The organism is Glutamicibacter sp. AOP38-B1-38 (assembly GCF_052377485.1).
GTDB lineage: Bacteria > Actinomycetota > Actinomycetes > Actinomycetales > Micrococcaceae > Glutamicibacter.
This window is the reverse complement of sequence record NZ_JBQSWU010000022.1, coordinates 1-57463: the sequence shown is the minus strand read 5'-3', so window position 1 is coordinate 57463 and position 57463 is coordinate 1. Positions and strand designations below refer to the sequence as shown.

Genomic DNA, 57463 nt, shown 5'->3' with positions numbered 1-57463 from the left:
GGCCACCACCGACCTGGCGGGTTACACCGTTCACGAGGTTCGGCCGCGCGGCAAGCACCTGCTGATGCGCTTGAGCCCACCCGAAGGCAGCGGCCAGGCACCGTTGACCTTGCATTCCCATTTGCTGATGGATGGCCGGTGGGACCTCTACGCGCCGGCGGAACGCTGGAAGCGTCCGGCGCATACCGCCCGTGTAACCCTGCATACCGTTCCCTGGACGGCCGTCGGGTTTGATATCGCCCAGCTCCAGCTGGTGCCCACCGCCGAGGAGCAGGGGCTGGTCGGCCACCTCGGACCGGACCTGCTTGGGGACAACTGGGATCCCGAGCTTGCCGCCCGGAACCTGCTCGCCGATCCCGAGCGGGTCATCGGAGAGGCGCTGCTGGACCAGCGCCTGTTGGCCGGAATCGGCAACATCTACCGCTGCGAGGTGCTGTTCCTCACCAGGGTTCATCCGCTGGCCCCCGTGGGCGAGGTCGAGAACCTGCCCGCAGTCATCTCGATGTCCCATCGTCTCCTGCAGCTAAATAAGGACCGCGGCCGCCGTGTCACCACCGGGGATCCACGCACCAGAGAGCCGTTATGGGTCTACGGCCGCGCCGCGAAGCCCTGCCTGCGCTGCGGGAGGAGCGTGGCGGTATTCAAGCTTGCCGGGCAGAAAACCGGGATGGAACGAGACTGCTATTACTGCCCGAATTGCCAGGCAATGAAAGAATAGGTCCCATGGCAATGCTCTCCCCACTCCCGGTTCGCAATGGCGTCAACGCAACACGCTTGCGTGTGCCGAAAAACGGACCGTGGGAAACCGTGGCCGAGTACCTGCTCGAACGCTTCGGGCACGTGGATCCGCAAGGGCTCATGCGCCGCTTCGAAGAGCAGGAAATCGTGGGCCTGGGCGGGGTGCCGCTCAGCGCCAGCACCACCCTGGGCGAGCATGAATTCATTTGGTACTACCGCTCCTTGCCCGTTGAGACACCCATCCCCTTCGAAGCAAAAATACTGCATCAGGATGAGCACCTGATCGCCGTGGACAAACCGCATTTCTTGCCCTCCACCCCGGGCGGCCGTTTCATTCAAGAATCCGCGCTGGTGCGACTTCGCAACCAGACCGGCAACCCCGAGCTGGTTCCCATGCACCGCTTGGACCGCGCCACCGCAGGTGTCATCCTCTTCGCGGCGAACCCGCAGACCCGTGGCGCCTATCAGATGCTTTTCGAGAATCGAAAGATCTCCAAGAAATACCAGGCGGTCGTGGCCCTGCAACCGGGCGACGGATTGGAAACCGGGCGCGTGCTCGAAGCCAATGGGGAACACCCCAACGTACGGACCACCGAAGAACTGCATGGTTTGCTGCAGAGCATGCCGTTGGTCTTCGAAAACCGGATGGCCAAGGTCAAAGGCCAGTTGCGCTCCACCGTCGAAGACGGGATTCCCAATGCGCAAACGCGGATCTCGCTCGGTGCCCTCGGCATCAGCAAGGGGCATCATGCCGGCCTGCAGGTCGCGCTGATGGAGCTGGATCCGCTGTCGGGTAAAACCCACCAGCTTCGGGTTCACCTTGCCTCGTTGGGGTTGGGCATCATCAACGACGCCTTCTACCCGCGCTTGTGGGATCTGGCACCGGATGATTATTCGCGCCCCCTGCAGCTGCTGGCGCACACGATTTCCTTCATCGACCCGCTAACCGGGCAGCCGCGCAGTTTCAGCTCGCGGCAACGCTTAATCGAGGCGCCTTAGCCTGCGGCTCTTCTAAAATCCGTTGGATTATCCTAGGCTGTTGCACACACCTGGCGGTTACTCATACCGCAGAAGAAGAAGTGCCTACCCAAGGACGGTACCCCGATGGCAGAGCCGCAGCCCACCGAGAATTTACGTTCGCTAGTGGACTCGGCCCAAGAGGCGATCGCCGCGGCATCGCAGAAGCAGAGCCTGCAATTGCCCTACGCAGCCCCGGATCGCCGTCCCAACCCTGTGGTGGAGACCTTCGACAAGGTCCGTGCAGCGCTCTTTGCCCTGGCCGCGGCCCTGCTGCTGGTCACTTCGCTGAACTCCGCCTTGGGGACCAGTTCCAGCACCCAGGGCGGCTTGCTCGATACCTCACCGGTGCTTGCCTTTGTGTGGCCGGCCATCGCGATCATCATGATCGCCAGTGCAGGATACTCGGTACTGCCGCACCAGCTATCTTCACGCAGGCAGCGGGCCATCACCGTCTATGGGTTATCCGCCGTGGCGCTCATGGCCTGCGCGCTGACCTTCACCGCCGGGTTCCTCCACTGGCCAGGAGCCCTGCTGGCCACACTGGCGACCGGTTTCGGGATGTACGGCATGCTCCAAATGAACCGGAACACCGCCCGCAATCACCTCGAACGTATCGCAACCGATTTGCCGGTCAGTTTTTTCACCGGCTTTTCGCTGGTCTTCACCCTGCAGCTGTGGTTTGCCGCGGCCGGCTGGAACCGTCCGGAGCACCTGCTGGCGATCAGCATCGCCACCGTTTTAACAACTCTCCTGGCCGCCGGATTTGCACAGACCGAACGCGGCCGCCACGCCCTGGCAACCGGTTATGGCTTTGGCATGTTCGCCGCCGCCTTTCAGGCCTGGCGGCAGGAGAGCGCACCGCTGTGGTTCGCAGCATTGCTGGTTTTCATGGCAATAATCGTGTTCATCTGCGCCGAAAGCCGGCGGTTCCAGATCAGCCACGCCGAGCATCGCAACCAGCGGGGGTTGCGCGCCGAGGATTAACGCGGTGCCATGCGGATGGCACCGTCCAGTCGGATGGTTTCTCCGTTGAGCATTGGGTTGGAAACAATGTGCGCCACAAGATCAGCATATTCTTCCGGACGTCCCAGCCGTGAAGGGTGCGGTACCTGCGCGCCCAAGGAATCCTGGGCCGCTTGCGGCAGCGAGTCCATCATGGGGGTGTGGAAAATTCCCGGAGCGATGGTCATCACTCGAATCTGGTGCGCCGCCAGCTCGCGGGCCAACGGCAAGGTCATGGCGGCCACGGCGCCTTTGGATGCCGCGTAGGCGGGCTGGCCGATCTGACCGTCAAAGGCTGCCACCGATGCGGTATTGATGATCACTCCCCGCTCGCTGGTGCCCTTCGCATCGAGCACGGCCTCGCTGTGCGCCATCGCTTCGGCGGCGAGACGCACCACGTTGAAGGTGCCGGTGACATTGATTTCGAGGACCTTGGCGAACTTCTCCAGCGGGAGCACTCCCTCGCGGCCGAGCACCTTGCCCGGAGTCGCCACGCCGGCACAGTTCACCACGACGCGCAGATGCCCCAACTCGGAAGCGCGTTGCACCGCAATGGCCACGTCTTCGGCCCGGGTGACATCCGCGGGGACGTAACGGACGTTTGCAGAAATCTGGCCCGCAATTTCGTCTCCGTCTTCACGGGGAAGATCAAGCACCACCACGTGGGTGGCGCTCTGGGCGAGTCTTTGTGCCGTAGCTCGACCCAGACCGGATAGCCCTCCGGTGACTAGCGCGACAGTATCCTGCAGTTCCATCGAATCCCCTTTTTTGGCGTTGTTGACTTGGGATTTAGCCTAACGGCCACGAGAAGATTTGAGAAGAGTTCGCATTTGGGAACGGCAAAACCCCCACAGATTTTCACCTGCGGGGGTTTTGTCCGGTGTCGAATTAGTGCACGGCAGAAGTGCTCTCGGCCTCTTCCGTCACGAGCTGTTTTTTGCCACCCATCAGGAAACCGATGATGAGGATGCCGACGGAGCAGGCGGCTCCCACGAGGAAGCCCGGGGCGAAGCCCTCGACGGCTGCGACTAATTCGTCGGTTCCCTCGGCAAGCTTCGAAGCGGTGGTAGCGGCAACGACGCCAACCACCAATGCGGTGCCCAGGGCGCCGCCGAGCTGCTGCAAGGTGGAGAGCAGGGCGGAACCGTGCGAGTGCAAATGATGCGGCAAGGGGTTCAGCGCGGTGGTGAACGCAGGGGTGAAGATCAACGCCAGGCCCAGGCTCATCGCCAGATGCAACAGGACCAAAAGCCAGATCGGGGTCGTTGAATCCAGAATCATTGCATAGGCAAGCATCACCGCGGTGAGCACCAAGGCACCGGGAACAACCAATGGTCGAGGTCCGACCTTGTCATACAGCCGACCGACGAATGGGGCCAGGATTCCCATTAGCAGGCCGCCGGGCAGCATAATCAGACCCGTAGTCAGCGTCTCCATGCCGAGCACATTGGTGAAGAACATCGGCAGCAAGATGATCACACCGAAGAGCGCCACCATCGCGAACATCATCAGTACCAGTGAAAGGCTGAAATCGCGATAGGTCAGCGGTCGCAGGTCCAGCAGTGCCTTATCTTCACGTTGCAGCCGGCTTTGCAAGACGGCGAACGCCACCAAGCAGAGCAATGCGACGAAGAGAATCCCAAGGTTAAGCGGCGACGCACCGGCTGCCGAGAGGCGGCTGAGGCCGTAGACCAGACCACCGAAACCGGGCACTGCCAGCAGGATCGAAGCGAAGGACAGCGGGGCCTTCGCCTGCCCCGGTTCGTTGCCCAGACGTGGAGTGCCGATGACCAAGGCAAGGATCGCAATCGGAATGATCACGATGAACATGAAGCGCCACGAGAGGTACTGCAGAATCAATCCCGAGAGTGTCGGGCCGATGGCAGGAGCCACCGAGATCACGATCGATACGTTCCCCATAAGCACGCCGCGACGCGATGGTGGGACCAGATCGAGAATCGTGGTCATCAGCAATGGCATCATCACCGCGGTGCCGCAGGCCTGAATGACGCGGGCTACTAGCAGCACTCCGAAGCCGGGGGCCACGGCCGCCAGCGTGGTGCCCAGGGCAAACATGCCCATGGCCAGCAAAAAGACCTTGCGGGTGCTCATCTTCTGCAAGAGGAAGCCGGTCATTGGAATGACGACGGCCATGGTGAGCATAAAGATCGTAGCCAGCCATTGAATAGCGTCGGCGGTGACATTGAATTCGATCATGAGTACGGGCAACGCCACGTTCATGATGGTCTCGTTGAGGATTACCACGAAGCTGGATACGATCAGCACCGCAATCGTGGTGAAGTTCTTTTTGCTCAAGCGCTCTGGGGCGTTCGTCAAGGCTGGACACTGCTTCCGAGAGAAGTTCGAGGAGAAAAATACCGCCAAAATAAGGTGAAACGGTGCAACTAATCCTACAGTTCGGCCTTTTAATGCACCAGAGTGAATAGTTCTGATCGACAGTGAATTACGCAACACAGCGGGAAGTTCACCACGGTCGAGCAAATATGTATGAAGATGGTTCTATGAACGTGCGTACGCCCGACCCTTATCCAGGCTGGCTCAACGAGGAGGACCTCTACGAAGCCCGCCAACGCCTCCCCATGCTCTACGTCGAGGCCATTCCGGTGCGCCTCGATCCGCTCGGCTACGTCAATGAGGTGGGTTTGCTGCTCACCGGCGACGAGACGGGGCATATGCTGCGCACCTTTGTCTCGGGCAGAGTCATGTACCGCGAGACCATCCGTGCCGCCCTGATCCGCCACATTGAGAAGGATCTGGGCACCATGGTCCTCCCCCAGCTCCCGGCGTCTCCGGTCCCCTTCACCGTCGCCGAATACTTCCCATCTCCCAGCGAGACCGGGCTGACCGACGATCGCCAGCATGCCGTGGCGATGTGCTATATCGTTCCGGTGCGTGGTGAATCCACCCCGCGTCAAGACGCGCTCGAACTGACCTGGCTTTCGCCGGCGGAAGCGCTGAGCGAAGACATTCAGGGCGCGTTTGCCGGGGGCCGCGGAAATATTCTCCGTCAGGCATTAGCGCATGTCGGAATAAACATTTAGCCAGGTTGCTATCCGTTTGCCTCGGTGATTCCAAGTCGCCGCCGCATTTGGTTTCCAAACCAGCTGCCGAGCAAGACGCCCAGGATGCCCACCGCGGAACCAATGATCGTTTCGACCACACGGTCGTACATCACCGCGGTGGACAGCCCGGTGATCAGGGTGGTACCCACCAGGGCCAACGGAGTGATGAAGACTTGCGCAAGGAAATAATTGCGCATCACCAGCATCTCGGCCAAGAATTGGAACAGCCCGATGAAGGCAACGAGTATCCACATGGCAGGGTTGATCAGGATCAACACAGCGATGAGCAGCATGCCCGCCAAGGTGCCAAGCACACGGTGCACGCCGCGGCGCACGCGCAACGCGGTGGTGTGCCCGGCGAGCGGAACCACGGCGGCCACCATGGCCCAATAGTTGTGCCCCGCTTCGACCTGGCTGCCAACGATATTCGCCAGGGCACCGGCCACACCGGCGGTCAGCACATAGAACAGGCCCTCCCACCAGATAGCCTTGCGCACGTTATCGGACAACGGCGGCACCGGGGTGCGTTTCCACAAGCTTGACCACTGGCCGAGGGCGCCGCTGGCCCCGATGAACAGCGCCAGCAGGATCGTCGCCGCGGCGGCGAACATTGCTTCGCCAAAGGGCGCAGGCTTGGCGATCGAGGCAATCGCCGCGAAGGCGAAGATGTGGAACAGCGAACCACCCGGACGCAACCGCAAGAACCCGGTGACTACCGAGCAGACTCCGGCGACAAGGGTTGTCGCCCCCACCACCTGCCAGGCCTTGAGTTCCGGATTGCCATGGTCGATCCAGAAGGTCGAAGCCAACAGCGCCAACCCGATCACCACGAAGAACAACAGCCCGGAGCGAGTCTGCATGCGCAAGCGGTTCCAGTAGCCATCCACGCGCCCGTAGACGCCGGTAAAGGCGCCGAAGACCACGAACACCATCAGGTCCAACCGGTCGATCAGGAGCAAGAAGATCAGCGGCGCGAATACGCCAACGGCAGTACGTAGTCCGATCCAGTGGTCTTTTCGAGCAGGTCCGAGGGTTATCAAGGAACGCGCGGACTCCTTAAGATTTTGGAGATTCACTGGATCCTTTCGTCGCATTCGCCACAGTGCAGTTACTTGCATTATTCGCCTTTAACCAAGTCGACCGCTAGGTTTTGGCTCACTTTTGGGTTGTCGTTTTCCTCACCCGGCTACACATACGGCACACTTGGTACGTGTCCGAGAAGAACTTTAACCCCAGCAACCCGCATTCCCGCCAAGCCGAATTCGGCTTCGAGGTAGGCACGCGCCTCACCTCCCCCGAAGGCTCGCCAATGTTGGGCCGCACCGGCGTCATCAATACCCCGCACGGGCAAATCAAAACTCCTGCCTTCATCGCGGTGGGCACCAAAGCCACCGTCAAGGCACTCACCCCGGTTCAGGTAGCGGAGCTTGGCGCCCAAGCGGTGCTAGCCAACGCCTACCACCTCTACCTGCAGCCAGGCGCCGACATCCTCGATGAGGCTGGCGGCCTGGGCAAGTTCATGAGCTGGGAAGGCCCAACCTTCACCGACTCCGGTGGCTTCCAGGTCATGAGCCTCGGCTCGGGCTTCAAGAAGGTCATCGACATGAAGTCGGTGGATCAGTCGGGTCCGGACGACGCGGTAGCCCCGGGCAAGGAACGCCTGGCCAATGTCGACGACGACGGGGTCTGGTTCAAATCCTATCTCGATGGCAGCAAGCACCGCTTCTCGCCGGAAATTTCGATGAATGTACAGCACCAGATCGGTGCAGACATCATGTTCGCCTTCGACGAGCTGACCACCTTGCAGAATTCCCGCGGGTACCAGGTTGAGTCCTTGGAACGCACCCGCTTGTGGGCCCAGCGCTGCATCGCCGAGCACTTCGCACTGACCGATTCACGTGCGGGCAAGGATTACCAGGCCTTGTTCGGCGTCATTCAGGGCGCCCAGTATGAAGACCTTCGGCGCAAGGCCTGCCAGGATCTTGGCGCGATGGCCTTTGACGGTTTCGGCATCGGCGGCGCCTTGGAAAAAGAGAACCTTGGCACCATCGTCGGCTGGTGCTCCGAGGAACTGCCCGAAAACAAGCCACGGCACCTGCTGGGGATTTCCGAGCCGGACGATATCTTCACCGCCATCGAGAACGGCGCCGATACCTTCGACTGCGTCTCCCCCACCCGGGTGGCACGCAATTCCGCGTTCTACACCCCGCACGGACGCTTCAATCTCTCGGGGGCCCGCTACAAACGCGATTTCACCCCGCTGGTCGATGGCTGCTCGTGCTATACCTGCCAGAACTTCACCCGTGCCTACATCCACCACCTGCACAAGTCGAAGGAGCTGCTCAGCCACACGCTCATTTCGATCCACAACGAGCACTTCACCGTTTCCTTGGTGGACTCGGTCCGTGAAGCCATCGAAGACGGCAGCTTCTTTGAGCTGAAGGAGAAGGTCTTGGGCGAGTACTACAACGGCGAACCCGACCCGCAGGGTCTGCGCGCCTAGCGGCGCGGAGCACCAAGAACGGCGGCGGGTTGCCTGCGGTTCAGGCCGAGCACAGGTAGCCCGCCATCGCTCTGCCTCGGCGGCTAACTGATCCTTGCGGGTTGCTGCTCGCCGGCGCGGCGCAGGGCGAGATAGCCGGGGTAGGCGCAGAGCGCGCTCAGCACCCACACTCCCCACGGCACCGGCGACCCCGGCAGCAGAAGCAAGAAGAATATCGGCAGCCCCGAGGCCAGCGCCTGCAGGAAATGCCCAAACTCCTTGAACGCCAACGCACCGGTGTTCAGTTCGTTGGTTGATCCGAGGATCAAGGATTCCCAGTCGCGTTCCCCGCGCGTGGCCCGGCCCCACATCGCTGCCGTGATGCCACAGGCAGCCACCAACAGCCCGGCGCACCAGGGCCAAAGATTCGCACTCGGGATCATTCCCAGCGCGGCCGGCAACGCCGAACAGATGAGCAACCCACCGAGCGCCAAACCCAAGGCGAACCCCAGGGCGGGGCGTACCAGCCGGCTCCGCGGCAACCCCAGCAGCTGGGCTAGACCCGGTTGGCTGGCCAGTGGCCGGTTCATTTGGGAGAGGTTCTCCGTCAGCAGGCATAGTGCAAGCACCAGGAATCCGGTCAGCGCCAGCGGGTTGGCGATGCCGCGGACTCCCAGCGTCAGGGCCAGGGCCGTGAGCACCAGACTCAGCGGTCCGTTCCAATACCGGCCGCGCAGGTAGCGCAGCACCAAGATCTGAAGCACCACCGGCACCCTATGCAGCGAACCGTGGGCCAACCAAGTCCGTGCGTTGCCCGCCGCATTCGGCACCGGCAGGACTCCTCCCAGGTCCATCTGGATCATCGATCCGACCAGTTGGTTCTGTACCCGCCCGGCCTGCCGCATGGAATTCGCGTCCAAGCGCTCGATCCAGCTGAACGCCAACCATGTGGCGGCCGCTGCGAGCACCAGCAACCCGGAGCAGGCAGCGGCCCAGAGGCTAGGTTCAAAGACCAGCTCTCCGAGCCGCCGGTAGGCTCCCTGAAGCCAGCGGTTCCCGAACAGCAGCAGGCTCCAGGAAATGCTCAGGCCCAGCAAGAGCAGTGGCCAGAGCGTCCGGCACACCCGGAGCGCGGCTCTTTGCCGGGCACCGATTTGCGCGAGCGCGGCCAAGGCACCCAGGAGCGCCCCGGATGCTGCGGCGGCAACAATTCCCAGCAGCAGCACTTCTGCGGTGAATCCTCCGGACAGCGCAAAGAGGCACACAAACCACAGGACTCCGACGAAGATATTCGCCAGTGCACCAAGCGCGATGGCGCTGCCGAGAGCACGCTGCCTGATGGCGCTGAGCTTGATGGGCAGCGGCAGCCACCAGCTGGCCTTGTCCGGAGAAAGCCCGCATGGGCCGAGGTAGAGCAGCCCACGAAATACACAGAGCAATAGTGCCGGAATCAGTACGATCGCCAGATCCTGCAGGTTCCAGACCGCGCTTGGCAGATCCAGCGCCGCTATGCCACCGCCCTGCAGGGCAAAGATCACCCCGGAGAGCACGCTGAAGAGATAGGCGAGGGCAATGACCGCCAACAGCACCCAGATATAAGCATCGGAGAATGCGTCGAATCGCGCGGAACGATCCCGCCGCTTCCGCATTCGGGTGATCATTTCCCGTGGGTCGTAGCCGCCCAGTTCGTCGGCTTGTTTGCTAGCGCTCAAGCCACAGCGCCCCGGACTGCGCGTCCACCGTGCGCACCTGGCCGCCGTGCAGCATCAGCGCACTTTCGAGGCAGTCGCGGATCATCAGTGGATCGTGGGTGACCGCAAGGATGCTCACGTAATCCTCCCGCAGCTGGGCCAGCCTGCGGTACAGCCGGACCCTGATCCGCTGGTCGAGGCGTTGTTCAGGTTCGTCGAGGATCAACAGTTTTGCCGGGCGGACCAGCGCCGCGGCTAGGAGCAATTTGCGCCGCTGCCCGGACGATAACTGCCGGGGCTGCTGCTTGGCAACCTGTTGCAGCTCGAAAAACTCGAGTTCTCGGGTGACCGCGCCATTCCAGTCTTGCAACCCATGGCCTCGCGCCACCATTTCAAGGTGTTCTGCCACCGTGAGTTCTTCAAAGAATACGCCGTCGCTCACCTGGACCGCGACGTCCTTGCGGAAGCGTGCCGAGCCTTCGTCGAGGGCTGCACCATGAAAGCTGACCGCACCGGAGATCGCCGGCTGCAAGCCCAGCACCGTGCGGATCAAGCTGGATTTCCCGCTGCCGTTGGCCCCAATGATTCCCAGACCGGCACCGGGCGTCAAAGACAGATTGATCGGTTCGCAAAGGGCCTGACCGGCGTAGCCGATTTCCAAGTGCTCGACTGCCAGCTGCACGTTCCCTATGCTCATCTCTCAACAGTATCTAGTGGCCTGCCGGCGGGGCATCGTCCAAACTGCTGATGGAGTTCGTTTTCTACCGTGCGGCAAGCAGCGCCGCATAGCTAGGTTCGCGCTTCTTGAACCAGCGGATCACCAGCGAGGTGATTGGCACGAAGAGGATCTCCACCGCCGTCTTGTAAACGAACCCGACCACGACATAGTTGATGAAATTCGGCATATCGGTGATTCCGATAACCGGAGCCGCAATGGCGCAGAAGATCAGCGTGTCCAGGAATTCGCCGACACCGCTGGAGCCGATCAGCCGTCCGACGAGCCCGCGTTCCCCGAATCGTTGCTTCATCCGCACCAGCACCCACGAGTTGGCCAGTTGCCCCACCAGAAACCCCAAGCCCGAGGCAACCACGATCTGCCAGATCGGCCCCAAGGTGCGTTCGAGGGCTTCTTGGCCGTCGTAGAATTCTGCCGACGGCAGCTGGATCATAATCCAGAAGGCGAGCACCGCGAAGAAGGCCAGGGCGAAGGTGATGAGAATCGATCGGCGAGCGGCCTTCAGGCCATAGACCTCTGAAATCACATCGCCCATGATGTAGGCCAATGGGAAAAGGAAGAACCCGCCATCGGTGATGAATGGGCCGATGGCCACGCCCTTTGACGCTCCAATATTGGAGAGTATGACGACCGCTCCCATCAGCGCGAGCACTGCGGAGAAGTATGGTGATCCGGCGGCGGCAAAAATTGCTTTTGAAGGCCGCGCGGCTACTGATTTGGCGTTCGTTTCGCCCATGAAAATGTTCCTCGTTAAAAGTGGTTCGCCAAGACTCCGCGTGGACCGACACCCAGGTACCAGCAACTCTTCGCTGATCTGTGGTTATGTGCCGGAGCGCTGTCCCGCTGTATTAGCACTTGCCTTGCCAGTATCCCACGGAGCCATCGCAAACTCACCGTGACCTGCTTCACGGCAACCGGAGTTTGATATCCCTGAAATTTTCAATCAGCTATCTCACCTTGTGTTCTTCAAAATATGAATTTGAGGAACCAAAAATGGCAGTGACTCGGTCCGCACGCTTCGGCGTAATCAGACTTGATTTTTGAACGCGTTCAATACTTGGATACACTTGACCCGTATGGAAATTACTCGCGAGCCGACGCAGCTCAAAGAACCGCGTACCGGCAAGGGACAGCAGACCAAGGCCAAACTGCTTCGCACCGCTCTGGCTGCTTTCGCCGAAGACGGCTACCAGGCGTCAAGCATGCGCGCCATTGCTGCCCGGACCGGAGTTTCCCTGTCGCACGCCTACTATTACTTCAATTCCAAAGAAGACATCGTCCTCGAATTGCTCCTGTCCTTGCGGGCGGAGCAATTTGCACTATGCAATGGCCAACTCGACGACGGCAACACCTTGGAAGCGAATATCCATACGGTCTTCAACGCAAATCTGCAGGTGATGGAGAAGTACCACGATTTCGGGCCGGCATTCTTGAAAGTCTTGCTCTCGCGCGATCCCGAAAACAGCGAACTGGCTCAGCTCGAGATGTCGCTTTGGGAACGCGCGGTCGCTGGCGCGAGGCCGCTTCCTCCGCTAGGTATTCGGCGTGAGCTGCCAAGGTTCCTCTGGCTGCTATCCAGGCAGGTATTCTCCGCTTGGGCCTACGACAGTTCGCCCAATCAGCGACGTTCGCGAGCGCTGATGCGTAGCGTCGCTCCCGTCGTCGGCAAATTTGCAATCCTCTGTCGCCTGCCGGTGGTGCGCTCCCTTTTCGAAGATGTACTCGCCCTGATGGATTCCAGCGGAGACCAAGACGCGGAACGCGGCAGTACCGCCACCGGAACAAGCCGCCAAGCGAACATCACCAAGGCAAAGGCCTCGTAGCAGCTGATCTTGGTGCAAGTTGGAGGATTGCAGTCCCCTCCTCTGTGGAAAAGCTAGACCCGATGGGTCCGTGGCATCGCGGGGCGCAGGTTCCGCTTCATGGTTCCGTGCTCGCCGCCTTTAAGGCGTAAAGTCGAATTTACCGACTTAATTACTTCCGAGATGCTTAGGAGCAAATCTCACGATGAGCGGAACTGTGACTCCCCTGCCGGAGTGGACTGAAGGCTACGCACTCCTACGCGATCGCATCGCCTCATTCCCCGGCCCAGATCAGTTACGCTCGGTCGATCTGAACGGCGACGATCCTGAACTGTTGCGTTATTGGCCCAGAAACGACTGGGTTCCAGCCACCGAATATCGCCGCGTCATACTGCTCGGGGCGCCAAATCCGGCAGTTGCCTCCTCGCTAAGTTCGGCCGGTTGGCATGAAACCGCAACACTGAACCTCCTGGCAGCCAAACCGGAGGACGTAGAGCAGGTCGTCAAGCTGGCCGAGACGTCGACCGTCTTCGAAGCTCCCATGGACAACTACGACGTGGTTGAGGTGGCCGAATTCGATCGCCCGGTAGCGCGCGGACGAATGCATTATGGTTCAACCTTTGGGCTCTTGTCCGACCCGGATCTGTACGCACCAACCAACCCGGATTTGGCGCGGCGGGCAGTACTGGCAAATTTTGCCGGAGCCGCTTACAGCCATGATTTGCCATGGATTCTTCTTGTTGCCGCCGCGGAACATTCCGAAGCGATGACAGAAGGTTGGTCCAAAGCCACTAAAATCAGCATTTGGCAGCAAAGCTAAACACCTATTCAATCCGCACTACCTTCAATTGGGACTATGACTACTACAATCAACACCCCAGGCCCAGCCCTGACCTTGACCATTGCCGGTTCGGAAGCCACCGGAGGCGCCGGAGCGCAGGCAGATTTGAAGACCTTCCAAGAGCTGGGCACCTACGGAATTGTCGCCCTGACCTGTATTGTGTCCTTCGACCCGAAGGCTTCTTGGAATCACCGTTTCGTGCCGGTAGAGCAGCAGGTCATCGCCGACCAGCTCGAAGCCATCCAGACCTGCTACGCGGGCCAGCTAGGCACCGTCAAGCTTGGCATGATGGGATCACCAGCGACGATCAACACCGTTGCCACCGCGCTGAAATCCCAGCAGTGGAACAACGTGCTGCTGGATCCGGTGCTGATCTGCAAAGGCCAGGAGCCAGGGCACGCGCTGGACACCGACGAAGCACTGAAATCGAACCTGCTTCCGCTGGCAAGCTTTGTCACCCCAAATCACTTCGAAGCCGAACAGCTCTCCGGACTGAGCATCAACAGCGAGGATGACCTTGTTGCGGCCGCCAAACAGATCCATGCCATTTCCGGTGCCGCAGTCCTGGCCAAGGGCGGAGTGCGCATTGCCGGCGAAGACGCAATCGACGTCTTCTACGACGGAACCACCCTCGAAGTGCTGCGCGAAAAGAAGATCGGCGAGGTTGCCGTCTCCGGCGCAGGATGCTCGCTCGCTGCAGCGGTGACCGCCGAGCTGGCCAAGGGTGCGACACCGCTGGAAGCGGCGCGCACCGCCAAGGCTTTTGTTACCGAAGGCATCCGCAACCGCGTCGCCGGAAACACCCCCTTCGATGCGCTCTGGCAGGGCGGCCGACGCTAACAGCACTTGCGTCGTAGCCGGCAAAGGCCACATCTGCGGGTGTGGCCTTTGCTATGATTGGAAAATCGCGGCTCCAGCTTGAGTCTGGAGACCATACTGTCAAGTCGTTGCGTGCTCAGGGCACGCGGTAGGGAGGTCGGCTATGCAAGCCACTTTGACGCCTTCCCCGTTCGTCCCCTCGACGGACGGGTAGCTTCCAAACACCGCTCCAACGCCATAGGCGTTGGAGGCGTTTAATTGTGCTGCTCTGCCTGTTTTCCGTTGCTGATGGGACATGCCCTTTCCTTGCAACCCTCTGCGCGCGCCGTGCGCCCGCAGATCTCTTTAAGGACCTGCAATGCAGCCATTGACAGAAAAAACCATTCGCTCCTCCTTCCTCAACGCCAGTCGCAGCGAGACGAAGAAACTGACCTTGCCGGAAAACTACTCGGCGCTGGACTGGGAAAATCTCGAGTACCTTGGGTGGCGCGATCCCAAGATGCCACAGCGCGGTTATCTCATCCACAGCAATCCAGCCGGCCAGATTCGGGCGCTGTTACTTCGCTCGGCCGATGGACTGCGAAAACGCAGCAGCGTCGCCATGTGCGATATCTGCCGGGACGTAAATATCCCTTGCTACGTGAGTATGTTCAGTACCCGCCGGGCAGGGCAACCAGGCCGCGACGGCGATACCTTGGGCACCATGATCTGCGCAAACTTCGAATGCTCGACTAACGTGCGGATTCCCCCGCCAAAGAACCCGATTTATCCGGACCCGATGGTGGTCGTGGCCGAACGGATCAAGTTGCTCGAGGAACGGGTCAACAGCTTCATCGACCGCGTTTAAGGTCTATTCCCATAACTGCTTTCGCAGCTTCGCGGGCGGATGCAACGGGCTCTGCATGAGCACATTGCGTCCGCTCGTTTTGGGCTGAGGCTCCACCAAAGACTCCGACGGCTACTAATCTCACCCGGGTGATGAAATCCCCTACCCGGGAGTAACACTTGGTTAATAATTTCTAAAAAATAGAGAACCACTAGGCGCTTAGTACGTCGAGTTTCGGTTGGTGATCCGGGGTTTTGGGTGTGAAGCATATGCAAAATGTTTTTAGCTGAAAAATATCACTATTCAATAACCCCTTGATATATGACGTGGGTCACTTAGGATTCCTCAGTAGGAGACTCGACGTTTCAGCGGACGTCGGCCCCGGTCATCACTCAACGCGCACCGACCTGCCGCGAGTGAAACCGTCGCATCTTCACACGGAAGCATCCCGCTTCCTGTTCAGCTAGGAGAATCATGGTCACTCGGCGCAATCCACGATTGCCGCGCCTCATCCTGGGATCAGCCACCGCTTTAGCATTGGCTGTCACGATGACAGGTCCGGCATCAGCTGCCAACATCCCGCAACCATCTGACGGAGAGAACGCAGCTTCCCTGCCAATCGTTAAAAGCCAAACTCTTGCAGACCTGAAGGTCAGCGGCCAGCTGGCGAAGGCCTCCGGCGAGGTGTCGGTATTCGTCCAGCTCGAAGGAGACGGCGCTTACCAGGAGGTCAAAAAGTCCGGAAAGAAAAAAGACAAGGCAAAGGTTAAATCCGTCCGATCCCAGGTTAAAGCCAAGGGCAAGGAGCTAGCCAAGGAAGCCAAGTCCGAGGTCATCTACACAACGTCCAACGCATTGCGGGGTGTCGCGCTAACCGGTGACGCCAAAGAGCTACGTGCGCTGGCCGAACGCGGCGATGTCGCAAAAATCAGCGCCATCGTGCCAAAATCTCCATCTAACCGCGGCGCGGTCATCGATACCGAGGCCATCGACGCGTGGACCGCGTTGGACACCACCGGCGACGGCGTGAAAATCGCCGTGCTGGATACCGGCGTGGATTACACGCACGCCGGATTTGGCGGCCCCGGAACTATCGAGGCTTATAAGCAGGCACAGGCTTCAGATGAACTCCCGACGGCGGATTCCGGCCTCATCGATTCGAAGAAGTTCATTGGCGGTTGGGACCTGGTCGGCGATGACTACAACGCCAACCCGGACGCCCCGGACTACCAGCCGATTCCAAATCCCGACCCTAACCCGCTGGACTGCGAAGCCGCAGGACACGGATCCCACGTGGCCGGTTCGGCGGCCGGCTACGGCGTTAACGCGGAAGGTTCCACCTTCACCGGCGATTACGCTTCGCTGACCGCCGATGAGGTAGCCACGATGAACGTCGGCCCGGGCACCGCCCCGGAGGCGCAACTGATCGGCATTCGCGTCTTCGGTTGCGGCGGTTCCTCCGCCGTAGTCGGCCAGGCTCTTGACTACGTGCTTGATCCAAACGGCGACGGCGACTTCGCAGACCGCGCCGACGTGGTCAACATGTCTCTCGGCTCGGATCACTCCCCCGTCCAGGATCCGGAAAATGACATCGTCGATGCGCTCTCCGAGGCTGGAATTCTCTCCGTCATCGCCTCGGGCAATGCCGGGGACGTCACCGATGTCGGCGGCTCGCCGGGCAACTCGCGTTCCTCGTTGACCGTCGCCAACTCCGTTGGCTCGCAGGTCACCTTGGATAAGATCCAGATCGATGCGCCCGAGGGCGTTGCCGGAACCGCCGCCGGCCAGTACTCGGCAAACTTTAATTACACCGCGGCCGATCCGGCCGACTTGAGCGGCGAAGTGGCCATGGCTCCGGCCGATAACGCTTTCGGCTGCTCGGCCTTTGAACCAGGATCGCTGGAAGGCAAGTGGGTTTGGCTGCAGTGGAGCGAGAACGGCGCGTTCCCTTGTGGATCCGGCGCTCGCTTCGACAATGCCGAAGCCGCCGGTGCCACCGGCGTCCTGTTGGATGCTGAAACCAACCTCTTCGATGCCGGAATCGCCGGCAACGCCACCATCCCCGGCGCCCAGTTCACCCTGGACTACTCCAATAAGCTGCGTCCAGCGGCCGACGCTGGCGAGCTGCAGGTCACCTTGGATGCTTCGTTTGTGGGTGCCGCTTCGGGTGACTCCGGAGTCAAGGACACCCTGAACTCCTCCTCGTCGCGTGGCGTACACGGCTCGAACGGCGTGGTGAAGCCCGATGTTGCGGCTCCCGGCACGCAGATCGGTTCGGTAGGCGTTGGTACCGGCAACGGACCGGCCGTCATGTCCGGCACCTCCATGGCAACCCCGATGGTTGCCGGTGTGGCGGCCCTGGTGATGCAGGATAAGGAGCTCACCGCCGCGCAGGCCAAGAGCACCATCATGAACACCGCGGCAGCCGATGTCCTCGCGGCAAATGGCAAGGCCTATGGTCCAAACCGTGTAGGCTCGGGCCGCGTCATGGCCGAAGCTGCCCTGTCCACCCCGGCCATCGCCTACGATTCCGAGGCCGCGGATCTGACAAGCGTCGTCTTCGGAGTGCTTGAAATCGACGGTAAGAAAACGTTTACCGATTCACGTTCAATCACCGTGGAGAACACCAGCGACACGACGCAGACCTACCAGGTCGACTACGTGCCGGCTACCGAGATCCCGGGCACCAGCTTCACGCTGGACCGCCAGAGTCTCACCTTGGCTCCGGGAACCTCGCAGAACGTCGAGGTTACCCTGAGCGTGGATCCGGCGACATGGACCAAGACCCTGGATCCGACCATGGACAGCGCCCAGTCGGGTCTGGCCCGCGCATGGGTTTCCGATGCCAGCGGTCGCGTCGAGCTCACCAGCTCGGAGGCTCCGACCTTGCGCGTCCCGGTTCAGGCAGCTCCAAAGCTCTCTGCCGATATGTCCGCTTCGGTCAAGAAGTTGAAGAAGGGTGAGAACACCACCGAGCTGAAGCTCAAGGGCAAGGATGTCCGCGCGGGCGAAGACGCCACCGAGGTAGTCTCGCTGCTCGGCGCATTTGAACTGGGCACTTCCAGCGAACGCGGGCCGAAGACCATGGACAGTGTTCCAGGGGCCCGCTCGATGGACCTGCAGCACGTTGGCGCTTCGAGCACCGCACCGGGAACCGGCGTGGCCGATGGCCTGCTCAACGTGGGCATCTCGACCTGGGGGAATTGGGCGCATCTAGCCGGCGGCACCGAATTGGATGTCAACATCGACACCAATGGCGACGGCGAAGCCGACTTCGTGACCTTCACGACCGCGCTCGACGGAATCGACCTTGACCTCGCTGCCACCTTCAATCTGAAAACCGGCGAACAGGTGGATCTGCAACCGGTCAACGGGGTGCTCGGAGACGTCGATACCAACAGCTTCGACACCAATGTGGCAATCTTGCCGGTATCGCTTGCGGCGCTCGGCCTGGATGAGGATTCCACCGAAATCTCCTACAGCGTCTCCAGTTTCTCCTGGTACCACACCAATGACCAGGGCGCGATGATCCCGGTGGATCAGACCGACTGGGTCACGTTCGATATTGCCGAACCTCAGGTTGATTTCGGGGCTCAGGGTTCGGTATTCACCGATCTGAACGGCACCAAGATGCCGGTCACCGTGGCAGATCCTTCCGTTGCTTCCAAGGCGTTGTTGCTGCACCTGCACAACAGCACCGGCACGCTCGGCGAGAAGAAGAACCAGACCGGAGACCGTGCACAGGTCCTGGAAATCACCAAGGGCGGCAAGAAAGGAAACGGCAAGGGCTAAACCTCATCTGAGCTAAGCGTCTGAGCTTGATCGCGCAGACCTTCAATCTAGACCCGGGCGTTCCCTAGCGAGTAGGGTTTCGCCCGGGTCTTCCCTTGCCTCAAAAGGCTTGGTGGCTCGGAAAATGGGCCGAGCATTACCTCTGCAGGCGAAGCTTTTCGGCAAGAATCAAGATTGCCGCCTCGCGTACCTGCCCCGCCAGCTCTTCGTCTTCGCGGGCCTGCGTGGCCAGCGTTTCAGCCATGGTCAGCGCCTTGCTTTCATCCACGCACAGTGGCATGGTGCCACCGGCCCGAACAAATTTCACCGCACGCTGCCCCACCGGAACCGCGGAAACCTGTTTGGCGTCGCAGAGGTCGTCGGAAATGACGAGCCGCTCGTAGCCCAAGTCCTCACGCAGCAGGCCGGTGACGATCTTCTTCGAGAATGGCGCGTCGTTATCCTTGTCGAGTTGGGTGTATCTGGCGTTGGAGATCATCACCCAAGCCAAGTCCTGGTCTATCGCCGCCGCAAAAGGTTCAAGGTCGGTGCTGTCGTCACCGACCTTGGTGTCGGCCACCTGCGCATGGGTGTCTGTATTCAAGGAAACTCTGCCCAGCCCCGGGAAGTGCTTGACGACCGGTTGCACTCCGGCCTCGGCCAGCTCCTCATTGACAATCAGGATGGAGGCCGCGACATCCTCCTCATTGCTGGCATATTGCCGCCCGAACTTGCCAATGGGTGCGTTGCCCGTACCCAGGCTTGCCGGTACCACATCTGCAACCGGTGCGAGGTTTACGTTGATTCCGGCGTCGGCTAGCTCTCCGCCCAGCTCGGAGATTTCCGCACCAAGCTTCTTCTCATCCCACGCACCCTGTTCTAATGCGGTGGGCAGCTCGGAGAAGCCCTGCCCCTGAAGGACCCGGACGAACCCGCCTTCCTGGTCGGTGGCTACCCAGACGGGCAGGTCTTCTGGAACATTTTCGGCCAATGAGTCATGCAGTTCCGCGACGTGGCTGGAAATCTGCGCATGCGAAAGCTGCGAACGGCCACGCAGGAACACATTGGAGACCCCTTGCTGCTTGAGCGCCTCGATCTGCGCGGCGGAAGCACCGTCGGCCGATACGCCGGCCATCACCAGGCTGCCGGCTTGCTCGGCAAGGCTCATCTCGTCGGCGAGCGCTTCGGCCTTCTCGCGCAGTTCTTCCTGTGGATCTGCTGCTGTCGGACTCGGCGTGGGTGCTGCAGAGCCCGGCGTTTGGGTATTCGGATTGCTTGATTTGCCGGGCTCGGGCCGGTCGGCGGTGCCAGTGGGGGCCGTGCACCCGCTGAGCAGCAGGGTGCCGAGCAGGCCCAGTCCCAAAGTTCGACGAAGCGCAGTATTCATATTCGACATTCTGCCACCGAAGACTTCACGCTTGCACGATGAGCAGCTCGTCCCAGTCGGTGGTGTAGCGCTGTGACATATGTTCGCGCTTCATCGACCATTCGGGATCCTTGGCAATACCGGCCCGTCCTAAACCGATGGCCTTGGCCCCGAAGCGCTGGGACACCTGTTGCACCACGTCGCTCACGTTGATTTTCTCGGTCTCCTGCACACTGTGCGAATCGAGCAGCCCTAAATCGAGTTCTTCCGCCCCGGGCTGATCGCTGAGCCCCGAGAGGATGACTCCCCCACGCACATAGTCGATCCCGGGTGCCATCAGCTCACTCATCGCACCGACCGCGATTCGCGTCAAAGTAATCGGGTCTCTGGTGGGCCGGGCCAGCCGTACCTGAGCGGTGGGAAACGAGGCGGCCGAGTTCGCAAATCTACTGGTTCCGGCGGTGACCGTCAGTAGGCTGGCATAGCGTCCTTCGCGTGCCAAGCGGCTTGCCGCCTTCTGCGCGTAGATCGACATGACATCCGCCATCGCTTCCCGCGTGCGGACCGGTGTGGAGAAGGAACGAGTGAACATCACCTGTCCCTTATCCGAACGCTCTTCGATCGGCCCGATGCAGCGCTGGCCGTTCAGTTCCAGCACGGTGCGTTGGAGCACCACCGAAAACTTCTTGCGAATCACTTGCGGATCAGCGGCGCGCAGCTGGGCGATGCTTTGGATTCCCATGCCGGTCAGCTTCTCGCCGGATTTCTTCCCCACACCCCAGACATCCGTTGCGGGAACCTGCGCCATGATCTTGTCCACTTGGTCCGGTTCCATCAGCCCTTCGATGCACAGCCCGCGCATATGCGGATTGTGCTTGGCAATATGGTTTGCGAATTTAGCGAGTGTCTTCGTTGCAGCGACGCCGACGCACACCGGCACACCGATCGATTGGTCGATTGACGCACGGATCTGCGCGGCGGTGCTCCGAACCTGTTCGAGGGTTCCGTTCAACCCGACAAATGACTCGTCGATGGAATACACCTCATGCCAGGTGCCGAAACGGCCAAGCAGTTCCATGACGCGAGCAGACATATCGCCGTAAAGTTCATAGTTGCTCGAGCGAACCGCGAGGTTATGGCTTTGCATATAGCGGCGCACTTTGAAGAACGGTTCACCGGTGGTTATCCCCAGCTCTTTGGCTTCCTGCGACCGGGCCACCACGCACCCGTCATTGTTTGATAGGACAACCACTGGTCGGTTCCGCAGCGAGTGGTCGAAGGCGCGCTCGCACGAGACATAGAAGTTGTTCACGTCCACCAGCGCCACGTGATCGCTCTGCGCGGAAGCGCCTGGCTCAGCGGACATGGTGCAGGCACCTGGTGATCACGCCAAAGACTTCAACTTCATCGCCCTCGGTGAGCACCACCGGCAGCGGCGACTCGTCGCTGAGCAAACTGACATGCGCTCCATCAACTTGCCAGCGACGCACCAGCATCTGCCCATTCAGGCTCACCACAACCACCGATCCGTGTTTCACACTCAGCGAGCGGTCCACGATAATTTCGTCGCCGTCGTAGATTCCGGCCGAATGCATCGCGTGGCCAGTTACCCGCATGATGAAGGTGGCGACCCGGTCATGGACGAGCAACCGGTTCAGGTCGAGCCCACCGTCAAAATAATCTCGCGCGGGCGAGGGGAAGCCCATGGCGGAGACCGCCTGCACCGGACCTTGGGTTGCCCCCGGGGGCATCACCGAGTCAGCGTCACTCACCTAGACACCACACTTAGCTAGAACAAACTTTCGAATACTAAGAATTGTACAGCGCTTGCCTGCCCCTAGTTACCCGGCTCAGGAAAACTGACTGGCGGGTTCCGCTTTGCTTGCTTGCCGCGTGCTTGCCAAGGAAATAGCTAGACACAAGAGTTGCACCAGCACGGGCACCGCGGGAAGCACGTAGCACCAAACTGGTAATTCCCCATCCGGGAAATATCCAGCGAACGCCACGATCTTTTTGGCCCCAAACGACAACACTACGTAGCACAGCGCCAAGGAAACCAGCATCGTGCGGCGCAGCACCGGGGCTAAACGCAGGGCCAAGACGGTCCAGGCGAACGTCGTCACCGGCAACCACACCCAGTGGTGGGACCAGCTCACCGGAGAGACGAGCAACGGACAAGCCGACGCAACACCGAGCAGGACCACCCGGTCCACCTTCTCATGCAACTTCCAGAGCAAAATGACGAAGGAAAGGCCCACACCCAGGGCCAGCACGAGCCATACCAAGGACGGAGCATTGAGTCGCTCAAGCATTCCCTGAAGCGAGACATTGTCGATGTAGCCCACATTGCCCACACGCGATGGATCCTGCACCACGTCTAGCCAGTAGTCCAAGGTGTTCTGCGTTTGAAAAAGCAAGCCAACAACCTGGGTACCAATAAATGTTGCTACCCCGACCAGCACCGCACGCCACTTGCGCATTGCGAAAGGCAGAATCAGTAGTGCAATAGGGGTGAGCTTAATGCCGGCGCAGATACCCACCGCAATCACGAACGGCATCAATGACTTGTAGCGCACGAAGGTCAGATAACAGGCGCCAAGTATCAAGATGTTGATCTGGCCAAACCACACCGTGTCCCGGAAGGGAGCGGACATCAGCATCAGGCACGTCAATGTTAATGGCGTGATAACAGGAGCCAAGGTCGGCCATTTCTGCACAACCCGGGCAGAGAGATCTTTTGCGACAAGGTAGGTCAGAATGATCGAGGCGGCCATGGTGAGCGAGACCGAAACCCAGTAAGGGAAAAACGCCATGGGCAGAAACAAAATAGCCGCAAATGTGGGGTAGGTAAATGGCAAACCCGGCGCATTCGCTGGACCGACGAATGGACCGTAGAGAGCTTCGGGCTCACGCAACAGCGTCAGTGCGCCTTCACGATACACCGACAGATCCCAACCGGTTGGTTCGATAGCCACGAGAACACTAATCAAAGCCGCGACCAGCAGAATCTCAAGGATTGCAGTGCCTGGATGTACCTTACGAAAAATTGAAGACCGAATCTTCTTGCACCCTTCTATGGTGATCAATATGGGTCAATCCAACGCGAATGCCCCTGCGACCCGCACTCCGCCGTCAACAAGACCGCGACCCAAGGCACACAACCAGTCTATTTTATCGATTTATCCGCAACCGCGGACCACGCGCCTCTTCATCAAGCACATAACTCGCCTTGCAAGCCCTAGGGTTAGTAGCAGGGCTCCACTAATGGTGCCATCCGACCAACAGAAGAGGCGCCGAATGAAGATACTGTTGATCAGCTGCGGAGATGTCGCCACCGAAGCAGGCTTACGCTTCCTGGCCGCGGGCCACCAGGTCACCGCATGGCGCCGAAACGGCGGCAAACTTCCGCCCTCTTTCACCGGACACAGCGTAGACCTTCTCGAACCAGAAGCCTGGCCGAAGATAGATCCGGAAACCGACATCGTACTTTTGACTCCGGTTCCCGCCACCCGAGATGTCGACGGATACGACCGGGGCTATCTGCAAGTAGCGCGTCGCCTCGTCGAGACACTGGTCACCTCATGCCCCGGCCTGCAACGACTTATCTATGTCTCTTCTTCCGCGGTCACCGGCGGTACGGAAGGCCAATGGGCCAACGAATCATCACCGCTAGCCCCGACTCGCCCCACATCGCAGATCCTGGCCGAAACCGAGCTATTGCTGGCCGATAGTGGTCTGCCGCTAACGATTCTCCGAGCTTCAGGAATCTATGGACCGGGACGCACGCGACTGATCGACCTGGTGCGCAACGGGACCGCACGACTTCCCCGAACCTCTCATTGGACCAACAGAATCCACCGCGATGATCTTGCCGCGGCGATCGTCCATGTCGCCGCACTCGGAAATAGAGCCGAGGACCTTTATTTAGCCACCGACAGCGAACCGGCTCAGCTTGCTGACGTATACCGCTTCCTCGCCGAAGAGCTCGAAGAAAAATCTCCCGAGATCGAAGCAGAAAGCCACGCTTCTCGTCGGGCCGCGGACCGCAGGCTGAACAACGCCCGTTTGCTCGCTTCTGGATTCATCCCCCGATTCCCTAGCTACCGCGAAGGCTACAAATCAATTCTTGCCGGCGACTCCACTCGCCACGAGTAGGTAACGCTAGAAGTTTAATTCTCAAGCCACCTATCCTTTTGTGGATTTCGGCTGAAAGAATGAAGGAATGACATCCAGATGGACTACTCGAATCGGTTGGGAACAGCTGCCTGGTCATGTACGCGGCGCAGTCAACGAAATACTCGACTCCCCAGTAGTCGAAGCAACCGGCCAACAAGGTGGCTTCTCCCCAGGAACAGCTGATCGAACACTCACCGCCAACGGGCGCAGAGCATTCGTCAAGGCAGTCGGAGAGCCTCTGAATAAAGAATCTCCACGCATCCACCGGGCTGAGGCAAAGATCGCCGCATCGTTGCCCGATACCTTACCGGTGCCAAAGCTCATTGGTTCCTACGATGCCAACAGCTGGGTAGCGCTGGTGTTTGAAGACATCGCTGGCAGCCATCCGCAAACTCCATGGGTTGCTACCGAGCTCACCGTCGTGTTGAATTCGCTGCAGAAACTCAGCGACCTTGAAGTTCCAGACTCCTTGTCTCAGCTACCAAAACTCCACACAGAGCTTGCATCTGATTTCTCCGGCTGGGAACGGATTCATGATGACCCACCCCGCACTTTGGATCCGTGGGCCAGCGAAAACCTTCAGCGACTTCGGGATCTCGCTCGCATCTGATTTCTCCGGCTGGGAACGGATTCATGATGACCCACCCCGCACTTTGGATCCGTGGGCCAGCGAAAACCTTCAGCGACTTCGGGATCTCGCTCGCATCGGGCTTACGCACCTCGAAGGGCAAACGTTGGTTCACTCGGATATTCGTTCAGACAATATCTTGCTAACCGACGAACACGTCGCAATCCTCGTGGATTGGCCTTGGGCTTGTCTTGGCGCCCCTTGGTTCGACGCTTTATCAGTGCTGCTCAATGCGCGCGTGCACAATAGCGAATTCGACGTGGACACGATAATCCAGAACCACCAGGTATTCGCAACCATGACCCCCGAATGCGTTGATGGATTTTTAGCTGGCATGGCCGCATATTTCATCGATAGTGCGCGACTCCCCGCGCCGGCACGCCTTCCTACCCTGCGCGCATTTCAACAAGACCAGGGCGATGCCGCCATTTCTTGGCTTCGCGACCGGCTGTCCGCCACCAGCTAGTCAGCAGTCAGTTAGTTGAGCACTTTCGATGTCCATGCTGTGCGACTACCAGCGTCAAAAATATTCAGCACCCGCTCAGTTGCGAGCGAGTGGCAGATCACCGCCTCAAGCACTGGACGCATCGCCGAGACTTCGAACGTGTCAATCAGCTCGGTTGCGAATCGGCGAGATCCACAAACTTTCAGCTCGCGTAAACGCCGGCCGGACAAGCTCACCAGAGCCGAGCCACGTTGCAGGTCATCCAGCCGAGTTATAGTTCCCTCTCAGCGCACGGTGTGCCATACACCCTGGGGATCCGATATAGCTCCGGAGGCCTCGACCCCAAGCTCAATGCCCACATTTACTGCCGCCTGCCTGGCACAACGCCCTTGGCCGTGTCGGCCGACGCACCGGCTGCTACTGATACGGCTCGAAGCTGCAGGTCCGCAATTCAGACATGCGCTGCCCATCGGAGCCAAGTAGTCACGGCACCCAGCATGCGAATTGCGCCGGCGCAGAAATATGTTTGCCGATCCGGATCGATCCGGACAGGCTACACAGCCATCGATGCGTTCTCAATTGCAGGGCTCACATGAATTGACTACCGGGCCGGTGCTTTTGCACCTATGCGCCCTGGTTTAGAACCCCTTGCGCAACGGGTTGAAGTGACGTGCCAAGCTAGGCACCGTCTGGCCGGTAATCTGCGCGGCAAGAATTTTGCCGGTCAACGGGCCAAGGGCGACGCCCCACATGCCATGACCGCCTCCGACCGAGATACGCGAAGATTCGGTTTGGCCGACCAGAGGTAGCCCGTCCGCGGTGCATGGGCGTCCGCCCACCCACTCTTCCTTGCGATTCTCCCAATTGATTCCCTGGTACACCGGTGCGGCAGCGGCGACGATGGCCTCGATGCGCTTCGGCTCGAGTTTGTGGTTCACGTCCCGGAATTCCATGGTCCCGGCAATGCGGAAGCGATCTCCCAGGGGGGTGCAGGCCACGCGCTGGGCCGGGAAATAAATTGGGTGAGTTGGCATGTCTTCAGGCTCTACGGTGAAGGAATAACCGCGTCCCGCCTGAACCACCACGTTGACGCCAAACTTCTTGGCCAGATCTGTCATCCACGCGCCAGTGGCCATTACTACGTGATCCGCGGTGATCGCACGCCCCTCCGAACCAACCACGGTGACCGATGCACCGTTATCGCGCACGTCGGTGACGTTGAAGGAACCGATGATGTCGCCACCACGGGCGATCACGGATTCCGCCAGCGAATCCATGAACTTAGGCGGGTTAATATAACGCTGGTTCTTGATGGCAATACCAGCCGCGACGCTGTTGGACAGTGTCGGTTCGATGGTGCGCAGTTCGTCACCGCTCAACAGGTCGAATTCGACCTTGCCGCCGGTCTTGTGGATCATCTCAAATTCGTGCAGCAACCCTTCCCGGTCTTTAGCGGACGTGAATCCGGCGAGGAATGGATCCGCGGGCTTGGTCTTTTCGGCTACGCCCGCTCCGGCCGTGGTGGCCTCTGCGATCTCGTCAAAGGAGTCCAGCCCGTTGGTGCCGATCTCGGAGAAGACGCGCATGGACTGCTCCCACTTCTTGGGAGTGGAATGCCAAGTGAAACCGAGCAGGAAGCGCAAGAGCTTTGCGTCGGCCTTCAGCGGGATGTACAGCGGAGAAGCCGGGTCGAACATCATTTTCAGACCACTGGAGAAGATCGACGGTTCGGCGATCGGCAAGGTCAGTGCTGGGGTCAGCCATCCAGCGTTGCCCCACGAAGACCCGGACGCTACACCGCCACGATCAACCACGGTTACTTTGACGCCTGCCTCTTGCAGGTACCAAGCCGTCGACAGTCCAACGAATCCGGCGCCAACAATAACAACATGATCCGGTGCTGGTGTTACCGCCATGGGCTACTCTCCTAGAACGACTTTTGAGGCCCGCATGCGGAGCCATATACCTTCACTCTCGCGCGAACAGAAAGGAAAATCAACGGGCACTGAGGATTCAACGGTGACCGCAACCACACAACTAAGTGGTCTGCATTTTCTGCGGCAAGTCCACCTTCTTCCCGTATAAAATACGTAGCTTTTAGGCTATCCCTGCGGTATCCCCCAGAGCTGGTTCTCCCAAGGATCGTCCGGCCTCGCCGGGCGGAGCGCCCTGCGTAGACTGGAAGTAACGACCTTTTCCCGCATAGCGAAGGAACAGCAGTAGATCATGGCATCACGTAAGCCCGCCAAGAAGAAGGCCTCCACAGGTCACCCAGCTCGACGTCCGGGAGGGAGCAGTGCCCCCTTCGAATCCGAGGTTCGCCAGGCTCTGCAGCCCTTCAAGTCGCAGCTGTTCCGCCACTTCCAAGAAGAAGACCAGCCGGCCAGCGAAACTCGCGCCGGCCTGGAGGGTTTGACTACCCTGCTGATCGCGCACGCGCAGTTGCGCAATAAAGTCGACGTGACCACCCTGGACCCCACCGTTCTCGGTGAACAACTAGGCCACCTTTCCTCACTGGGCAAAGAGGTCTCCGAAGCGAGCGCGGCGATCTTCAAGCATTACCTGACCTTCTTGGGCACCACTGCGAACTTCGGCGGTAGCGTCGAGGAATTCAAGGAGACCTTTGAATTCCTCTCCCGCATGGCCGGTGATTCGCCGATCGTGGCCCCCTTCATGGATGACGAGGAAGCTAACGCAGTCCTGGAGGCGATGCCATTCGTTTTCGCGGCACGTGAGCTGATCGAGTGGGTTGGAGACGGCAAGCCAAGCGACCCCTCCGGAATGATCAGCGGACAGACGCTCCAGGAAGCCGCCGGCGCGCTGGGACTCTTGGTCTCCGTCGATGAACCCGCCGCCCAAGGCACCAATGCCTGGGAACCCGAAGACGGCACAGTTGTTTCGGATCTTGCCTCCATCCCCCGACTCGCGGCCTACTGGGATGCTTTGATCGGCACCGCGATGCTTCGCTACAGCGCACCGAATGCGGTCCCTACCGAATCACTGCGAGAGGCCCTGCTAGCCTCCAGCGGACCGGGTGCTCGTCTGGTCAAGGAACTCATCGCAGAGATCATCTATTCGCATGTGCTGATCACCACCTTGCAAATTCCCGGACAGGCACAGGTTGCCGAGATGGTTGCTGGGCTATTGACCCATGCGGCCTCCTCGAAGCCACCACGCACAGAATTCGCTCTGCAGATCCCTTCCGAAGACGATCTGCCTGTTGAACAGCATCACCTCATCACGAGCCTCGAAGAGTCCGTCCCACGGGTTGAAGCGATCTTGCGGACCTTTGAACGCGAAGGAATGCTGAAACTTGAGGAAGAAATCACCGTCCCGGTGATCCTGCGCGCGGCATTGGAACGTGCGCTATCCAAGGTGTCGGATCACCTGCTGGAGAACGACCCTGTCGGCATGACTGAGTAACTGGGCCAAAACACCGGAGGGGTGGGAAACGCATCGCGTTTCCCACCCCTCCGGTGTCTAAGCACTGCGAAGCCTAGATGCTGCCCGTAGCGAATTCGGCCGCGTGGCGTGGAATGCGTCCGAACCACGCATCCGCGCCAGGCTTTCCCACGTTCACTACAAAGAATGACTGGTTTCGACCATCGGTGTTTACGATTGCGTCAACGGCAGAGTTGTCGAACCCGGCCATTGGGCCTGCTGCAAAGCCGACGGCCTGAACTGCCATGGTGAAATACCCGGCCTGCAATCATGCACTATGGCTGCCCACAGCTGCGCGCATGCCCTGATCACCAAGCATCGCCTTGCATTCCGGGGCGTGAGGGAAGAAAGACGCGAACCCTTCGTGCCACTCGGTTTCGACAGGAAGGATCGCAAAGACCGGCGCATTCAGTGCCTTTTGCTTATTGGTTCCCGCCATAGTCTCAGAGATCTCTTGGCGAGCGTCCGCACTCTTCACCTAGGCGATGCCGCGTCGGCTGGGTATCCATGAGCGTTGGCCCCATTTTCATGGTCTCGTAAGTAGCTTCAAGCACTTCATCCGAAACCGGTTCATCGCTGAAGGTGTTTGCGTTGCAGGCTTCGAAAAACAGTTGATCCGCCGCTTCCGACCCAATGCTCAGCGATTCGCGGGGCTAGTTTTCAGCCTGAACCAACATGTGATGCCCACTCTCGAATGACAATAGGATTCAAGAGGCTTAGCAGGAAAGCTCGATGGGGTCATCCCGAAATCGGGGAGTGGTATACAGCGCTCTGAGGCTGAAGGTGATTATAAAAGGTACGTCGCGCCACTAACGAACTCAGGCGTGCGATGGGGGCACAACGCCGAAGAAAGATCAGTCCATCCATGACGCAACGTACCTTTTAATCACTGCGGAACTCTTGATGATGCCACTCGCAAAACATCACCAATTTCCCTGCGGTGATCGGTCTTCACCGATACGTATATAACTTATCGCGATTACAAGAATTCCGAAATCATACTTAAGTAGGAGGGTAGGGCTCAGAAGGGGATACTGGCACTAAGTATCCACCGATCATCCACAACCCTTGTGCTGAACCGCCCACCGAAGGCATTCATGCGATCCTTCATACCGATCAGCCCGATTCCACCGCCGGAGAGCTCGCCCCCGCTTGGATGAGAATTTGGCATCTGATTAGTCATTTCAAGGACAGCATTCGGTCCTACGACCTCCAAACTCATGGTGCAAACCCCTCCCCGACGACCATGTTTGATGATATTGGTCGCCGCTTCCTGCATAACCCGATACAGCGCAGTCTGCGCAGATCTCGGAAGCGCCGAAATGTTCTCGCCCGTGTGAGACGTCACTTCAAATCCAGACTCATGTAAACGTTGCGAGAAGATCTCCACGCCCTGGACCGCGTATACAGTTGTCGCCGCCGGTTTGTCGACACCGGACCCGGACGAACCACTCATCGTTCCGTCGGTCCGCAAGACGTTTAGCATCAGGCGCAAATCATGCAATGTTTCGGTACTGAGCTTCGCGATGATGTCGATAGCCTCGATTGCCGCTTCCCCATTATTGGCAAACTTTGCAGCCTTGGACTGCATGGCCACAACGGTAATGTCGTGCGCGACGATATCGTGCAGGTCGCGCGCAATATTCTTGCGTTCACGCTCAACGGCAATCCTGCTCTGCTCGCTGTTCTCCTGCATCTGCCGAATCGCATTGAGATTTCGTTCGCGCAAGTGGAAAATACTGCGGGCCAGAACATAGGCCAAAACGGCAAGCGGAACGAAAATCACCAGTAGGATCGCGTCCTCGCCTGCCCTGACCCCGTATTGCCCCATCCATACGAGCAGCATCACCAGATACCAATTACGCACCAGTGAAGATGCAACCGTCGCGGCAAGGACACTGAAGATCACGAGCGAGAAGACCAGCCACAGCAAGAGGCCGCCGTCCCAGAAGAAGAAAAAGAGCGTGGCTAGATACATGCCGAGCGAGGTGGCAACCCATCGCATGCCGATCGCCAACGAGGCGGACAGCAGCAACCCAACGCCCACCCCGCGAATAACGCTCGAAGACGAATTACCTATCCCGTCCTGAAGCAACGTATAGCCCTCTGTCGCGGTAATGGCGGCAAAGGCGAGAATACCCGTCCAGACGACAACGCCCCGACCAGCAAAAAGCTTAGTCAGGGCGGTTTTTATTCGCAGTCTCATATGCGGAATACTTTACCGGGTTACGGGTAAAGTCAAATACGCCTCTAACCGCAGGCGTAGCCGTAGTTTTTGCACACCCACTTAGAGAAGTCGGTGCCCCAACCGGCAGGACTTGCAACGCCCGATGAAGAATAGGTAGGTTCTGCCACTGGTGCCGCCATAGCCGGCGCGGCAAACGCTAATGGAGTTGCCGCCAGCGCGGCCACGGCCAAGATCTTTAAAGCTTTCATTTCAAACCCCAAACTCTTGAACTTATATACTTCGATTCATGCCAGGTTGTTTCTTGTGCCAACCACCGTTCAAAGGACCCCAATGGAACAGATTAAGGTGCTCATCGTCGATGACGAGCCGCTGATTCGGCATGCGCTTAGCACGATCCTAGCAACTGATCGTCGAATTGTGACCGTTAATACTCAAGAAAATGGTGAAGGGGCGGTTAATTATTGTGAAACACATGATGTAGACGTTGTTCTTATGGATTTGCAAATGCCAATTATGGACGGGATTGAAGCGACCAAAATTATCAAATCTGCCCATAATAGCCCCGCAATCCTTGCAATTACGGCCTTTTCATCAGATGACTATCTGGTTCCGGTGCTCATGGCCGGAGCCAGCGGCTACCTCGTGAAGGACACGGAGCCGGCCGAAATCATCGCGGCAGTTCATGCCGTTCACCAAGGCTCGGCGGCTATCTCCCCGTCGGTTTCTTCTGATCTAATCTCGGCTGTAAAAAACGTTTATAGTAAATCGCACGACATTGCAGGACTTATCGAAGATCTCGGACTAACTAATCGCGAAATGCAAATATTGGATCTTTTGGCAAAAGGATTCAACAATACGGAAATCAGCCGTCAGCTCGCGATCTCCGAGGCGACGGTAAAAACCCATATGGCGAAAATCTTCATGAAGCTCGAAGTGCGCGACCGCGTGCAGGCCCTCGTCGCCGCAGCCCGGCTAGGACTCGTCGAGATCTCCCGCCAAGTCTAGAGTTGTGAACTCGGCCTCTTATTGTTGCCTTGACAGACTTTGCGGGAATAGATTCGCTCATATTACGTTGAACATGAGCATAGACCACTCAAGTTTCTATTAGGAGGCTCACTTGCCAGCATTTTTCGGCTCCTCGTCAGATGGCTCGTTCGAGGAATTCCTCTCCCGGTTCCTTTCCTCGCGCACCCAAGCCGCGCGTCCCATCGACATTACGCGCCTGCTTTCGCAGCGCACCCACGAAGCAGTGTCCATCGCGGCTGCCTTCGCACATGAAAACGGTCATGCAGAAATCGATGCACTGCACCTGCTGGTCGCGTTGCTTCGCACCGAACCCGCCGGCCAGCACTTGAGCGCCATGGGCGTTGATCTGGAAGCCCTGGCCAAAGACGCCATCGAACGCTTGCCACGTCGGGAAGAAGCCACCGAGAAGCCATCACGCCTCTCGTCCGCCGCCCAGCGCAGCCTGTTCGATGCCTACCAGGTCGCTCGAAATTACGGTTCGACTTACATCGACCCGGAACACCTGTTCCTCGCCTTTGTCTTCTCCCCCGAATCTCCTGTGGGCATGCTGCTCGCGCAGCACGGTATCACCGGCCAGTCCCTGCAGCAGGCAGCCATGGAGCAGGCCCAGCGCGCCCAGACGGGAGAGGTGGAGTCCGGCGAAGAGCAAGACGTCTCTATGCTGGAACGCTACGGTACCGACCTGACGGCGCTGGCCTCCGATGGCCAGATCGACCCGGTCATCGGCCGCGAGGACGAATTGGCCCAGACCATTGAGATCCTGGCCCGTCGAACGAAGAACAACCCGGTGCTCATTGGTGAGGCAGGCGTCGGCAAAACCGCCATCGCCGAGGGGCTCGCCCGTGCCATCGTTGCGGATGAAGTCCCGGAACAGATCCGTGGCGTCCAGCTGATCTCCATCGACCTGCCCGGCATGCTCTCCGGCACCCGGTACCGCGGCGACTTCGAACAGCGGCTGACCGGCCTGCTCGAAGAGGTGGCCGACGCCGAGGGCCAAACACTGATATTCATCGATGAAATGCACCTCTTGGTCGGAGCCGGTTCCGGCGAGTCCGGAAATATGGACGCCGCAAATATCCTCAAGCCACGCCTGGCCCGCGGAGAGCTGCACCTGATCGGCGCCACCACCCTGGATGAATTCCGCAAGGTAGAGAAGGACTCCGCCCTGGCCCGCCGATTCGGCAAGGTCACCGTGGGAGAACCCTCTCAGGAAGTCGCGCTGGCAATCCTTGACGGGTTGCGCGAATCCTACGAAGACCACCACCAGGTGCAGTACACTCCCGAGGCACTGAAAGCAGCCGTCTCCTTGTCGGCTCGCTACCTGACAGACCGTCGCCTGCCGGACAAGGCGATCGACCTGCTCGATATTGCCGGTGCCCGCAGGTCAATCGCCGCAGGCGGTACCGAAGACGTGCAGGCGCTGCGCAACGAACTGGTGGAAGCAGATCGCGACAAGGCCCGAGCCGTCGGCGAGGAACGCTTCGAAGATGCCGGTGCGTGGCGCGACCACATCGCAACACTTACCGAACGCATCGCCGCCGCGGAGCAGGCGGGAGACTCGGGGGTTACCCGCATCGTCGATGAGGCCCAGATTTCCGAGGTCATCTCCCGGTCTACCGGCATCCCGACCTCGCGGATCAACGGGGACGACAAGACTCGATTGGCCTCCCTTGAGGAGCAGCTGCATGCTTCGGTCATCGGCCAGCATGACGCGGTGGCCGCGGTATCCCGCGCAGTACGCCGCAGCCGTACCGGGTTGGCCCCGGCACAGCGTCCGATCGGTTCCTTCCTGTTCCTCGGTCCCACCGGTGTGGGCAAGACCGAGTTGGCCAAGGCCCTGGCCAACAACCTCTTTGGCTCCTCCGAGTCGCTGGTGCGCATCGACATGAGCGAGTACGGAGAGAAGCACACGGTTTCGCGGCTCATCGGCGCCCCTCCGGGCTACGTCGGCCACGACGAACCCGGGCAGCTCACCGAAAAGGTCCGCCGCAACCCGTATTCGGTGATCCTGCTCGACGAGATCGAGAAGGCCCACCCGGACGTGTTCAACGTGCTGTTGCAGGTGCTGGATGACGGTCGGCTGACGGATACCGCCGGACGCACCGTGGACTTCTCCAACACACTGATCCTGATGACCAGTAACCTCGGTGGCGAGCACCTCGCCAGCAAGGCCGGCAACTTCGGCTTCACCTCGATCAATGCCGGCAGCGAGAAGGCCGAAATTCGAGCCAAGGTGATGGGCAAGGTACGCGAGTTCATGCGTCCCGAGTTCCTGAACCGGCTCGATGAGGTACTGCTCTTCGGCAAGCTCAGCGAATCCGAGATCGCCCAGATCGTCAAGCTGGTACTCGATGAGACCCGCAAGCACCTGGCGGGGCAAGAACTCAAGCTGCACGTCACCGACGCCGCAATCACTTGGTTGGCAGCCGAGGGCTATGACCCGGAGTTTGGTGCCCGCCCGCTGCGCCGCCTGGTGCAGCGCAAGGTGCAAGACGCCATTGCCGATCTATTGATCGGCGACGAAGTCGCCGCCGGAGACACCATCGAGGTGGACTTCGCCGGAGGCCAGCTCTCGGTTGCCAAGCAGGTTCCGGCCGCAGCCGCGGAACCGGCTGCACCGGTTATGGACTACTTCGGCAGCTAAGACTCCATGAAAACCAGAACCTACAGATCATCGCGATCTGTAGGTTCTGTTTTTCGTTTAAGTCTAGAAACCACTGCCGGCTCGCGGTAGGTTGAGCCCATGCCAAACATCGCCATGATCACCCTCGACGCCCAAGACGAAGTAGCTGCCGCCGAGTGGTGGCGGAAACGTCTCGGAGCCGAATACGCCGGGCAGTACCCGGGGTTCACCATGCTTACCGTCCCGGGCTTCAGCGCCAGGCTCGGATTTCAAAAAGTTGAATCGGTCTCCGCTGATAAGAATCGAGTGCATCTCGATCTAGAAGCCGATGGCGACCGCGAACAAAGCGTCGCCGGCTTTGTGGCCGCCGGCGCGGTCTTGGTTGAAGAACACACCGAGGATCCTAGCTTTGGGTGGAGCGTACTGCGCGATCCCTTTGGCATTACCTTCTGCCTTTCCGACCCGCACTAAGTCACACGCACTTTCCCAACGTGCAGAGCGGCATCGCTTCGATAGACTGATATTTACTCGAGTCTCCGGAGGTTCTCATGCGCTTGCGCTTCATATTCACCGCGGCGCTGGCCGCCCTGGCATTGACCGGTTGCTCGGTTCAAGCAACCCCGCCGCCCGGCGAAACTGCAGGTGTTCCGGCTTCGGCCACGACGTCATCACCTTCGCCAAGCCCGAACCCCGCTGCGGCCGAATCCTCAGCGACGCAACGTTATGATCCTGCGCGCGGCCTAGACGCTAGCGGACAGGACTGGGCCGATTCCATGATCCAGGCCTGGTTGGATAACTCCGGCATCAAGTCGGTCAAGGGTTTTCTCGGTGCCTACAAGCTCATAAATTCGTGGGATTCACCCAAGCCCGGGCATCTGTCCATTCATCTGGACAACTCATACCGTTTTAATCAGGACGGATCGGCCGATCATCTTGGGGGCCCCAAAGACGAACTGCGGATCATGGGGCGGGTCATGTTCGAAAGCATCGGCGAAAAATCCCCGGAGCTCGAATCAGTCACCTTTGCCACGGAGAACAAGCAGCATTCGGGCACCTTCTCGCGTGCCCGCACCGGAGCGGACCCGGCGGACCGGGAGGCCTGGGCCGAGGAAAAGTACGTGCAGTGGCTCGAAGCAATGAATGATACCTACGAGTCATTCTGCTCAGCGAGCATCAAGAAGATCGAAACCTATCGCGACTGCATTCCCACCGATCCCCACGCCTACATCGATTCGGTCTCTTCCCCGGCAATTGGCGAGCTAGTCGTCACCCTCGCCCCGGGGATCTGGCAGGGGAACACCTACGATACCGATTCGATACCCGGCGTCGACTTCGTTTCGGGCAACATGATGCTCAAAATCAACAGCAAAGCCCACGGACCGGAGCAGGTGGAAACTCTCACCGTCAAGGTGCAGGGAACTGAGGAAACGAGTACCGAACACAAATCAGAGTGGACCCAGTAGGCGTTTGGTCAGTGACGGGCCCCGGCCCGCGCATACGAGCCAAAGTGGTGAACACCCGGTTCGTGGAACCGAACAACAAGACTTAGCCTTGAAGGCATGGACCAGGAAATGAGAATCCCATGGGAAAGCGGAACCCTCACCGCCATCGTTGACCACGCGGAGCATCCCAGCGCTTTTCTGATTCTGGCTCATGGATCTGGAGCGGGCAAAGACCACGACTTCATGTCGGGGTTTTCCCAAGCAATGGCTAAGCGTGGAGTATCGGTATTGCGTTTTAACTTCCCCTATATGGACGCCGGGAAGAAGTTTCCTAATAAGGCTCCCGTTGCCCTAGCGGTGTGGAAACACGTCCGAGAATGGGCCGGCACCCACCTGACAGGCGACCTACCCGTTTTTACCGCCGGGAAATCCTTCGGCGGGCGAATGGCGTCTCTGGCGGTTGCCGAGGACATGCCCACCGAAGCGCTCATTTTTCTTGGGTATCCCTTGCATGCCCCCAAGAAGGAAGAAAAGCTTCGCGACGAGCATCTCTACCCGCTGAGCACACCGATGCTTTTCCTCGAAGGAACCCGTGATCCCTTCGCGAACCCGGCAATCATCTCTCGCGTAGTCGCAGGGTTGAACGCCGACTGCGAACTTATCTGGTTCGAGGGCGGTGACCATTCATTCAAGGTTGCCCGTTCCGGTCGCAGCGTCGCCGAGGATGGCGCACAATTGACCGAAGCCACCGAGAAATTCATTCGAAGGCACCTGAACTGATGTCTGGCACATCGCAACACAAAAACAGACGGTATCCGAATGACTGCGTGTACCTTCGGGCAAGGCCAGAACCCCCAGTCATTTCGGTCCCTGGATCACCAAGCCCCCGGCGGTGATCACCATCTGTTTCACCATCATCGGTGCAGCAATTCTGCGCGGTTACTCCGTCTCCGGCGAGCCGAGGAAAGCGCCCGGATCGGTGAAGAATTCCCGCCAGTTTCTGACCAGTTCCAAGTGGTCGTATTCGCTCTCGCGGAACCCCCAGGAACCGACCTCCAGTATTCGTGCTCCAGGGAAGGCGGCCAGTACCGGGGAATGGGTGGAGATGAGCACCTGCGAGCCGCGCTCCACGATCCCGCGCAGCCGCTCGATCAACTGCACGCAGCCGGTTAGGGACAGCGCCGACTCGGGCTCGTCGAGGACCCACAGCCCCTTGAGCCGGATCCGTTCCTCGATGAGGTCCAAGAAAGATTCGCCATGGCTGCGCTCATGCAACGCCGATCCCACGCTCGATTCCTCCAAGTACGTGTAGAAGGAATGCATGGTTTCGGCACGCAGAAAGAACCCCTTGCGTGGGGCGGCAGCACCACGGTGAAGTTTCAGCAGCTGCGAGAGGGTGGATTCAGAGGCCCGGGTGGCATGCATGGCGCCGGTGGATCCGCCCTCGGCGTTCAACCCGTACGCGATGGCCAGAGCTTCGAGCAGCGTTGACTTGCCGACCCCGTTCTCCCCCACCATCACGGTCACCGCTCCCAGGTCCAGGCCTTCGAGCAGAAGTTGGCGTACCGGCGGCATCACCATAGGCCAGTGCGCGGGCAACTCGGCATTCGGCTCGCTTGCCTCGATCCGACGCACCGGCAAGAACAAATCGCTTCGATTCATCGCCACTTATTGGCTACCTCTGCTGCTGCAAAAAGCGGTAGACCTCGGTCTCATCCACGCCGGGGAAGGCACCGGTTGGCATGGCGGCCAAGAGGTGGGTGTTGGCGCGCGTCGAAGGCCATGCGTTGCCGAACCACTCGCTGGACAGCTCGGCCGGTGGACGCCTGCAGCAATTTTCATCTGGACAGGTCGACTGGCAACGCTCCTTGGTGTCGCGGCCGCGGAACCATTTCACATGCTCAAAGGGAACGCCTATGGACAGTGAATACAATCCCGAGGAGTGCCGCTCGGTCCGCGCGGTGCACCAATAGGTCCCGTTGACCGTGTCCGTGTACTGCTCGAAGGAGCGGAACTTATCCAGCTGGTCAAAGACCACGCGGCTGGTCCAGTAGCGGCAGATGCTCTGCCCTTCGATGGCGCCGGTATGGTCGGCAGGAAAATTCACCCGGTCATTCTCGTAGGCCTTGTGCAGGATGCCCGATTCGTGGACCTTCTGGAAGTGGCAGGTCATGCCCAGATGCTCGGTGGCGAGATTGGTGAACCGGTGCGCCGCGGTTTCGTAGGAAACCGCAAAGGCATCACGCAGATCCTCAATGGCCAGTTCCCGGTTGGCCTTGGCCCGGCGCAGGAATGCCGTGGTGGATTTCTCCGGCATCATCAGCGCCGCGGCGAAATAGTTTGTGGCGACGCGCTGGTCCAGGAAGTCCGCATAGCTTGTGGGTGCCTCATGCCCGAGCAGGTAGTGGCCCAGCGCCTGCAATAGCACCGAGCGCGGATCATGCTCGGAGCGGCTGGTCTGGGTCAGATAGATCCTTTTGTTCTTCAGATCCGTGACCGAACGGGTCGAGTGCGGGAGATTTCCCACGAACCGGAGGCTGAAGCCGAGATGCTCGGCGATATCCGCCGCGCGATGGTGCGAGAGCGGGCCTTCGTCATGACCTACCGCCGCGAGCACCTTGGCCGCTTCCTGCTCGATTTCCTTGTAGTAGTTGTTTCGCTGGCGCATCTCTTGGCGCAACGCCGTGTTGGCTCGACGAGCCTCCTCCGGTGTTGCCGCCTGTTCGTTGAGCCGGCGCTCCAATTCATGCTGCAGCCCGACCAGGGATTCCAGCACGTCCATCGGCAACCGCGTGCCGACCCGCACCGTGGGCAGACCCAATGCCTCGTAGAGCGGGCCGCGTTGGGCCCGTTCCAAATCGATTTCCAGCGCCGCGCGACGAGTGGGAGGCTCCGCACCTAGAAGATCATCAACACCTACCTGCAACGCCCTGGCCAGAGACTTCAGCAGGGAAAGCTTCGGTTCGCGTTTGCCGTTTTCGATCAGCGACAGCTGGCTCGGCGCCGTATCGACCAAGGTTGAAACGTCGTCCAGGGTCAACCCCTTGGACTTGCGCAGGTGGCGGATCCGCCGGCCGAGCGCGAGCGTGTCCAGGGCGGCGTCAATGCCCTGATCGGTTTCCGGTTCTTGCGATGAGCTTCGATTCCATGTGGGTGCAGTCACATTCATAGCCTAAGCGAAGAACAGGTAATTTTTCTAGAAATTCGGTAAAAATCGCGTCGATAACGTCGTTTCGTTAGCTTATGCGCCAAAGTTTTCGGCTTCTTCGCTTTCACCGCTGAGTTCTGTTTTCGCCCTTGCCTCGGCTGGCCGCTCCGGTTGCCTCCGTTGAACCGCGTCCCGCACAAGCAGCCTTCATGAGATTCACATCGAATTTTCAGCCAGAAATTGGTATCACCACGGCGTTGCCACTCGTTATACGTTTCGAGCACACTGTCCATCCACCAATATTCGAAGGGAGCCGCAAGATCGCCTCCATTGCCATTAGACCCATCACGCCTGCCGTTCGAGCCCCCGCCGAGGATTCCTGCCAGGCCCTGATTATTCTGGGCATGGACGGTGCGGGGAAAACCACCACCATCCGCGAACTGGTGCGCAGCTTGGAGCTCCGTGGCCAAGCTGCCCAAAGCCTGGCAAACCCTGCCGGGCGCCGCTGGCTGACGCGTGCGGAACAAAAGCTCGGGCTCACTATGCCAATAGCCCTTCAGGACGCGATGGAGACGATGATCCGCACCGGCAACATCGCCTTGAACGCTAGGCGAGCTGCGCTGTTCCCGGGCGTGACCGTGATGGACCGCCACCTCTTTTGCCAGCTTGCGCTGCGCAGCATCCGCCAGTTGCCGCACGGACGCTTCCTGACGTGGCTGGCCCGGAACAGCGTGCAGCGGGCGCAGGTGGTCGTCCTAGACGTCGACGTGCGCACCGCTCATGCTCGCATCGTTGCGCGCGGCGAGGATTCGGAAACCTATGCCTTCCTGCACGCCAGCCGGGCAGAGTATCTGCGGCTTGCGGCAACCCACGGCTGGCCCGTCATCGATGCCACGCAGAGCACCGCGCGGGTGGTCGATGAGCTGATGACCCTCTGGGAGAAGTAAACTCGAACCATGAGTGAAGCTCCCCAGCAATTCCTGCCAGGTTCCGTCACCCCGCTTGCCCAGAGCAGCAAGAAGCAGTGGGAGCTGGGCCAGGTCCGCCAGATCTGCGCCGGTGAATTGACGGACGGCGGGCAGCTCACCGCGGCATCCCAAGATTCGGGCAGCTGGCAACTTTCGATTCGCTCGATCGAAAAGGCCGGGTCCTTCCACAACGCGGGGACCTCGCAGGTGCTCACCCTGCTAGCCGGAGATTTTCTCCAGCTCGACGTCGACGGGCAGGCGCAAGGCCTGGAACCGCTGCGCCCGCTGAAAATCGAGGCAACGCTTCCGGTCTCCACCAGCCAGCCCGCACAGGAGCTGCTGGTTCTGCATCTGCTCACCCGGCCCGAGCGGGTACGCGGCACGGTGCGCATCGTTGAGCTTTCCAAGAAGCGCGAGCAGTACCTCTTCGATGGCCAGCTGGGCATCATGCTGCAGGGCAACGGCGTCCTGACGCTGCACGGCGAAGAGCGCAAGCTCGAACTGCGCGATACCGTCATCGGCGGTGATGCGGCCGAACCGACGATCTCCGGGCGCGGATTCATGGCCGTCGTTTCGCTAGACCTGCCGTAACCGCCATAGATCGCACACACCTGGCTTAGCTGCCTTTGGCGCGCCCACAACCCCAAACCGCCACCACTTCATTCCTCAAGAAAAACACTTCTTCAGATTACGAAGTCTCCAAATCAACCATTTCTGCCATTTTTCACTTATTCATGCGAAAAAACCTACTTTTTTCAGCTTTCTCGAAGAACCGCGAATCTTTCCCTCGAATACCCCTATTCGCCCCCTTGCATCTACGGAAAAGTAAGTGTCACGAAGAAGTTCACCGCATCTCTCCGATTCGGGCGAACACCAACATGTGGGCGAAGGGGCCAGAACAATGACCGAGCAGAATTCGATCGACAACCGCATCGCAACTATCGAAAACGATTGGGCGAACAACCCACGCTGGAGCGGGACCACCCGCGACTACAGCGCAGCCGACGTCGTGAAACTGCAGGGCCGGGTTCAGGAAGAGCACACCCTGGCCAAGCGTGGCTCCGAGAAGCTGTGGAAGCAGCTGACCGAAGAAACCCCGACCGGCGGCTACACCAACGCACTGGGTGCGTTGACCGGCAACCAGGCGGTCCAGCAGGTCAAGGCCGGCCTGCGGGCCATCTACCTCTCCGGTTGGCAGGTCGCCGCGGATGCAAACATTTCCGGCCAGACCTACCCGGACCAGTCGCTCTACCCGGCCAACTCGGTTCCGCAGGTCGTACGCCGCATCAACAACGCGTTGCTCCGTGCAGATGAGATCGAATTCTCCGAGGGCATCCAAAGCGTCGAGGACTGGATGGTCCCGATCGTCGCAGATGCCGAGGCAGGATTCGGCGGCCCGCTGAACGCCTACGAGCTGATGAAGTCGATGATCACCGCCGGTGCCTCGGGAGTCCACTGGGAAGACCAGCTGGCTTCGGAAAAGAAGTGCGGCCACCTCGGCGGCAAGGTGCTGATCCCTACCCAGCAGCACGTCCGCACGCTGAATGCGGCCCGCCTGGCGGCCGACGTGGCCGGCACTCCCTCGGTGGTCATCGCCCGCACCGACGCCGAGGCGGCAACCCTGATCACCTCGGATGTCGACGAACGCGATCAGCAATTCATCACCGGCGAGCGCACCGCGGAGGGCTTCTATAAGGTCCGCAACGGCATCGAACCATGCATCGCCCGCGCCAAGGCCTACGCTCCGTACTCCGACCTCATCTGGATGGAAACCGGAACCCCGGACCTGGAAATGGCCCGCAAGTTCGCCGAATCGGTCAAGGCCGACTTCCCGGATCAGATGCTCTCCTACAACTGCTCGCCTTCCTTCAACTGGAAGAAGCACCTGGACGACGCGACGATCGCCAAGTTCCAGCGCGAACTCGGCGCGATGGGCTTCAGCTTCCAGTTCATCACGCTGGCCGGCTTCCACGCGCTGAACCACTCGATGTTCGACCTCGCCGAGGGCTATGCCCGCGAAGGCATGAGCGCCTACGTCGAACTGCAGGAGCGCGAATTCGCCTCCGAGTCCCGCGGCTACACCGCAACCAAGCACCAGCGCGAAGTAGGCACCGGCTACTTCGACGCGATCGCCACGGCATTGAACCCCAATGCCTCCACCCTCGCTCTGGTCGGCTCCACCGAAGAAGGCCAGTTCCACTAACTCGGACCCCAGCGGTCCGGACGGTGGGGCCGGCATTGACGCCGGCCCCACCGCCCTCAAACTTTTAAGGAAAAGATCATGTCAACCCCCACCTCCCTGAACCCGATCCAGATCACCGCTACCCCAGTGCGCTACCAGGAGCAGATCCTCACCGCACAGGCCCTTGAATTCATCGCCGCCCTGCACCAGGCGTTCGAAGGCCGCCGCGCCGAGCTGATGCAGCGCCGCCAGCTGAATCGGGCGCGCATCGCCAATGGCAAGGACCCGAAGTTCCTGGAGGAAACCCGCCACATCCGCGAAGATTCAAGCTGGCAGGTGGCCCCGATCGCTCCGGGCCTGGAGGACCGCCGGGTGGAGATCACCGGACCGATCGAGCGCAAGATGGCGATCAACGCGTTGAACTCCGGCGCGAACGTGTGGCTGGCCGACATGGAGGACGCCTGCTCACCGACCTGGCAGAACGTGATCAAGAACCAGGTGAACCTGCTGCGCGTGCTGGACGGCGAGCTCGACTTCACCGCCCCGGACGGCCGGGACTACAAGCTGCACAGCTACGAGCTGTCGCAGCTGCCAACCATCGTGGTCCGCCCGCGTGGGCTGCACCTGCCGGAGAAGCACCTGCTGATCGACGGGACGCCGATCGCCGGCGCCTTTGTCGACTTCGGCCTGCATTTCTTCCACAACGCCCAGCGGCTGATCGATTCGGGCCGCGGCGCCTACTACTACCTGCCGAAGCTGGAGAACCACCTGGAGGCGCGGCTGTGGAACGACGTGTTCCTGCTGGCCCAACAGCTGCTGGGCATCGATCGCGGCACCATCCGCGCCACGGTGCTCATCGAGACCATCACCGCGGCCTTCGAGATGGAGGAGATCCTCTACGAGCTGCGTGAGCACTCGGCCGGGCTGAACGCCGGACGCTGGGACTACATCTTCTCGATCATCAAGAACTTCCGTTCCCGCGGCCCGCGCTTCGTCTTCCCGGACCGGGACCTGGTGACCATGACCAGCCCGTTCATGCGCGCCTACACCGAGCAGCTGGTCCGTGCCTGCCACCGCCGCGGCGCCAGCGCCATCGGCGGAATGAGCGCCTTCGTGCCCAGCCGCAAGGACGCCTCCATCAACCAGCTCGCCTTCGCGAAGGTCTCCGAGGACAAGTCCCGCGAGGCCAACGACGGCTTCGACGGCTCCTGGGTGGCCCACCCGGACCTGGTGCCGGTGGCCCGCGAGGTGTACGACGAGGTTTTGGGCGCCAACGCGAACCAGATCTCCCGGACCCGCGAGGACGTGGAAGTTTCCGAAAGCGAGCTGCTGAACGTGGCAGGCCTGGAGGGCCGGATCACCGAGCGCGGGATCCGCGAGAACATCGAGATCGCCATCCGCTACATCGAGTCCTGGCTGCGCGGCAACGGCGCGGTGGCGCTGCGCAACCTGATGGAGGATGCGGCCACCGCGGAAATCTCCCGCTCCCAGCTGTGGCAGTGGATCCACCAGTCGGCCATCACCGACGAGGGCGAGATCATCACCCGCCGCTGGGTGCAGGATCTGGCCGAAGAAACCATGGAGCGGATCGAGCGCTTCGAGGGGGACCGCTTCGAGCAGGCGGTGGAGATCTTCGAGGCCAGCGCGCTGCGCGACGACTTCCCGACCTTCCTGACCAAGAACGCCTACCTGCGCTACCTGGACACCCCGGCTCCGGCCTACGAGATAGCGGGCTAGTCCAGGACACCAACTCGGCTGCACGCGCCTGAACTCAACAAGCGAAGCGGTACGGCCACGAATTGCGGCATTCATCGGATGGTAACCAGCCCATCCGGGGGATGCCGTTTTTCGTGCCCCGTAGTTGCCACGCCATGCTAGGCATTGACCGCTCGACCTCTGGCGCTTCTCGTTCGCAAAGCGGAATTGAAATCCGAAAATGAGTTGATCATCGCGTTCCAAGCAGCTGGAATTCCATATGACCTTGCGAAGGACGCGGCGTGGGTCATCATGAACATCATCATCTAGTTGATACCAGCCAGATGGTAAGTTAGACGTTTTAAATGGTATGGAGAATTTGTGGCTGAAACTACCGACGACGATAAACCTTTGAACAAGGCCATCGCGATTTTCTGGGTGATACTGGTTCTCTTTGCAGTCTTGGTGTTCATCTCGCTTCCGCTTTCGGCGGGCATCGGAAGTTCAATTTTGATTTTTGGAATGGAACAAGTTCGTCAAGATATTGCTGGTTGGTTCGTTTACTGGGCGATGGGCACGTTGCTTGCGACTGCGATTGTCGCCGGAATCATTGAAGCTGTACTCAAGTCGAAACTTCCAGGCAACAAGCCTCTTCGAGAAGCCGCATCATGGTCCACCGGATTTGTTGTCATGACTGTTTGCTACTCGGGATTTTTCTACTCTTGGGTGGCTTGTGTGGTTGCTTCAGCAGTCTCAGCATTGTTGTTCATCTTGTTGCTGTGGATCGTCAAGAAGTTTCCTGCACCTAGGCGACCCACGTCGCAAGCGGACTGAGCACTACCAATATACGGCCACGAATAACGGCATTCATCGGATGGTAACCAGCCCATCCGGGGGATGCCGTTTTTCGTGCCCCGTAGGATGTTTCCATGGCCTTCCAATTTCGTTCCCCCGCCGCCGGCCGCTGGGAGGCGGACCTCCTGGGCGAGGGCTTCGCCCGGCGCACGCTCCCGCTGTCCGACGGGTCAACCGCGACGCTGATCCGCCACCGCCCGAAATCCGCGCGGCCGCAATTCGCCCCGCCCTTGCGCGGGCTGGCGATCCTCTACGTGCACGGCTGGTCCGACTACTTCTTCCAGCGCGAACTGGCGCAGTTCCTGAGCACCGCGGGAGCCGACTTCTACGCGCTGGATCTGCGCAACTACGGGCGCAACCTCACCGCGGACAGCACCCCGGGGTTCATCACCGACCTGGAAGACTACTTCGAGGAATTCGATGCGGCGCACCGGATCATCTCCAGCGCCCACCCGGGAACCCGCTTCGTGATGCTCGCCCATTCCACCGGCGGGCTGAGCGCCGCCCTGTATGCCGCGGCGCACCCGGCAAAGGTGGACGCGCTGGCGCTGAACAGCCCCTGGCTGGAATTCCAGGCCTCCGAGTTGGGGCGCACCGCCCTGGCGAAGCTCCTGGCGGTGGCCAGCGGGCGCAATCCGCACCGGAACCTGCCAACCATCGACCCGGGCTTCTACACCCGCACCGTCTCGAACCGCTTCGAGGGTGAATGGGACTATGACCTGCAATGGCGTCCGGCCAACGGATTCACGCTCAGCGCCGGATTCATCTCCGCGGTATTCGCCGCCCAGGCGAAGGTGAAAAAGGGGTTGGAGCTGCGCCAGCCGGTGCTGGTGCTGCTCAGCGCCCGGGACTACCTGCTGCCGCGCTGGAATGACGCGGCCACCCGCTCCGATGTGGCGCTGAACGTGCAGGTGGTCGCGCAGCGCAGCATCAATCTGGGCCGCGAGCTGCACCTGGTGCGGCTGCCCGATGCGCTGCACGACGTGTTCCTCTCCGCCGCGCCGGTGCGCTCCGCGGCCTACCTGCGTCTGGGTTCCTGGCTGGCCACGGTCAAGAACCGGCAGGCCGACTCGTCGCTTGCGCGCAGCGTGCGGCGCACCGTGGGCGGCTAGCTACGGTGCGGTGACCGGAGGCTGCGGTGCCCGGTCGTTGACCAGTTCCAGCTCCCAGCCCGCGGCGCGGCGGGCGAGGATCGCCACCGAGCCGTTGCGGATGGTATCCAATTTGTAGCCGGCGAAATGCGAGAGCGTGTAGCGGATGATCGTGCCGTGGCAGACCACCGCGACGTTCTGCCCCGGGTAGTCCGCGGCGATCTGCTCGATCGCGCGCAGCCCGCGGTCCACCACCGATTCCAGCGCTTCGATGCCCCCGCCCAGCTTGCCCGGCCAGCGCTCCGCCGCCTCGGTCTCCAGCACCCCTTCGCCCTCGCCGTAGTCCCGCTCGATCAGCAGATCGTAGGCCGGACCGAGCTCCAGCCCCAACCCGTCGGCAATAATCTGCGCCGTTTCCCGGGCCCGGCTCAGTGGGGAGGAAACAATGACGTCCCAGCGTGCGGCGCCAAGGACCTCAACTGCATCGCGCGCCTGCGCCCGCCCGGTGTCGTTCAATGCGATATCGCTGCTGCCCTGCAACCGCCCTTCGAGGTTCCAGCGAGTCTGACCGTGTCTGATGAATCCAAGTTCCATAGGGTTATTCTCCCACCGCGGGCCAACATAATTAACGCGTCCCAGGTGCCTGCCCCTGAGTCCGGCCTCTATTCTGACCCAAACCGGTGACAGCGTATACCTAGCTCAATTCCAGAACCGTGTCGCAATGGTTCATCACAGCCGTCGAATGCGTTGCGATTAACACGGTGGCTCCCCCAGCTGCGATATTACGAAGCTCCTTCATCACCATGGACTCACTAGTGCTGTCCAACGCGCCGGTAGGTTCATCAGCTAAGACTAGCGCAGGGCGTTTAACGATCAGTCTGGCTAAGGCCACCCGCTGTTGTTCGCCACCGGAAAGGGAATAGACCATCTCTTTACCCCGCCCGCCGAGACCTACATGTTCCAGGGCTCCGTCAAAATCGGTCGTTCGGATCTTCGCTTTTCCCGCAGGTGCCAATGCAACTTCGAGGTTATCCTGAATCGTTGAGCTTTCGATCAGCGCATAGTTTTGGAACATGTAACCCAATGAGTCCCGCCGAAAGCGCCGTTGTTCTTGGCTGGAGAATGCCGAAATTTTCTCACCACCAACAATGAGGCTTCCGCCATCTAGTCTTTCAAGCAGGCCTAGACAGTTCAAAAGAGTCGATTTCCCTGATCCAGAAGCCCCCATCACCGCCATCAACTGCCCGGTCGGCACGCTAAAAGTCAGGTTACGAAATAGCGTCTTGGAACCGAAAGATTTCGTGGCCCCGTGAACTTCGATAGTGCTCATGCGGTTTCCTCACTATGGGTACGAATCAGGCGTTGAGTCTTAGCGTGCACCACAGCAAAAAGCAGCAACAGATTAATAAGGGCGACACCCAGAACCACTACAGGCTGCCATTGGGCGACGGCCAAATCACTGGCTGCATGGGACACCTCGCCGAAGGACTTCGCACGAACAGCAGTCCAAATTCCTGTCACCGCCGCCCATCCGACGGCTAGCGCTAAGACAACAGCTTCACCTTTGATGAGCCACCGGTGGGTGGACCAGAAAGACCAGCCGTTCAGATATCGCACCAAGATCGTTTGCGCATTGGACCGGACATGAATCTGCGCCATTCCAACTGCGGTAGCGAGGAGCACCAGCAGTGCTACGACGGCGCATACTGCCTGAAAGCGAAGTCCTTCCTGGCGCGTCGCGGATTCGTCGGCGGCCATTTGAGCGATCGGGAGGTAGGCAGAAATCCACGTTCCCAAGAATTCTGGGGGTGTATCGATTCGGGCTTGTTCTGCATCCGCCATCAAGACTAGTCCTCTGCTGGCTTGCCCCATGTATTCATCGTCCGCGATGAACCCGGAGTTGGCACCGATACCGACAACGATAGCGTTATTCAGATGACTTTCCTTGTTTGGGCGATCGGCCGCGCTGCCGTAGAGGAAGTGTCTCTGAGCATCACGCAGCGTCACAGTACTTATCGTGGGTAATTGGCTACCCCCATAGTTTTCCAGCAGTGCACTTTCCACCTCTTCAGCCGAGCGCTTGGAGTATTCGGGGACCATAATGACAACTTCGTCGTCCGGGACACTGGTTATTTGCTGCCCTTGCGCATCAAGGACTCGGTTGCGTTGCAGATAGCCTCGGTTGACTAGCAGCACCTCGTCTTGAAGCGTGGTGTCTGCCGAGTGTTCTGCCAGCGTGCTCACCATGATGGTGTGCCCCAGACGGTCTTGCTCTTTAAGCCAAATCCCAGTGTCGAAGGCTAATTTGTCTATCTGTTGCGGAGCAAAAAGTCCCTCAAAGACAATCTTTGCCACGTTGCCTACGTCGGCTAAAGAATCCTGGTTTCTCTGTGCTTGCGCGGCCGCGCTACTGGCAGCGAATGCCGAGGCGATAAGTGATACCGCCAAGATGATGCTCGGGATTCGTAGAATATAGGTGGCTGGCACCGCAACCTTGAACCCGAATTTTCCTTTGATCGCGTCGAGAATTTTCACGTCGAACGCCAAATGTAGCGCCCCAAGATGCAAACATGTGATGACCAGCAGCATGAGCCCCACGAGGCTGAACGCCGTTTCCAGATATCTCCCCAGCTGGTTCCATCCGTTGTATAGCAGTAGCCCCAGCAATGCTGCCGTGAAGCCCAAGGCAAGAATGACCGTGATGGCAACTATCTCTTGCCGGGAATCTCGTTTTAAGGCTGTATTGATGGTGCCGCCATGCAACCGTAAAATCGCGTAGTGCTTGGCCCGTGAAAGAACCGAAAAACCGGTCAATAAGGCCACGAGCAATAAGGCAACGATCGTTGCCGGCCCTAAGAAGCCAAAGAAAATTTCGCCGGCAAGGGCCGGAAATGAGGTGCCGGACTTGTACGTCTCTACCGAATAACCCAACTCGGTGAAGTCTTGCTCAACCATGCGCAGCGCGGCCGAATTGCCGAAGATGAAGTACTCTCCGCGCGGATCCATCCCATCAAGGTCAGTTGCTGCGTGAACGATAGTGCTGACGCTCTGGCTGAATTGCGGGAAACCGGTGTCCAACCACTGCGCCTCTTTTTGGGCGTTGTTGCCACTGGCCAGATAGAGGTGACGCACCGATGCATCATGCAAGTCACGATTTTCACGCACGATGATTGAGCCGGACTCTGCAGCGGATCCCTGGACCAGTTCGCATAGTCCTTGGTTGCCGGACATAGTCTCCGTACCCGAGACGAGAATTCTGCTAGCGCCCGCCAGCGTCGACTCATCAATGGACTTTGTAAGCATAAAAGACACAAATAACGAGTACAGAAGGGCTACTGCGACAGCTAGTCGTAGTCCGGTATTTTTCATTTGTTCTTTCTGCCGGCGGTTGTCTCCGGTTGCCGGAGTCCGAACTCATGCGATCCGCTGTCTACCATTGCTCCGCACAACATACGCGCTTCAATATACCTGAGCTGGATCTATTGAACTTTGGCACAACACGTTGCTGACCAGATAAAACGTCTTTATTCACAGCACACAAGGGGCGGTCAATGATCGATTTTTGAACTGCTCCCGCTTAATCATCCGAACATCGCGGAATCAGTGGTCTCCCCATCGCAGATGAGCTATCTCACGATAGAGCTTGGCCACAAACAACCCCGTCCAGCATCATGCACCACGTAAAATTCTTGAGGCACCAGCTGGCTTGAACCTTCAAGTCTCCGGCCGCAGATCACATGCACCTCAAAGTAGATCCGAGTATTTCATCGTGACCGATATCAAGGCGTCCCTCGCCCGCGGGCTCACGGCCCGCCACATCCGCTTCATGGCCCTCGGCTCGGCCATCGGCACCGGATTGTTCTACGGCTCCTCCGCCGCCATCCAGGCAGCCGGCCCGGCCGTGCTCTTCGCCTACATGATCGGCGGCGCGGCGGTTTTCATCGTCATGCGCGCCATGGGCGAGATGGCCGTCAAGCATCCGGTCTCCGGATCCTTCGCCCACTACGCCTCGCGCTACCTGGGCCGCTTCGCCGGGTTCGTCACCGGGTGGACGTTCACCTTCGAGATGGCGATCGTGGCGATCGCCGACGTCACCGCCTTCGGCATCTACATGCGCTTCTGGTTCCCGCAGGTGCCGCAGTGGATCTGGGTGCTGGCCGTGGTGCTGCTGATTGCCGCGATCAACCTGATGAAGGTCAAGGTCTTCGGCGAAACCGAATTCTGGCTGGCGGTCATCAAGGTCACCGCAATCATCGCGATGATCGTCGGCGGCGCGGCGCTGATCCTCTTCGGCTTCAGCGCCCCGGACGCCGAAACGGCCACCGGCTTTGCCACGCTGATGAGCGCCGGCACGCTGTTCCCCAACGGCTTCATGGGCCTGCTGCTGTCCTTCGCGGTGGTGATGTTCGCCTTCGGCGGCATCGAAACCATCGGCATCACCGCCGGCGAAGCGGAGGATCCGGGCAAGTCGGTGCCCGCGGCGATCAACACCGTGCCGTGGCGCATTCTGCTGTTCTACGTGGCTTCGCTGGCGATCGTGATGATGCTCTTCGACTGGCGCCAGATCGACGGTTCGGCCTCGCCGTTTGTGCAGATCTTCGACGCGCTGGGCCTCCCGGCGGCCGCTCACGTGCTCAACGCTGTGGTCATCACCGCCGCGGTGTCGGCGATCAATGCGGACACCTTCGGCGCCGGGCGGATGATGTTCGCGATGTCCCGCGAGGGCCACGCGCCGGCTTCCTTCGCGAAGATCTCACGCCACGGGGTGCCGTGGATGACGGTGCTGACCATGTCCATCGTGCTGCTGGTCGGCGTGCTGCTCAACGCCCTGCTGCCCGAATCGCTGTTCATGATCATCGCCTCGATCGCGACCTTCGCCACCGTCTGGGTGTGGATCATGATCCTCACCTCCTATTTGGCGATGCGCCGCCAGGAAAAGTCCGGCGTCGTGGTGGACCGCGAATTCGCGGTTCCCGGGGGCACCGCCAGCGCCTGGATCGCGCTGGTATTCATGGCCTTCGTGGTTGTGCTGCTGGCCCTGAGCGCCGAGACCCGCATTGCGCTCTACGCGGGCGCCGGCTGGCTGGTGCTGCTCGCGGTGGCTTACAAGTTCCTGGTCCGCACTCCGCAGGCCGGGCTGGTTTCCAGCAAATAAGTTTCGGAGAACGCCACATGATGCACCCGCGGACCGCTCCGGTCCGCGGGTGCATCGCGGTTAAATGGTGGTGCTATCCATCCGGCGTTCGCGCCACAGCCCGAGGCTGGCCCAGGCCAGCATGCCTCCGGCCACCAACCACAGGGCTGACAATCCCAGCTGCAGATAGGCGAAGGCCCCGCAGACCGAGCCGAGGGTGATCATCGCCCAGAGGATCGCGTAGGGCACCCATAGCGCACGGTTGGCCCCGGACAGCGCCCCGGCCAGGTGCTGGCCGAGTTTCACCAGCGTGCCGGTCATATAGGTCAGTCCCAGCGAGACCTCCCCGGAGCGCGTGTAGCTGACGTTGACCGCGCCCATGGCGGCGGCCAGCAGGCAGGCGGTCAGCACATTTCCGGCCGCACCCAGTACGGCCGCGCACAGCAGCAACGTGGCGGATAGATACATCACCCGGGGCCGCCGGTAGCGTCTGGCCCGGGCGGAAAGCAGGGTTGCGAGCATGACTCCGAGGACAAAACTCGCCACGAATCCCATGGCCAGCAACCATCCGCTCGCGTCCCCGGTGGCCAGGGCCGCGGAGGACCGGGTGGAATTCCCGGACATGAAGGAGAGGAAGTACCCGGAGAAGTGCAAGAACCCCACCCCGTCGACGAAGCCCGCCATCATGGTGATTCCGCCGGCAAAAATAACGCCCTTATAGCTCAACGACTTGGCCATCATCCTCCTGACGGTGCATAGGTTCTGCCTATTCCATCTTGCCATCGCCGCGGCGGGAATGTTGCACGGCGGCTAATTGTTGAAGCTTTCATGAGTGAAAAACGAGTCCGTGTGGACATCTGGTCCGATATCGCCTGCCCCTGGTGCTTCATTGGCAAGCGCCGCTTCGAAAAGGGCGTTGAACAGTTCGAATTCTCCGAGAACGTCGACGTCTTCTGGCACGCCTACCAGCTGGACCCCACCCTTCCGGAGCGCTATGACGGCGACGAGGTGCAGTACCTCTCCGAGGTCAAGGGCATGGATCCCGAGCAGGTCAAGGGGATGCTGGCGCATGTCACCGAACAGGCGGCCGGCGAAGGGCTGGACTACAACTTCGACGCGCTGCGCCCGGCGAACTCCTTCACCGCGCTGCGCCTGCTGGAACACGCAAAGACCGAGGGCAAGGGCAGCGAGCTGAAGGAGACGCTGCTTTCGGCGCACTTCGAACGCGGCCTGGACACCGGGGACCGCCAGGTTCTGTCGGCGCTCGCGGCCGAGGTGGGGCTCAACGCGGCGGCGGTGCGGGAGACCCTCGGATCGACGGCCTACACCGAGGAAGTGAACGCGGACATCGCCCAGGCACGCCAGTTGGGCATCAGCGGAGTGCCGTTCTTCGTGATCGACGGCAAATACGGGATCTCCGGGGCGCAACCGGCCGAGGCCTTCACCAATGCGCTGACCCAGGCGCATGCCGGAGCGGTGAACTAGCTTCGCGCACCGGCTGAGCGCACTGACAGCCCCCGGGGATCTTCGCCGCCGCTATTCCGACTCGGCGCAGTGCAGCTTTCCGGGGGCGTCATTGAGCTTTCGTTCCTTCTCCAGCCCCTCGAACTTCGCCCCGACCTCCAGGTCGATGCGCGCGTCACGGCGTTCCTTGTCGAAGACGAACACCGCCCCGGGCAACTGGCGCTGAACGCTCAGCGCCTGGGCATACCCCTTGGGGCCGGCGATCACCGCACCCACCTCGTCGGCGTAGTCGCTCGCGGATTCGGTGATCGAGGTGATGGTGAAGCCGCGCTCCTCGAGCGTTTCGGCGGTCGCCCCGGCCAGCCCCGGTTTTCCGGTGGTATTCAGCACCCTGACCTGCACCGAGGCCGGATCCTGCACCTTGAACTCAACGTCGGGGCATACCGGATTTTCGATGTCGACCGGCGCATCGGCCACCGCGTCCTCCACCGGCTCCTGGGCCAGCGGCCAGTTCCCGGTAAAAATCAGCACCGCGGCCACAAAGCCGAGCACAACGAGCGATGCCATCACGGAGAACACCACGTTCTGCCGGGTGCGGCGGCGTTTCTTGGCCTGCAGATCCGATTGGAAGGCTAGCTCGGATTCGCTGACGATATGCTGCCCATGCCAACTGCTTGGATCACGACGATCCTTCGGCTCGGTCATTGGCCTACCTTCCCTGCGCACCTTTCGGCCTGCGCCCTGAGGCTATCTTGATCCGAGCCTACCCGTTAGGCGTCCAAATCCAACACCCTTGCGTGCAGCACCGATCGATGGTGCAAGGCCGAGCGCAGCGCCCGATGCAGCCCATCCTCCAGATACAGCGTTCCCTGCCAGAGCACCACGTGGGGGAAAAGATCTCCGTAGAAGGTCGAGTCCTCCGAGAGCAGCGCCTCCAAATCGAGCACAGTTTTCGTGGTCACCAGTTCGTCGAGCTTCACCTGCTGCGGCGGAATTTCGCTCCACTGCCGAGAGGTAGTTAATTGATGCTCTGGGTAAGGGCGCGAAGCGCCAACGGCTCGGAAGATCACCTTCCAAGCATATGGAACCCCACCGGCAAAAACACATTCCCAGGCGTTGGGGCGCATTATTCATCGCGGACGCCTAGCGCGTGAACAGGTGACGGGCAGTGCCGAGAACACCCGGCGAAAACCCCTTGGAAGATTCGCCAGCGCGTAGCTTGCGCCTCTATGAAGCAAAAAGCAAGGATTGTTACGACGGGAGAAACTTGGAGGAACCCGGCGTAACGGACGCTAGTAACAATTGAGTTTTTGGGTGCAGTCTAGGGATATGAACAACGTAGTCACCGAGATCCCAGTCCTCGACATCTCAACCTCACGCAACGCCGACGGAAGCTTCAACGAAGCCTTCGTCGCAGCACTGCGCGATGCCGCGCACCGCGTAGGGTTCTTCCAGATCGTTGGCTACGCCTCACATGCGAACCAAGACCAGGAACTGCTGGATACGATTGCCGAGTTCTTCAAGAAGCCCGTCGCTGAGAAGATCAAGCTCGATAACCGCAACAGCGCCCAGTTCCGCGGCTACACCCGCATGGGCACCGAAATCACCCGTGGCCGAGCCGATGCCCGCGAGCAGATTGATTACGGACCGGAGCGCGAGACCCTGTCCGAGGTCCCTGCCGACAAGCCTTATTTGAACCTGCAGGGCCCCAACCAGTTCCCGGCAGATTTCCCGCAGCTTGAGGAACGTGCCCTGGCGTGGGCCGAGCTGATGAACCAGACCGGCCACGAGCTGCTCTCGGCCATCGCAGTGGGCCTGGGCCTGCCCGAAGAGCACTTCGACGAGCCATTCGCTGACACCCCGTCATGGATGGGCAAGCTGGTGCACTATGTTTCCGGCGACGTCGTACCCGACGCCGGCAACCAAGGCGTGGGCCTGCATGCGGACTACGGCTTCGTGACCCTGCTGCTTCAGGACCAGGTTGGCGGACTGCAGGTGCAGCCCTACGGCCAGGAGGAATGGATTTCGGTGCCTCCGACCCCGGGCGCGCTGGTGGTAAATCTCGGCGAGATGCTCGAAGTGGCCACCGACGGCTATCTGATGGCCACCATCCACCGAGTGGTCGCCCCGCCAGCTGGCGTCGACCGCTACTCTGTGCCGTTTTTCTACTCCCCGCGCCTCGACGCGGTGGTCGACAAGGTGCAGCTTCCGGCGGAGCTTGCGGCCGTAGCCCGCGGCGTATCGGATGATCCGCATAATGCAATGCTCGCCTCTTACGGTGCGAACGTTCTCAAGGGCTGGCTACGCGCCCACCCGCAAACCGCTGCCATTCACTACCCGGAACTGAGCAGCAAAAAAACCAGCGCTTAGCCGCAGGCGGCCCCACCATGCGTGAAGGCTTCGACTTGGTATTGCGCTACCATTTCGAAGCCTTCACGCACTTAAATGGGTACCAGTAATGATTGCCGCCTTGCGCGGCAGCCAGTTAATCCCCCAAGATCCAACCTCATTCGGCACAGCACCCCTATGGCACAAGGCCATGGTGATTATTCTGCTCGATAATCCTCAAGGGTTGATTATCGAATGCTCAAGATCAGCTCAATGTTTCGCTGCGGCTAGGAACGCGAGTTCTGCTCGCCGACCATCCGGTATCCAACCCCGCGCACCGTCTCGATCCACAGTTCCGTTCGCGCCGAATCGCCCAGTTTTCGTCGCAGATTTGCGATATGCACTTCAATGCTTCGCACGGCGGCGGGTGACACGTATAGATCCACCGCACCTGCCCCATCCTCGTCATTCAGCATTCGGGCCAGTTCCTTCTTGCTCCGCACATGCCCTGGGTGCAGCAGCAACGCGCGCAGCAAGGAAAATTCGGTAGCGGTCAGCTCCACCGGCTCTGCATCGATCATTACCTGCCACGTCACGACGTTCAACGTGAGATTCCGATGGCTAAGTATCCGACCCGCCTGGCTCTCGCCTAAGGCCAGCAACCTACTGGTGGTGGCCTGGCGGCGCACAAAGGAATCGAGTCGCGCCCTGAATTCCCGCTCACGCAACGGCTTGGCCATCACGCCGTCGGCCCCCGCGTCAAAGGAGTGCACTACGTCGAATTCTTCATCGGAATCAAGCACCGCAAGCAAATGGGCACTAACGCGATTCGAGAGTCGGCGCAGGGTCTCATGGCCGTCGATGTCCCGAAGTCCGGAGCCAACCACAATCACCTGAGGGTTGATTCGTTCGGCTAGCTCTACTCCAATTTCTCCAGAGGACGTCTCGTGCACGACAAATCCAACTTGTTTTAGCAGGCGCGACAACACCGCGCGAACCTCAAACTCGTGCTCGATAACTACGGCTTTACGGACGTCCCCTGCCAAGCTAGCCACAACCCCCATTTGGTGACACGGATCACGCATTGCGTGAAGATCCATGCTACCGGATGGAGGCGTTCTTCGCGTCTGCCTAGGCCTCCTGCTCCGACAAAACGCAGAATTCATTGCCTTCCGGATCAAGCAAGACGATCCATGGGAAATCGCTGGATTCGACTTCCGCATATTTCGCTCCGAGCCCCAAGAGCCGCTCAACCTCTTCGTCTTGCGTGCAGTCGACCGGGCGCACATCAAGATGTACGCGGTTCTTGATGGTTTTCTCCTCCGGCACCTGAGCGAAGGCCAAGACCGGAGCATGCGAATCTTTAGTTGCCTCGGCAGGACCTATCGTCACCAGGCCAGCTTCTTCGCTGAGCACCGAATAATCGAAGACCTCGCCCCAAAAACGGGCGATCAGTACCGGATTCTTGCAGTCAATGGCCAGTTCTGCGAACCTGCAACCCATTTTCAATCTCCCACATGACGGAGGAAAAGCGATTTGCTGACCCCTCGATTACCTTATGCGTCGGGATACTACTCCCAAGCCCGGGCTTAAATGCGAAAACCCCCGATTTCTCGGGGGTTTTCTTTGGCGGAGGATAGGGGATTTGAACCCCTGAGGGCGTTAACCCAACACGCGTTCCAGGCGTGCGCCATAGGCCGCTAGGCGAATCCTCCTCAGTTTGCTCCGTGGAGCAGGTACCAGCATATCTAAATATCTCCACAATCACGAATCGAGGGCGTTGTGGGTTCAACTACGCGTATTTTCAGCAAAAAATTGGCGAAATTTCGGGGATTATCTAGTTTATCCACATCTGGCACGCGTCCACCAAAGCCCCTTTCCGCGGCGCTGGATACTTAAAACATGAACAAACGAGAGGTATTTCATAGCGGCGATGATCCTCATCGGCTGCATATAAGTCCGCCGGGCACCAGAACCGATCCAGGTACCGACGGCGTGTGGGCTGCCCACGTTGAGCAAGAAACGATCTTCGCGAAGCTAGCAGCAACTATCAAGAGCCTTCATGAGCAGGGCAGGGCAATCGAACCAGCCACCGGGCTCAAACAACTGGAAACCCTTGGTCGGATACGCAGTATGTTGGATGCGGCAGAAGCTGCTTTGCTGGCCGATACCTACGAGCTGACTAGCAAACAAGCCGCCTTGTCCGGCACTCAGGACCCTTTAGTCGACGACCCTTTGCAAGCGCAGTCTGCAGAGCATTTCGGAGTTGATCCCGAAGCGGAACCTTTGGTTCGTTCGTCATTCATTTCCGAGGCATCTGGTGCACTGCGGCAAAGCGAACGCATAGTCCAAGGCAAATTATTCACCGCCGAGGGGCTTCGCCACCTCTGCCCAGATACCTTGAATGAGCTAGGCAAGGGCACCATCACCACCAAGAGCGCCACGGAGATCG

52 protein-coding genes and 1 tRNA gene (1 of these 53 cut by a window edge) are annotated in these 57463 nt (G+C 60.0%); 29 read left to right on the top strand and 24 right to left on the bottom strand.

Going from position 1 to position 57463, the window contains the following annotated elements:
- The 3 genes from ACT3TP_RS13490 to ACT3TP_RS13480 all read left to right on the top strand — a co-directional run.
- Nucleotides 1-718, top strand: the 3' portion of a protein-coding gene (locus ACT3TP_RS13490; RefSeq protein ID WP_096285496.1) for a DNA-formamidopyrimidine glycosylase family protein. 98 nt of this gene lie to the left of the window's left edge; 718 of the gene's 816 nt are visible here — the last part of the coding sequence; its start codon lies beyond the left edge, outside the window; its stop codon occupies nt 716-718.
- Between the two features lie 11 nt (nt 719-729).
- The gene (locus ACT3TP_RS13485) at nt 730-1737 is read left to right on the top strand and encodes a pseudouridine synthase (RefSeq protein WP_096286003.1); all 1008 of its coding nucleotides are present in this window, start codon (nt 730-732) and stop codon (nt 1735-1737) included.
- A gap of 105 nt (nt 1738-1842) precedes the next feature.
- On the top strand, nt 1843-2742 hold the full coding sequence (locus ACT3TP_RS13480; RefSeq protein WP_096285498.1) for a hypothetical protein: 900 nt from the start codon (nt 1843-1845) through the stop codon (nt 2740-2742).
- On the opposite strand, the gene ACT3TP_RS13475 is transcribed toward ACT3TP_RS13480, so the two are convergent.
- Nucleotides 2739-3515 (bottom strand): SDR family NAD(P)-dependent oxidoreductase, encoded by a 777-nt coding sequence (locus ACT3TP_RS13475; protein ID WP_096285500.1) that lies wholly within the window; start codon nt 3513-3515, stop codon nt 2739-2741. The two genes, ACT3TP_RS13480 and ACT3TP_RS13475, sit on opposite strands and share 4 nt — an antisense overlap.
- A gap of 133 nt (nt 3516-3648) precedes the next feature.
- The gene (locus ACT3TP_RS13470; RefSeq protein WP_096285503.1) at nt 3649-5097 is read right to left on the bottom strand and encodes an MDR family MFS transporter; all 1449 of its coding nucleotides are present in this window, start codon (nt 5095-5097) and stop codon (nt 3649-3651) included.
- A 185-nt stretch (nt 5098-5282) separates the two neighbouring features.
- Between ACT3TP_RS13470 and ACT3TP_RS13465 the strand changes: the two genes are divergently transcribed.
- The gene (locus tag ACT3TP_RS13465; protein ID WP_096285505.1) at nt 5283-5822 is read left to right on the top strand and encodes an NUDIX hydrolase family protein; all 540 of its coding nucleotides are present in this window, start codon (nt 5283-5285) and stop codon (nt 5820-5822) included.
- Between the two features lie 8 nt (nt 5823-5830).
- On the opposite strand, the gene ACT3TP_RS13460 is transcribed toward ACT3TP_RS13465, so the two are convergent.
- Nucleotides 5831-6919, bottom strand: coding sequence for an FUSC family protein (locus ACT3TP_RS13460; RefSeq protein WP_444620785.1), 1089 nt, complete (start codon nt 6917-6919; stop codon nt 5831-5833).
- Between the two features lie 134 nt (nt 6920-7053).
- On the opposite strand from ACT3TP_RS13460, the gene tgt reads away from it, so the two are divergent.
- A complete protein-coding gene (tgt, locus tag ACT3TP_RS13455; RefSeq protein WP_444620784.1) occupies nt 7054-8346 on the top strand; it encodes a tRNA guanosine(34) transglycosylase Tgt in 1293 nt (430 codons plus the stop codon).
- A gap of 83 nt (nt 8347-8429) precedes the next feature.
- Here the strand turns inward: tgt and ACT3TP_RS13450 are convergent, their stop codons facing one another.
- From ACT3TP_RS13450 to ACT3TP_RS13440, 3 genes are all read right to left on the bottom strand, one after another.
- Complete coding sequence (locus ACT3TP_RS13450) at nt 8430-10037, bottom strand: DUF6297 family protein (protein WP_096285511.1); 1608 nt, start codon at nt 10035-10037, stop codon at nt 8430-8432.
- Nucleotides 10027-10713, bottom strand: a complete 687-nt coding sequence (locus tag ACT3TP_RS13445; RefSeq protein ID WP_096285513.1) for an ABC transporter ATP-binding protein — start codon at nt 10711-10713, stop codon at nt 10027-10029. Before ACT3TP_RS13445 ends, ACT3TP_RS13450 begins: the two co-directional genes overlap by 11 nt.
- Nucleotides 10714-10777: 64 nt before the next feature.
- Nucleotides 10778-11488: a queuosine precursor transporter gene (locus tag ACT3TP_RS13440; protein ID WP_096285515.1), complete on the bottom strand. Its 711-nt coding sequence runs from the start codon at nt 11486-11488 to the stop codon at nt 10778-10780.
- A gap of 340 nt (nt 11489-11828) precedes the next feature.
- Here ACT3TP_RS13440 and ACT3TP_RS13435 point away from each other — a divergent pair, with 340 nt between their 5' ends.
- The 5 genes from ACT3TP_RS13435 (at nt 11829) to ACT3TP_RS13415 (ending at nt 18832) form a co-directional block, all read left to right on the top strand.
- Nucleotides 11829-12575 (top strand): TetR/AcrR family transcriptional regulator, encoded by a 747-nt coding sequence (locus ACT3TP_RS13435; RefSeq protein WP_096285517.1) that lies wholly within the window; start codon nt 11829-11831, stop codon nt 12573-12575.
- Between the two features lie 196 nt (nt 12576-12771).
- Entirely contained in the window at nt 12772-13374 is a 603-nt protein-coding gene (locus tag ACT3TP_RS13430) for a hypothetical protein (protein WP_444620783.1), read from the top strand.
- A gap of 36 nt (nt 13375-13410) precedes the next feature.
- Entirely contained in the window at nt 13411-14235 is an 825-nt protein-coding gene (locus ACT3TP_RS13425; RefSeq protein WP_096285521.1) for a hydroxymethylpyrimidine/phosphomethylpyrimidine kinase, read from the top strand.
- A gap of 337 nt (nt 14236-14572) precedes the next feature.
- The gene (locus ACT3TP_RS13420; RefSeq protein ID WP_444620782.1) at nt 14573-15061 is read left to right on the top strand and encodes an FBP domain-containing protein; all 489 of its coding nucleotides are present in this window, start codon (nt 14573-14575) and stop codon (nt 15059-15061) included.
- A gap of 528 nt (nt 15062-15589) precedes the next feature.
- On the top strand, nt 15590-18832 hold the full coding sequence (locus tag ACT3TP_RS13415; protein WP_444620780.1) for a S8 family serine peptidase: 3243 nt from the start codon (nt 15590-15592) through the stop codon (nt 18830-18832).
- A 136-nt stretch (nt 18833-18968) separates the two neighbouring features.
- On the opposite strand, the gene ACT3TP_RS13410 is transcribed toward ACT3TP_RS13415, so the two are convergent.
- From ACT3TP_RS13410 to ACT3TP_RS13395, 4 genes are all read right to left on the bottom strand, one after another.
- Nucleotides 18969-20198: a glycoside hydrolase family 3 N-terminal domain-containing protein gene (locus tag ACT3TP_RS13410; protein WP_444620779.1), complete on the bottom strand. Its 1230-nt coding sequence runs from the start codon at nt 20196-20198 to the stop codon at nt 18969-18971.
- A 25-nt stretch (nt 20199-20223) separates the two neighbouring features.
- Nucleotides 20224-21543 (bottom strand): Y-family DNA polymerase, encoded by a 1320-nt coding sequence (locus ACT3TP_RS13405; RefSeq protein ID WP_444620778.1) that lies wholly within the window; start codon nt 21541-21543, stop codon nt 20224-20226.
- Complete coding sequence (locus ACT3TP_RS13400; protein ID WP_444620790.1) at nt 21533-21928, bottom strand: LexA family protein; 396 nt, start codon at nt 21926-21928, stop codon at nt 21533-21535. Before ACT3TP_RS13400 ends, ACT3TP_RS13405 begins: the two co-directional genes overlap by 11 nt.
- Before the next feature lie 99 nt (nt 21929-22027).
- Nucleotides 22028-23152 carry a glycosyltransferase 87 family protein gene (locus ACT3TP_RS13395; RefSeq protein ID WP_444620777.1) on the bottom strand — a complete coding sequence of 375 codons (1125 nt, stop codon included), beginning with the start codon at nt 23150-23152 and terminating at the stop codon, nt 22028-22030.
- A 322-nt stretch (nt 23153-23474) separates the two neighbouring features.
- Here ACT3TP_RS13395 and ACT3TP_RS13390 point away from each other — a divergent pair, with 322 nt between their 5' ends.
- The 3 genes from ACT3TP_RS13390 (at nt 23475) to ACT3TP_RS13380 (ending at nt 25447) form a co-directional block, all read left to right on the top strand.
- A complete protein-coding gene (locus ACT3TP_RS13390) occupies nt 23475-24332 on the top strand; it encodes an NAD(P)H-binding protein (RefSeq protein ID WP_444615798.1) in 858 nt (285 codons plus the stop codon).
- Nucleotides 24333-24399: 67 nt separating this feature from the next.
- Nucleotides 24400-24963 carry a hypothetical protein gene (locus ACT3TP_RS13385; protein ID WP_444615800.1) on the top strand — a complete coding sequence of 188 codons (564 nt, stop codon included), beginning with the start codon at nt 24400-24402 and terminating at the stop codon, nt 24961-24963.
- Nucleotides 24887-25447, top strand: a complete 561-nt coding sequence (locus ACT3TP_RS13380) for a phosphotransferase family protein (protein ID WP_444620776.1) — start codon at nt 24887-24889, stop codon at nt 25445-25447. Before ACT3TP_RS13385 ends, ACT3TP_RS13380 begins: the two co-directional genes overlap by 77 nt.
- 617 nt (nt 25448-26064) lie before the next feature.
- Here ACT3TP_RS13380 and ACT3TP_RS13375 read toward each other — a convergent pair.
- Complete coding sequence (locus tag ACT3TP_RS13375; RefSeq protein ID WP_444615802.1) at nt 26065-27342, bottom strand: NAD(P)/FAD-dependent oxidoreductase; 1278 nt, start codon at nt 27340-27342, stop codon at nt 26065-26067.
- Between the two features lie 310 nt (nt 27343-27652).
- Between ACT3TP_RS13375 and ACT3TP_RS13370 the strand changes: the two genes are divergently transcribed.
- Entirely contained in the window at nt 27653-28849 is a 1197-nt protein-coding gene (locus tag ACT3TP_RS13370; protein ID WP_444620775.1) for a hypothetical protein, read from the top strand.
- A 73-nt stretch (nt 28850-28922) separates the two neighbouring features.
- Here ACT3TP_RS13370 and ACT3TP_RS13365 read toward each other — a convergent pair whose 3' ends face one another.
- A complete protein-coding gene (locus ACT3TP_RS13365; protein ID WP_444615806.1) occupies nt 28923-29114 on the bottom strand; it encodes a hypothetical protein in 192 nt (63 codons plus the stop codon).
- A gap of 774 nt (nt 29115-29888) precedes the next feature.
- Entirely contained in the window at nt 29889-31073 is a 1185-nt protein-coding gene (locus ACT3TP_RS13360) for a sensor histidine kinase (protein ID WP_096285543.1), read from the bottom strand.
- A gap of 312 nt (nt 31074-31385) precedes the next feature.
- Between ACT3TP_RS13360 and ACT3TP_RS13355 the strand changes: the two genes are divergently transcribed.
- The 5 genes from ACT3TP_RS13355 to ACT3TP_RS13335 all read left to right on the top strand — a co-directional run bounded on the left by ACT3TP_RS13355 (nt 31386) and on the right by ACT3TP_RS13335 (nt 36926).
- Nucleotides 31386-32060, top strand: coding sequence for a response regulator (locus tag ACT3TP_RS13355; RefSeq protein WP_096285545.1), 675 nt, complete (start codon nt 31386-31388; stop codon nt 32058-32060).
- Between the two features lie 112 nt (nt 32061-32172).
- Nucleotides 32173-34725, top strand: a complete 2553-nt coding sequence (locus ACT3TP_RS13350; protein WP_096285547.1) for an ATP-dependent Clp protease ATP-binding subunit — start codon at nt 32173-32175, stop codon at nt 34723-34725.
- Nucleotides 34726-34824: 99 nt separating this feature from the next.
- The gene (locus tag ACT3TP_RS13345; RefSeq protein WP_096285549.1) at nt 34825-35175 is read left to right on the top strand and encodes a VOC family protein; all 351 of its coding nucleotides are present in this window, start codon (nt 34825-34827) and stop codon (nt 35173-35175) included.
- A gap of 77 nt (nt 35176-35252) precedes the next feature.
- The gene (locus ACT3TP_RS13340; protein WP_096285551.1) at nt 35253-36167 is read left to right on the top strand and encodes a hypothetical protein; all 915 of its coding nucleotides are present in this window, start codon (nt 35253-35255) and stop codon (nt 36165-36167) included.
- Nucleotides 36168-36263: 96 nt separating this feature from the next.
- Nucleotides 36264-36926 carry an alpha/beta hydrolase family protein gene (locus tag ACT3TP_RS13335; RefSeq protein ID WP_096285553.1) on the top strand — a complete coding sequence of 221 codons (663 nt, stop codon included), beginning with the start codon at nt 36264-36266 and terminating at the stop codon, nt 36924-36926.
- A 159-nt stretch (nt 36927-37085) separates the two neighbouring features.
- Here ACT3TP_RS13335 and ACT3TP_RS13330 read toward each other — a convergent pair whose 3' ends face one another.
- Together ACT3TP_RS13330 and ACT3TP_RS13325 are read right to left on the bottom strand one after the other, a co-directional pair.
- A complete protein-coding gene (locus ACT3TP_RS13330; RefSeq protein WP_096285555.1) occupies nt 37086-37808 on the bottom strand; it encodes an AAA family ATPase in 723 nt (240 codons plus the stop codon).
- 13 nt (nt 37809-37821) lie between these two features.
- Nucleotides 37822-39309, bottom strand: a complete 1488-nt coding sequence (locus ACT3TP_RS13325; protein WP_374955692.1) for a helix-turn-helix domain-containing protein — start codon at nt 39307-39309, stop codon at nt 37822-37824.
- Nucleotides 39310-39503: 194 nt separating this feature from the next.
- Here ACT3TP_RS13325 and ACT3TP_RS13320 point away from each other — a divergent pair, with 194 nt between their 5' ends.
- The 6 genes from ACT3TP_RS13320 to ACT3TP_RS13295 all read left to right on the top strand — a co-directional run bounded on the left by ACT3TP_RS13320 (nt 39504) and on the right by ACT3TP_RS13295 (nt 46106).
- Nucleotides 39504-40241, top strand: coding sequence for a thymidylate kinase (locus tag ACT3TP_RS13320; RefSeq protein WP_255248407.1), 738 nt, complete (start codon nt 39504-39506; stop codon nt 40239-40241).
- Between the two features lie 9 nt (nt 40242-40250).
- On the top strand, nt 40251-40853 hold the full coding sequence (locus tag ACT3TP_RS13315) for a HutD family protein (protein ID WP_096285559.1): 603 nt from the start codon (nt 40251-40253) through the stop codon (nt 40851-40853).
- A gap of 310 nt (nt 40854-41163) precedes the next feature.
- Complete coding sequence (gene aceA, locus ACT3TP_RS13310; RefSeq protein ID WP_096285561.1) at nt 41164-42465, top strand: isocitrate lyase; 1302 nt, start codon at nt 41164-41166, stop codon at nt 42463-42465.
- Between the two features lie 78 nt (nt 42466-42543).
- Nucleotides 42544-44181, top strand: coding sequence for a malate synthase A (aceB, locus tag ACT3TP_RS13305; protein WP_096285563.1), 1638 nt, complete (start codon nt 42544-42546; stop codon nt 44179-44181).
- A 339-nt stretch (nt 44182-44520) separates the two neighbouring features.
- Nucleotides 44521-44973 carry a hypothetical protein gene (locus tag ACT3TP_RS13300; RefSeq protein ID WP_096285565.1) on the top strand — a complete coding sequence of 151 codons (453 nt, stop codon included), beginning with the start codon at nt 44521-44523 and terminating at the stop codon, nt 44971-44973.
- A gap of 95 nt (nt 44974-45068) precedes the next feature.
- Nucleotides 45069-46106: an alpha/beta hydrolase gene (locus tag ACT3TP_RS13295; RefSeq protein WP_444620773.1), complete on the top strand. Its 1038-nt coding sequence runs from the start codon at nt 45069-45071 to the stop codon at nt 46104-46106.
- Here ACT3TP_RS13295 and ACT3TP_RS13290 read toward each other — a convergent pair whose 3' ends face one another.
- The 3 genes from ACT3TP_RS13290 to ACT3TP_RS13280 form a co-directional block, all read right to left on the bottom strand.
- A complete protein-coding gene (locus ACT3TP_RS13290; RefSeq protein WP_444620772.1) occupies nt 46107-46679 on the bottom strand; it encodes a histidine phosphatase family protein in 573 nt (190 codons plus the stop codon).
- Nucleotides 46680-46779: 100 nt separating this feature from the next.
- Nucleotides 46780-47415: an ABC transporter ATP-binding protein gene (locus tag ACT3TP_RS13285; RefSeq protein ID WP_096285571.1), complete on the bottom strand. Its 636-nt coding sequence runs from the start codon at nt 47413-47415 to the stop codon at nt 46780-46782.
- Entirely contained in the window at nt 47412-49454 is a 2043-nt protein-coding gene (locus tag ACT3TP_RS13280) for a hypothetical protein (RefSeq protein ID WP_096285573.1), read from the bottom strand. Before ACT3TP_RS13280 ends, ACT3TP_RS13285 begins: the two co-directional genes overlap by 4 nt.
- 457 nt (nt 49455-49911) lie before the next feature.
- Here ACT3TP_RS13280 and ACT3TP_RS13275 point away from each other — a divergent pair, with 457 nt between their 5' ends.
- A complete protein-coding gene (locus tag ACT3TP_RS13275) occupies nt 49912-51240 on the top strand; it encodes an amino acid permease (RefSeq protein ID WP_096286007.1) in 1329 nt (442 codons plus the stop codon).
- 60 nt (nt 51241-51300) lie between these two features.
- Here ACT3TP_RS13275 and ACT3TP_RS13270 read toward each other — a convergent pair whose 3' ends face one another.
- Nucleotides 51301-51960, bottom strand: coding sequence for a YoaK family protein (locus ACT3TP_RS13270; protein WP_255248408.1), 660 nt, complete (start codon nt 51958-51960; stop codon nt 51301-51303).
- Between the two features lie 87 nt (nt 51961-52047).
- Here ACT3TP_RS13270 and ACT3TP_RS13265 point away from each other — a divergent pair, with 87 nt between their 5' ends.
- On the top strand, nt 52048-52704 hold the full coding sequence (locus ACT3TP_RS13265) for a DsbA family oxidoreductase (protein WP_096285575.1): 657 nt from the start codon (nt 52048-52050) through the stop codon (nt 52702-52704).
- Nucleotides 52705-52755: 51 nt separating this feature from the next.
- Here ACT3TP_RS13265 and ACT3TP_RS13260 read toward each other — a convergent pair whose 3' ends face one another.
- Nucleotides 52756-53388, bottom strand: a complete 633-nt coding sequence (locus tag ACT3TP_RS13260) for a LytR C-terminal domain-containing protein (RefSeq protein ID WP_096285577.1) — start codon at nt 53386-53388, stop codon at nt 52756-52758.
- A 65-nt stretch (nt 53389-53453) separates the two neighbouring features.
- Entirely contained in the window at nt 53454-53753 is a 300-nt protein-coding gene (locus ACT3TP_RS13255; protein WP_176484147.1) for a type II toxin-antitoxin system VapB family antitoxin, read from the bottom strand.
- Nucleotides 53754-54012: 259 nt separating this feature from the next.
- Here ACT3TP_RS13255 and ACT3TP_RS13250 point away from each other — a divergent pair, with 259 nt between their 5' ends.
- Nucleotides 54013-55053 (top strand): isopenicillin N synthase family dioxygenase, encoded by a 1041-nt coding sequence (locus ACT3TP_RS13250; RefSeq protein ID WP_096285581.1) that lies wholly within the window; start codon nt 54013-54015, stop codon nt 55051-55053.
- Between the two features lie 245 nt (nt 55054-55298).
- Here ACT3TP_RS13250 and ACT3TP_RS13245 read toward each other — a convergent pair whose 3' ends face one another.
- From ACT3TP_RS13245 to ACT3TP_RS13235, 3 genes are all read right to left on the bottom strand, one after another.
- Complete coding sequence (locus ACT3TP_RS13245; protein WP_176484148.1) at nt 55299-56066, bottom strand: response regulator transcription factor; 768 nt, start codon at nt 56064-56066, stop codon at nt 55299-55301.
- A gap of 76 nt (nt 56067-56142) precedes the next feature.
- Nucleotides 56143-56514 carry a VOC family protein gene (locus ACT3TP_RS13240; protein WP_096285585.1) on the bottom strand — a complete coding sequence of 124 codons (372 nt, stop codon included), beginning with the start codon at nt 56512-56514 and terminating at the stop codon, nt 56143-56145.
- Between the two features lie 124 nt (nt 56515-56638).
- A tRNA-Ser gene (locus tag ACT3TP_RS13235) sits at nt 56639-56726 on the bottom strand.
- Between the two features lie 187 nt (nt 56727-56913).
- On the opposite strand from ACT3TP_RS13235, the gene ACT3TP_RS13230 reads away from it, so the two are divergent.
- Nucleotides 56914-57463 (top strand): hypothetical protein (locus ACT3TP_RS13230; RefSeq protein ID WP_444620771.1); only part of this gene is annotated, 550 nt, incomplete at its 3' end.

Coding starts and splice junctions, on each gene's coding strand:
- ACT3TP_RS13485 (WP_096286003.1), top strand. CDS start 730: ATGCTCTCCCCACTCCCGGTTCGCAATGGCGTCAACGCAACACGCTTG.
- ACT3TP_RS13480 (WP_096285498.1), top strand. CDS start 1,843: ATGGCAGAGCCGCAGCCCACCGAGAATTTACGTTCGCTAGTGGACTCG.
- ACT3TP_RS13475 (WP_096285500.1), bottom strand. CDS start 3,515: ATGGAACTGCAGGATACTGTCGCGCTAGTCACCGGAGGGCTATCCGGT.
- ACT3TP_RS13465 (WP_096285505.1), top strand. CDS start 5,283: ATGAACGTGCGTACGCCCGACCCTTATCCAGGCTGGCTCAACGAGGAG.
- ACT3TP_RS13445 (WP_096285513.1), bottom strand. CDS start 10,713: ATGAGCATAGGGAACGTGCAGCTGGCAGTCGAGCACTTGGAAATCGGC.
- ACT3TP_RS13440 (WP_096285515.1), bottom strand. CDS start 11,488: ATGGGCGAAACGAACGCCAAATCAGTAGCCGCGCGGCCTTCAAAAGCA.
- ACT3TP_RS13435 (WP_096285517.1), top strand. CDS start 11,829: ATGGAAATTACTCGCGAGCCGACGCAGCTCAAAGAACCGCGTACCGGC.
- ACT3TP_RS13425 (WP_096285521.1), top strand. CDS start 13,411: ATGACTACTACAATCAACACCCCAGGCCCAGCCCTGACCTTGACCATT.
- ACT3TP_RS13420 (WP_444620782.1), top strand. CDS start 14,573: ATGCAGCCATTGACAGAAAAAACCATTCGCTCCTCCTTCCTCAACGCC.
- ACT3TP_RS13415 (WP_444620780.1), top strand. CDS start 15,590: ATGACAGGTCCGGCATCAGCTGCCAACATCCCGCAACCATCTGACGGA.
- ACT3TP_RS13410 (WP_444620779.1), bottom strand. CDS start 20,198: ATGAATACTGCGCTTCGTCGAACTTTGGGACTGGGCCTGCTCGGCACC.
- ACT3TP_RS13405 (WP_444620778.1), bottom strand. CDS start 21,543: ATGTCCGCTGAGCCAGGCGCTTCCGCGCAGAGCGATCACGTGGCGCTG.
- ACT3TP_RS13400 (WP_444620790.1), bottom strand. CDS start 21,928: ATGCCCCCGGGGGCAACCCAAGGTCCGGTGCAGGCGGTCTCCGCCATG.
- ACT3TP_RS13390 (WP_444615798.1), top strand. CDS start 23,475: ATGAAGATACTGTTGATCAGCTGCGGAGATGTCGCCACCGAAGCAGGC.
- ACT3TP_RS13385 (WP_444615800.1), top strand. CDS start 24,400: ATGACATCCAGATGGACTACTCGAATCGGTTGGGAACAGCTGCCTGGT.
- ACT3TP_RS13380 (WP_444620776.1), top strand. CDS start 24,887: ATGATGACCCACCCCGCACTTTGGATCCGTGGGCCAGCGAAAACCTTC.
- ACT3TP_RS13375 (WP_444615802.1), bottom strand. CDS start 27,342: ATGGCGGTAACACCAGCACCGGATCATGTTGTTATTGTTGGCGCCGGA.
- ACT3TP_RS13370 (WP_444620775.1), top strand. CDS start 27,653: ATGGCATCACGTAAGCCCGCCAAGAAGAAGGCCTCCACAGGTCACCCA.
- ACT3TP_RS13365 (WP_444615806.1), bottom strand. CDS start 29,114: ATGGCAGTTCAGGCCGTCGGCTTTGCAGCAGGCCCAATGGCCGGGTTC.
- ACT3TP_RS13360 (WP_096285543.1), bottom strand. CDS start 31,073: ATGAGACTGCGAATAAAAACCGCCCTGACTAAGCTTTTTGCTGGTCGG.
- ACT3TP_RS13355 (WP_096285545.1), top strand. CDS start 31,386: ATGGAACAGATTAAGGTGCTCATCGTCGATGACGAGCCGCTGATTCGG.
- ACT3TP_RS13345 (WP_096285549.1), top strand. CDS start 34,825: ATGCCAAACATCGCCATGATCACCCTCGACGCCCAAGACGAAGTAGCT.
- ACT3TP_RS13340 (WP_096285551.1), top strand. CDS start 35,253: ATGCGCTTGCGCTTCATATTCACCGCGGCGCTGGCCGCCCTGGCATTG.
- ACT3TP_RS13335 (WP_096285553.1), top strand. CDS start 36,264: ATGGACCAGGAAATGAGAATCCCATGGGAAAGCGGAACCCTCACCGCC.
- ACT3TP_RS13330 (WP_096285555.1), bottom strand. CDS start 37,808: ATGAATCGAAGCGATTTGTTCTTGCCGGTGCGTCGGATCGAGGCAAGC.
- ACT3TP_RS13320 (WP_255248407.1), top strand. CDS start 39,504: ATGAGATTCACATCGAATTTTCAGCCAGAAATTGGTATCACCACGGCG.
- ACT3TP_RS13315 (WP_096285559.1), top strand. CDS start 40,251: ATGAGTGAAGCTCCCCAGCAATTCCTGCCAGGTTCCGTCACCCCGCTT.
- aceA (WP_096285561.1), top strand. CDS start 41,164: ATGACCGAGCAGAATTCGATCGACAACCGCATCGCAACTATCGAAAAC.
- aceB (WP_096285563.1), top strand. CDS start 42,544: ATGTCAACCCCCACCTCCCTGAACCCGATCCAGATCACCGCTACCCCA.
- ACT3TP_RS13295 (WP_444620773.1), top strand. CDS start 45,069: ATGGCCTTCCAATTTCGTTCCCCCGCCGCCGGCCGCTGGGAGGCGGAC.
- ACT3TP_RS13290 (WP_444620772.1), bottom strand. CDS start 46,679: ATGGAACTTGGATTCATCAGACACGGTCAGACTCGCTGGAACCTCGAA.
- ACT3TP_RS13285 (WP_096285571.1), bottom strand. CDS start 47,415: ATGAGCACTATCGAAGTTCACGGGGCCACGAAATCTTTCGGTTCCAAG.
- ACT3TP_RS13280 (WP_096285573.1), bottom strand. CDS start 49,454: ATGAAAAATACCGGACTACGACTAGCTGTCGCAGTAGCCCTTCTGTAC.
- ACT3TP_RS13275 (WP_096286007.1), top strand. CDS start 49,912: ATGGCCCTCGGCTCGGCCATCGGCACCGGATTGTTCTACGGCTCCTCC.
- ACT3TP_RS13270 (WP_255248408.1), bottom strand. CDS start 51,960: ATGATGGCCAAGTCGTTGAGCTATAAGGGCGTTATTTTTGCCGGCGGA.
- ACT3TP_RS13265 (WP_096285575.1), top strand. CDS start 52,048: ATGAGTGAAAAACGAGTCCGTGTGGACATCTGGTCCGATATCGCCTGC.
- ACT3TP_RS13260 (WP_096285577.1), bottom strand. CDS start 53,388: ATGACCGAGCCGAAGGATCGTCGTGATCCAAGCAGTTGGCATGGGCAG.
- ACT3TP_RS13250 (WP_096285581.1), top strand. CDS start 54,013: ATGAACAACGTAGTCACCGAGATCCCAGTCCTCGACATCTCAACCTCA.
- ACT3TP_RS13240 (WP_096285585.1), bottom strand. CDS start 56,514: ATGGGTTGCAGGTTCGCAGAACTGGCCATTGACTGCAAGAATCCGGTA.